This window comes from Pseudomonas syringae (genome assembly GCF_021606685.1).
Lineage (GTDB): Bacteria > Pseudomonadota > Gammaproteobacteria > Pseudomonadales > Pseudomonadaceae > Aquipseudomonas > Aquipseudomonas syringae_R.
On sequence record NZ_WKCB01000050.1, the window covers coordinates 1 to 41,297 of the forward strand.

Here is a 41,297-nt window from a genome sequence, read left to right on the forward strand (position 1 = left end):
GCAGTTGGTTGCCGGCGTTGACGTAGTCGGCGCCCTTTTGGGTCAGGACGACGTTGTTGCCGTCGAGGGCGTAGTAGCCGTCGGTGTTGCTGTTGCCCGTGAAGGAGATGGTCAGGCCTTCGCGTGGCGTCTCTTCATCGGTCGCGGTGAAAGTACCGGCAACCGTACCGAGTGCGGCGGAGTTTTCTTCCAGGGTGTTGGCGACGACTTCAATCACCGGCACGTCGTTGTGCAGGTTGACGGTCGGCTGGCCGGAACCATTGGAATTCGCGCCCGATGGATCAGTAACAGTCAGGTCGATTTTTGGCAACTGGTTGCCAGCGTTGACGTAGTCAGCACCCTTCTGAGTCAGCACAACATTGTTGCCGTCGATGGCGTAGTAGCCGTCGGTGTTGCTGTTGCCCGTGAAGGAGATGGTCAGGCCTTCACGCGGCGTCTCTTCGTCGGTCGCGGTGAAAGTACCGGCGACGGTGCCTGTAGCGGCGGAGTTTTCTTCCAGAGTGTTGGCAACGACTTCAATCACCGGCACGTCGTTATGCAGGTTGACGGTCGGCTGGCCGGAACCCGTGGAGTTCGCACCCTGAGGGTCAGTGACGGTCAGGTCAATCTTAGGCAGTTGGTTGCCAGCGTTAACAAAGTCAGCACCCTTCTGAGTCAGCACAACATTGTTGCCGTCGATGGCGTAGTAGCCGTCCGCGTTGCTGTTGCCAGTAAAGGAAATCGTTAGGCCTTCACGCGGCGTCTCTTCGTCAGTCGCGGTGAACGTCCCGGCAACAGCGCCCGCAGCGGCAGAGTTCTCTTCCAGCGTATTGGCAACCACTTCAATCACCGGCACATCGTTCTGCAGGGTCACGGTCGGTTGACCAGTGGCAGTGGAGTGCTCGCCAACGGGGTCAGTAACCGTCAGGTCGATCTTAGGCAGTTGATTGCCAGCGTTAACAAAGTCAGCACCCTTCTGAGTCAGCACAACGTTGTTGCCGTCGATGGCGTAGTAGCCGTCGGTGTTGCTGTTGCCCGTGAACGCAATGGTCAGGCCGTCACGTGGTGTTTCTGCATCAGTGGCGGTGAACGTACCGGCGACCGTGCCCGCTGTTGCGGAGTTTTCATTGATCGTGGCCGGCGCGATGCTGATCACCGGCGCATCGTTAACCGGTGTCACCGTCACGTTCAGCGTGCTGCTCGATCCGGTGTTGGTGGTGTAGCCAATCGTTGGCACTTCACCGTTGTAATCCTTGACCGGCGTGAAGGTGTACGCACCATTCGCTCCGATGGTAATGGTGCCAACCCCGTCGATCGTGGCGGTATCACCGGCTTTATAGCTGGCATTACCCACGTTGAAGGTCGCAACCGTTAATTCGTTGTCGATATCACTGTCATTGCTCAACACATTGCCAGTCGCGACGCCGTCTTCGGCGATCGTGTTGGTATCAGCTACCAAAACACTAGGATCATCTACAGCAACAACTGTGGAATTCGCCGCCGCCGGATTGATGGCCAGGTTTTCGTAGTTACCGCCGGTCGCGCTGGTGATGGTGGCGCTGACGGTGAGGTCTTTGCCGTCGGCCAGGTTGGCAGGGGTGTCGACCGTGACCGTGCCGGTGGTTTTACCGGCTTCGATGGTGATGGTCTTGTCGTTGGACAGCTTGATCACCACGTCGGTCTGGGCCGCATTGGTCACGGTCGCGGTGTAGACGATCTGGCCGCCTTCATTCACCGAAGCGGTGGCGGTCAGCGTGACGGTAGTGGTGTCGATGGTGTCCGCGACCTGCGTAACAGCCGGCGTCGGGTCGGTGGTGATGATCAGGTTGCCGCCGCCGGAAGTACCGCTAATGGTGGCGGAGATCGACGAGGCGTCCAGGTAAGGCGTGTCATTCCCGGCGAAGGTGACATTCAGCACGCCCGAGGTCTGGCCGGCGGCGATCACTACGGAGAGGCCGTTGGAGAGGGTAACGGTCAAGTCGCTGGTCGGCGCCTGGGTAATGAATACGGTGTAAACGACGACGCCGCCAGCTTCGGTAATGGTCGGCGTTGCGGTCAGGGTGATGGTGACATTACGCGGGTCGACGCCGTTATTGTCGGCACCCGCAGTATCGAGGGTGTTAACCGCATCACCGGCGTTCAGGCCGGTGGTCGGGTAGCCAATGGTGGGGTCGACCACGCCTGCGGTGGCCTCCAACACGACAAAGCTGTGGCCGCCGCCCACGGCGCCATCCGAGCCGGCGGCGGTTTGGCCGGCAGCGGTGGCTTCAAGGTCTTGGGTCGGGTCGGCGCCGGCAGCGATGGCTTGCTGCAGTTCGGCAACGGAAGGTGCAGCCTGGGCAGTCGCGGCGCTGAGGTCGGTGACCGAATCAGGAGCGTCTGCGCTCCACTGAGTGTCACGCCCCAGGTCGATGGTGCGGCCGTCAGCCAATTCCAGAGAGACAGCGCCCGATGCGCCGGTATCGACCTGCTCGCCCGCGAACAGACGATCCCCTTCTACAAGCAGGCGACGAATCCCTTCCGGGGAAACCGCGAACACTTGACCGACAATGCTTTTGACGACCGCAACGCTGCTCATAAAAGACTCTCCGTGTATTACCGATAAGGGGGTATCCATCATGGAGACCGGCCTCATTACCTATGCCGATTCGATAGCTGGAGTACTAAAATAACGTGATAATTTTGGCGTCAATAATTTGTTGTTTGAATCGGCAAATTACTTTTCCGTCAAGGTATTGACCTATTTGGCGCCATCCTAAACAATCCGCCGGGTAATGTCACATTGATATTTATTCGGCCAACGACTTTCTGTTTGGACTACCAGGTCCCTATGACAAGCAGTCATTTCGGTTGCCAAATCCAATGCAAGATTTCACGTTTGTTGCGTTTTTAAGGCAACCAATCCCGGGGATACACCAGAATGCGTTTGCACCTTTTTAAAGCAGTGCCGTTTGTTCTCGCCGCCAGTTTCGTCCAGGCTCAAACCCTGACGGAGGCGATGCAAACCGCTGTGGAAAACCACCCGGAGATCCAGGCAGCTATTAATGCGCGCATTGCCGCCGACTATCAGGTCAGAGAAGCCCAGGGCGGCTACCTGCCTAAACTCGACGTGTTGGGCGGTTACGGCCGTGAAAGCTCCGACAACACCTCGACCCGGGCCGCCAGCAACAGCCATGACTGGAAAACCTTGAACCGTGGCGAATCGACCGTTCGCCTTCAGCAAAATTTGTTCCAGGGTTTTGGCACCATCAATGAAGTCGGCCGCCAACAAGCCACCGCCAATTCCCGTGGGTATGCATTGCTCAATACCTCGGAGCGCACCGCCCTGACCGTCGCCCAGGTTTACCTGGATGTCTTGACCCGCCGCGAGATGGTGAACCTGGCCCAGGACAACCTGAAAAGCCACGAACGCATTTTTGACCAGATCAAACTGCGCACCAGCCGTGGCGTCGGAAGAATGGCGGACATGGACCAGGCCGAAGCCCGATTGGCTCAAGCGCAAAACAACCTGATCACCGAGCAGACCAACCTCGCAGACGCCAATACCAATTTCCTCAGCGTGGTCGGCACAGAGCCTGACCAGCTGGAACGGCCGATGGGCGTGGTGACCGAGCTGCCTGCCAGCCTGGATGAAGCACGTCGCCAGATGATCGCCGACAGCCCGGTACTGCGCTCGGCCGAATCGGATATCGCCGCGGCCGAGAAGCAGTACGAAGCCGCCAAGTCGACCTTCTACCCGCGCTTTGATGCGGTGCTGCAACGCTCCGCCAACAACAACATCGGCGGTGAAGAAGGCCATGACAATGGCTACTCGGCGATGCTGAACATGCAGTTCAACCTGTACAACGGCGGCAGCGACAAGGCCAGCCTGCAGTCCAAGGCCTCTCAGGCGACCCAGGCACTGGATATCCGCAACAACGCACTGCGCCAGCTGAACGAAGAATTGGGCCTGGCGTGGAACGCCTTCAACAATGCCAGCCAGCAGGTGCCGATCGCGCAGCAATACGTGGACCGCAGCACCAAGGTGCGTACTTCATACCAGCAGCAGTTCAGCCTGGGTGAGCGTACACTGCTCGACCTGCTCGACAGCGAGAACGAACTGTTCACCGCTCAGCAGCGCTTGGCCCAGATCAAAAGCCTGTACATCTATACGCAGTACCGTATCAAGGCCGACATGGGCCAATTGCTGAGAAGTCAGGGCGTGGTTGCCCCGATGGCATCAGTTGTGCAAAACGATATTAAACCGTCGGTAAACCTGCCAGGGATGAACTGATTCTTGACGGCGTTGAACCTCAAAACCGTTTTAAGAGAGAGTCAGCTTGGATCCTGAAATTGGTTTGGCGCAACTTAACCATGACCCGCGCACTCAGCACGACGACCCACTGCTAGATGGGTTGTTGGCTCTCTGCTCGCTGCATTACAAGCCTGCCAGCCGGGCGATGCTGACCACCGGCCTGCCCTTGGCGGGGCAGCGCCTGAGCGCCGATTTGCTGCCTCGCGCAGCAGCCCGGGCGGGTTTGCAGGGCCGTTTGCTGCAGCGCAAGCTGGAGCAGATCCCGTCCATCGCGTTGCCAGCCTTGCTGCTATTGAAGGAAGGCCGCAGTGCCGTGCTGTTGAGCTGGGTGGGTGATAGCGCCCGCCTGTTGCTCAGCGAAAGCGACGGCGGCGAAGTGCAGGTCAGCCGTGAGGCATTGAGTCAAGATTACAGCGGTCGGGTTTTCTTCGCCCAACCGCAGCATAAATTTGACGTCACCAGCGGCACGCTGATCCCACGCGCCCGCTCGTGGTTCAAGGACACCCTCAAACGCTCGCGCTGGCTGTATGCCGACGCGATCGCCGCCAGCCTGGTGATCAACCTGATCGCCCTGGCCGCGCCGCTGTTTGTGATGAACGTGTACGACCGCGTCGTGCCAAACCAGGCCACGGCCACCCTGTGGGTGCTGGCCATCGGTATCTGCGGCGCCTACCTGTTCGACCTGCTGCTCAAGAGCATGCGTAGCCTGTGCCTGGACCTTGCGGGCAAGAAAACCGACCTGATCATTTCCGCGACGCTGTTCGAGCGCATCGTCGGCATGTCGATGAAAATGCGCCCCGCGCGGGTCGGCAGCTATGCCTCCAACATTCACGAGTTCCAGGGCATGCGGGACTTCCTCACGTCCCTGACCCTTGCCAGCCTGATCGACCTGCCCTTTACCCTGATCATCCTCGGGGTGATCGCGCTGCTGGGGGGCCACCTGGTGTGGATCCCTATCGTCGCTTTCCCGCTCGCGCTGGGTATCGGCCATTTCCTGCAAAAGCCGCTGACCGCCACGCTTGAGCGCACCATGGCCCTGGGCGCCGAACGCCAGTCGAGCCTGATCGAAACCCTCGCCGGGCTGGACGCGGTAAAGGTCAATAACGCCGAAAGCGAGCGCCAGTACCAGTGGGAACAAACCATTGGCACGCTCAGCCGCCTGGAACTGCGGGTCAAGGTTCTGTCTGGCCTGGCGATGAACATCACGCTGCTGATCCAGCAAGTGGCGGGCGTGGCGATGATCATCTTCGGCGTGTACCAGATCATTGATGGCACCCTGAGCATGGGCGGCCTGGTGGCGTGCTACATGCTCAGCGGTCGTGCGCTCGGCCCGCTGGCGCAGCTGTCGGGCCTGCTGACGCGGTACCAGCAAGCGAAAGTGACGATGGTATCGGTTGACCAGATGATGGAGCTGCCGCAGGAGCGCAACTTCGACGAGCGCCCCCTCAGCCGTAAATCGCTGCAAGGCGCGATGACGTTCCGCGAAGTCGACTTTACCTACCCGAACCAACAAAACCTGGCCCTGCGCGGGATCAACCTGAACGTTCGGCCCGGCGAAAAAATCGGCATCATCGGCCGCAGCGGCTCAGGTAAAAGCTCGCTGGCCAAGCTGTTGGTGGGCCTCTATCAGCCGGACTCCGGCTCGTTGCTGGTGGACGGCGTAGACATCCGCCAGATCGACGTCAGCGAACTGCGCCACAACATCGGCTACGTCGCCCAGGACATCCAATTACTGGCCGGCACCCTGCGCGACAACCTGGTCTCAGGCGCGCGCTACGTAGACGACGAAATGGTGCTGCAGGCTGCCGAGCTGGCCGGCGTGCATGAATTTGCCAGGCTGCACCCGCAAGGGTACGAGCTGCAAGTGGGCGAGCGCGGGCAAAACCTGTCCGGTGGCCAACGCCAAAACGTTGCCCTGGCCCGTGCACTGCTGCTGAACCCGCCCATCCTGTTGCTGGACGAACCCACCAGCGCCATGGACAACACCGGCGAAGAACGCCTGAAACAGCGCTTGCAGAGCGTTATCGAAAACAAGACGGTGATTCTGGTCACCCACCGCGCCTCGCTGTTGAGCCTGGTGGATCGCTTGCTGGTGATAGACCGTGGCCAAATACTTGCGGACGGTCCAAAAGCGGCCGTTATGGAAGCGCTGAAAAAGGGGCAGATCAGTGTTGCTTAAATCTGGCCCAGGCCATTGGAAAGACGTCATCTTCCGCTACTTCAAGGGCAGCGACTCCCTCGACGATCAGCCATTGCCCGAGGTCGAGAAGGCACTGATCGACGACGCACCGCGCATCGTCCGCCTGACCATCTGGGCCGTGATCGGCTTCTTCGTGTTCCTGGTGCTGTGGGCCCACTTCGCGATTATCGACGAAGTGACCAAGGGCGAAGGCAAGGCGATCCCATCGTCACGCATCCAGAAAATCCAGAACCTGGAGGGCGGCATCGTCGCCCAGATCTACGTGCACGAAGGGCAAATCGTCGAGGCCGGCGCGCCGCTGATTCGCCTGGACGACACCCGCTTTGCGTCCAACGTCGGCGAAACCGAAGCCGACCGCGTGGCCATGGAACTGCGTGTGGAGCGCCTGAGCGCAGAAGTCGACAACCGCCCGCTGAACATCACCGACGAAGCGCGCAAAGCCGTGCCCAACCAGGCGTCGAACGAAGAGTCGCTGTACCTCAGCCGCCGCCAGCAACTGGCCGATGAAGTGGGCGGGCTGCAACAACAGCTGTTGCAACGCCAGCAGGAGCTGCGCGAATTCAGCTCCAAGCAGGACCAATACCGCAACAGCCTGAACCTGCTGCGCCAGGAAATCGGCATGTCCGAACCGCTGGTGCAACAGGGCGCGATCTCGCCAGTGGAAGTACTGCGCCTCAAGCGCTCGGAAGTTGAAACCCGCGGCATGCTCGACGGCACCACCCTGGCCATCCCCCGCGCCCAGGCCGCCATCAACGAAGTGCAGCGCAAAATCGACGAAACCCGCGGTAAATTCCGCAGCGAAGCCTTGGCCCAGTTGAATGAAGCACGCACCCAACTGAGCAAGGCCCAAGCCACCTCCAAGGGCCTGGAAGACCGCGTCAGCCGCACCATGGTCACCTCCCCCGTGCGCGGCATCGTCAAGCAGATGCTGGTCAACACCGTCGGCGGCGTCATCCAGCCCGGCAGCGACATGGCCGAAGTGGTCCCGCTGGACGACACCATATTGGTGGAAGCCAAAATCCGCCCACAAGACATTGCCTTCCTGCACCCTGGCCAGGAAGCCATGATCAAATTCACCGCCTACGACTACACCATTTATGGCGGTCTCAAAGGCAAACTCGAACAGATCGGCGCCGACACAGTGATGGACGAAGAGAAGAAAAACACCTTCTACATCATCAAACTGCGCACCGACCGCAGCCACCTGGGCACCGATGAAAAACCGCTGCTGATCATCCCCGGCATGGTTGCCTCGGTCGACATCATCACCGGCAAGAAAAGCATCCTGAGCTACCTGCTCAAGCCAATCATCAAATCCCGTGCAGAGGCCATGCACGAGCGCTGATCACCGGTAAAAGCGCGGAGAATCGCGAAAACTTGGGTTTTCGCAAAAATAGTCAGATTTCAGGGGTTTACAGAACCTTTGCAGTCGCTATAATCGTCGCCCTAACACGCCGGTATAGCTCAGTTGGTAGAGCAACTGACTTGTAATCAGTAGGTCCCGGGTTCGACTCCTGGTGCCGGCACCATACGCAGTAACGAAAAAGGCTCACCGAAAGGTGGGCCTTTTTTGTGCGCGGTCGATTTTCGGTAGGCGCTGCCAAAGGCTGCGAAGGCGTCATCCAACATAAGAAGAACAAACCCCGAACCTGGTTCACTCTGTAGGAGCCGAGCTAGCTCGCGATAGCGATCTCAAGCAATCGAGCAACAACAAGCATGAACGTCGTTACAGCATCCAGTCAGGCGCATCCAAAGCCACCCATTAAATCTCGCTACTGGAATCGCCTGCGAGCAACGACGGATCAACCGAACAGCATGCGTTGCCAATGGCTTTCACCCAAAATGGTTATCGGCGCTCCCGCATCGCGAAGCTCCACTGCCTTCATGATCTTGTTGCCGTAAGTGCTGTGACGTCATTGCTCGTTACCGACGCTGCCAACGACCAAGAGTCCTGGCCGGATCGCACACCCCCCGTCAACGCCACCTTCGTCACGCGAAAGTTATCCAAACACCTATCGCTGAACGCTGGCAGCTCAACGCCACCCTGAGGTCAAAAGCCGATAATCACGCGTCGCCCCAAGCAGCACGGCGATGAATAGTCGTTAGAATTTGGCTCGCAGGGTAACTGTGAAGTTGCGTGGGTCACCGTAGAAGTTGTTGTAGTTGTTGTACTGCACGGTCTGATAGTACTTCTTGTCGAACGCGTTATTCAGGTTGTACTGCAACTCGTAGTTTTTGTTGAACTCGTAGACCGCATGGACGTTGGCAATTGCATAACCGGACTGTTCAACCCGGAAGGCGCCTGTTTCTTCGTACATGTGGGTCTGCGCCAGCAAGCTGCCGCCGATGCGTACATTGTTGACGGGGGCCGGCAAGCGGTAGTCGGTAGAAAGCTTGAACAGGTGACGCGGGATATAGGTCGATGCTGCAGAACCTTTGTTGGCACCGCCGGCATACTTAGGTGCGCTGTAGGTGTAGCCGGCCGATACGTTCCACTCTGGCAGAAGTTCACCGTAGGCTTCGACATCAATACCTTTGGTGCGGATTTTTTCCGAGGCTTTAAAGCAGCTCAGGACACCTGCACTGCAAGGGCTGGTCGTCTCGGCAACGCCGGTCAGGTCGGTCTGGAACAGCGCAACCGAACCGCCGAAACGTTTGTCCAGGGTCTCGCCCTTCAGGCCGATCTCGTAGTTGCTGCCGGTGGCCGGGTCCAACAATGAACCGTCGGCATCAACGTTGTTCTGCGGCTTGAAGATTTCGGTGTAGCTTGCGTAGGCCGAGAAGTTTTCGTTCAGGTCCTGAACAATACCGGCGTAGGGCACCACATTGCCGTTCTTGGAATACTCGCCCTTGACGCCGATCAGGTCAGTCGTGGTTTTGTACCAGCTGACGCGCGAGCCGAGGATGAACTTGGTCGAGTCGGTCAGGCTCAGGCGCGTGGCCATGTAGGCACCTTCCTGCTCGGTGGTGTAGTTGTACTTCCACTGACTGTAATTGATGTTCGGCGCCGGTGGGTTGAAGCTGCTCAGGTCATTGACGTCGAAGATATAGCTGTAGCTGGCATCACGCCCGCCGTGGTAATCAAAGTCGTCGTGGCGTGCGTTGATACCCAAGATCAGGTCGTGCTGGCGACCCAACATCTGGAACGGCCCGCTGAGGTAGCCGTCAACGCTGGTCTGGGTGTCGTCGTAGCGGAAGCCGCGAGGGTTGAGGGTGAACGCGCCAGGGCTGCCGGCGACAGGCCAGGTGTAGTTGGCCAGGAAATCGGACTTGGCCCAGATCTGGTTGGCCGACAGCACCAGTTTCCAGTCGTTGTCGAACCGCTTCTGGTAGTCGGCAAATACGTTGGTGTTGGTTTTGTTCAGCTTGGCCCAGTCAGCCGTCAACGCGGTGGACCGCGAGAGCGGGTAAAAGGTGCCCTCGGCCGTGGTCGGCAAGCCGCTCCAGTCGTAACCCGGGTTGCGGTCCTTCTGATAGCTGAAGCCTACGGTCACCATAGAAGTGTCATCCAGGTCGGCTTCGAGGATGCCGTAGACCAGGGTATTTTCCTTCTCGGCTTCATCGCGATAGCTATGGCCTTTGCTGTAGGCCACCACGGCGCGACCCCGCAGGGTGCCGGCATCGTTCAGCGCGGAGCTGGCGTCGACGGCATTGCGGTAAGTGTCCCAGGAGCCCATCGACGAGGTGATTTGGACCTGTGGCTCTACGGTCGGGCGCTTGCGCACCAGGTTGATAGCCGCCGAGGGGTTGCCAGCGCCTTGCATCAGCCCGTTGGCGCCGCGTACGACTTCAATGCGGTCGTACAGATCGGTGTTGGGCTTGGAGATGGCGTCCAGCGAATAGGCGTTGGCGATGTTGGTGGGAACGCCATCGATCTGCAGCGTGTCGATCTGTTGACCGCGAGCGTAGTAGTTCGAGCGCTCCGACCCGTTCTTGGTCAATGTGACACCGGTGGTGCTGGTCAGCACGTCATCCAGGTTGACCAGGTTTTCGTCTTCGATGCGCTGACGGGTGACCACCGTGACGGACTGCGGTGTCTCACGAATCGACATCGGCAACTTTGTGGCGGTGTTGGTACTGCCCGTGGTGTAGGAGCGGGTGCCTTCAGTAGTTTCGTCCTGGGCTCGACCATTCACACTGGTCGTACCCAACTCCAACGCTGCACCGGAACTGACCGCCACGAGCACATACCCACCGTTGGCCTGACGCTCTGCTTGCAGCCCGCTGTTGGCGAGCAGGCGCTGCAGACCTTCGTCAACGCTATATGAGCCCTGTAGCCCAGGGGTCGTAAGCTGGCGAGTCTGCTCTGTGTCAAAGGACAGCGTCACGCCGGCTTGCACACCAAACTGGGTCAGCGCACTGCCCAGGGGGCCCGCCGGGATAAGGTAGGACGCTTGCGTCTGCGCCACGGCCTGAGCGGGGACCAACGCCAAGCCGCAGACGCTGGCGGGCGTCAGGCCATACAAGGACAGACGCACTGCGTAAGTCAGTAAAGGGATTGCTTTGAGGTGACGCGGGTGCATTAACTGATCCTTCCGTTGTGATGGCAGAACCCGCTGTAATCGCGGCTTATGTCATTGACGGATGAGAATCAAAATCAGCAAGGCGCGCGCTGAATATTTCCAAGAAGGCTTACGCCGGCTCGACGTTCGCCCAGTAGCGGGTCAGGTAACGCACCTTGACCGGTAGGGACTTGCTCAGGTTTTCCAGCACCGTGTCGGTGTCATCAATACGGAACGCACCGGAGACTCTCAGATGCTGTAGCGAGGCGGCGCAGCGCAATACGCCAGGGCGATAGCGTGCCAATTCGTTGATGAAGTCCCCTAGAGGCCAGTCATCCACGCTAAGCATGCCCTGCACCCAGGCATCCGAGTCGGAGAGCAATGGCCGGATGGCGCCCACGGTGGCACTGCCGAAGGTCAGTTGTTGCCCGGCCTCGATACGCAACGGCTGATTCGGGAGTTGCTGCGGGCGCACTTCGACAGCCGATTGCAACACGCCAACCCGCGTCTGATCAGGCAGTTGGCGAACACTAAAACGCGTCCCCAAAGCCCGGATGCTGCCGTTTTCCGTCTGTACGATGAATGGACGCTGCGCAGGATCCTTGGCGGTCTGAATCAAGATTTCACCTTGGTACAACTGAATCAGCCGCACGCCCGAATCAAAACGAATGTCTATTGCGGTGTTAGTGTTTAACTCCAGTTGCGAACCGTCGTCCAGCCGGCGTGAACGGCGTTCCCCACTGCCGGTGCGTTGCTGGGCGAGCATGGCGTGATAGGGCAGTTGCTCACTGGCCAGCCAAGTGACGCTTCCAGCAGCGAGTAGCAGCCCGAGTATTTTCAACACATGGCGGCGTTGTGCTTGTGCAGCCCCCAAGCTGGACAACGCGGCCCGCTGTGGAATTTCCGCCCATTGTTGTTGAAGTAGTTCGACTCGCTTCCAGGCTTTGGCGTGTTCGGGGCTTGCATGTAGCCATGTTCGCCACTCCTGGTTTCTACGCTCGTTTGTTGAGCCGTCATTGAGCAGTACATACCAAGTGGCAGCAGCTTCCAGCACTTTGAAGTCTGGGCTGCTCATTCGCTTTCGACTAACAACAGGCAGCGTGTCATGGCACGGATCAGATGATTTTTGACCGTGGTAACCGACACCCCGAAGCGCTCGGCAGCCGCTACATAGCTAAGCCCTTCGAGCTGTACTGCGAGGAAAATCTCCCGCGTGCGAGTACCCAGTTCATCCAGAAGGATGTCAACCTGGACAAGCATTTCGATAATGGACAAACGTATCTCCGGTGAAACTTCAACCGGTTCTGGTCTCTGCGCGAGGGCGAAAAGATAGGCATGCTCAATAGTGCGGCGGCGTGATTTATCGATAATCAAGGAACGAGCAATCGCACTCAGGTAGCCGCGCGGCTCACGAATAGGAGCAGTATCACGCGCAGTCATTACCCGTAAGAATGTGTCTTGGGCCAGGTCAGCAGCATCCGCTGCGTTGCCCAGTCGAATCCGCAACCAGCCCCTCAGCCAACCGCTGTGTTCACTGTAAAGCTGATGAAGAGCCGCAGAATCAAGCGTCGACATAAAGATGAAACCAGCTGGCGAATGGGAATATATCTCATTGTCAGCAGGCGATCAGCTTTATGCAAGCAACTCTTGCGAATTGGGCTGCAGGCTTATGTGGCTCAAGTCCGGGCATTAGTGCAGGACGCGTTCGAGGGTCTTGGTGAACTCGGCGCTGACCTGGGCTTTTTGCTCCGGGGTAACGCCGTCACGGGTGATGCGCAGGCTGACAAAGGTCATGTGTTTACAGGTTTCTGTCTTCCGCATGAGCAGCCAACCGCCGCGAGGCAGGCGCGCAGGCATAAAAAAACCCCGAACAAGTCGGGGTTTTTTATCGCCTTGAATCAGGCGCGACGCCGGATCAATTAGAAGACGTTGATCGGGTAGTCAGCGAACAGGCGCAGTTCGTTACCGCCAATGTTGTACTTGTCAGCATTGCTGGAAACGCGCAGCCAGGACGCACGGGCACGCAGGCTCAGGTCTTTGGCTGGGCCGCTCTGCACGACGTATTTGACCTGGTTGAAGATTTCGCGCTCGGTGCCATTGCCGCGGTTGGAACCGTCGTCAATGTTGGTGCCGCGCACGTAGGCGATGTTGTAGCTCAGGCCAGGCACGCCGAAGGCGCTGAAGTCCAGGCCGTAGCCTGCTTGCCAGGAGCGCTCGTCCTTGCCGTTGAAGTCGGACCAGTAGGAGTTGGCCAGCAGGATGGTGTTGCCACCGTCGCCGATGCCGCTGTCCTTGTTGTCCTGGTGGTAACCGCTGTACAGGTAGCCGGTGTCACCGGTGCTGCGCTGGTGAGCGACGGTGAAGCTGTGCGGGCCAACAGCCCAGGTAGCCGCCAGGCTCCAGATTTTGTTGTCGCGGGCGTCTTCATCACCTTGGGTCAGCTGGGCGAAGCTCTTGTCCAGCTTGGTTTTGTAGCCGTTGAAGTCAAAGGTCAACGATTGTTTCTCTGGCAGCGCCAGCACGTAGTTCACGTTGACGTATTGTTTCTTCAGCACGTCCTGCATGTCGGAAGCGTAGAGCGCAGCCGACAGGCTTTCGGTGAATTTGTAGCTGCCGCCGAGGTAGTCGATGCTCTTGAGGTGGCCGCTGTCGCTGCCCTCGGCGCTCTTGCGACCTTGCTTGGTGAAGTGACCGGCGTCCAGTTGCAGACCTTCGATCTCTTTGGAAACGATCGAGGTGCCCTCGTAGGTTTCCGCCAGCAGACGGCCGCTGTCGTAGCTCAACACGGGTACAGCTGGAAGCTGTTGACCGTATTTCAACACGGTGTTGGAGATGCGCGCCTTGACGGCTGCGCCGCCTTTGGCCAGGTCGTTGGCTGCCGAACCGCTGTCGCCCTTCTTGAAGAAGTCGATGCCGCCGCCGCCGCTGCGACCTTTACCGCCGTCCAGACGGATAGCGTATTGGCCCAGTACGTCCACACCGACACCGATGGTGCCTTGGGTGAAACCGGACTCGAACTTGCCGATGAAGCCTTGACCCCACTCCGCTTTATCCTGGTTGTGGTTTTTGTAGTCACGGCTGATGTACGCGTTGCGTGCTGCGATGTTCAGGTGGCTGTCTTCAACAAAACCCTTGGATTGCTCCTGGTCGTTAGCCATTGCTGTCGATGCGCTCAAAATCCCCAGAGCGATCAGACTCATCCGTTGCTTCAACATTTCTTATATTCCTTATTACTGGTTGAGTACGCTCTACAACACCAGGCTCCGTATTGCTTTCTGGTGTCGACTTTTTCCGAGAAAAAGAAAGCCCGCGGGACGACTTAACATGCCGCGGGCCTTTTTTTATTGGATGAGTCATGGCGGTTAGCCACAGGCGTTGGGCGCAATCCTAGTCGCGCGTTGAACTATGTGTCAATTTCGTGAATCGTCTGTATTTAGGCGAAATGATTCTAAGCAAAAGCCGACAGCCTTTCTGAAAACGACCGAAATCGTTGTTTCACGACCTCAAAAACACATCTAGTAACATATTTCAAAGTCGATACATTTGGGAATACATAACGCGCGCAAATGCAAAGCATTACTATTAACGTGCTTTTCACCTCCCCAAATAATCCGGATACATTCACCCATGCCTGCCCCCCGACTGACGCCCATCACCCTTGGGTTTTCTGTTCTGCTGTCTGCCGGTTTCAGCTATGCGACCACCACCTTGCCCGAAACCTCGATCAGCGCCGACGCTGATGAGGATGATCCACGCGTCAAGGAAACCAGCACCGCCACCCGGACTGCCACGCCCGTGCGTTATGTGCCCCAGGCCATCGACTCGGTGAAGACCGAAAGCCTGCGTTCCTACGGTACCAACGACCTGGGCCAGGCCTTGAGCGGTATCCCCAACGTGAGCAGCGGCGCCGACACGCGTTTCGACAGTTTGCGCATCCGTGGTTTCGAGGCGAGCAATGACTTCTACCTCGATGGCATCCGCGACGACAGCCAGTACGTGCGCGACCTGCATAACATCGAGCGCATCGAAGTGCTCAAAGGCCCGGCGGCGGTACTTTACGGGCGAGGCGGTCAAGGAGGGATCGTCAACCGCGTGAGCAAACTGCCTACGGCCGGGCATAAATCGAGCATCGAAGCCCAGGGCGGCAGCAACGATTTGCGCAGCCTGTATGCCGACCTCAGCACCGACCCTACCGACACCATCAGCCTTCGCCTGAACATGGGTAACCAGGACAACAACAGCTTTCGCGATGGCGTCAGCGGCAATCGCCAGCTGTTTGCACCGTCCATGAGCTGGCAACTGACCCCGGACCTGAACTGGCTGGTGCAATACGAATACAGCCGCTACAACCGCACGCCGGACCGTGGCATCCCTGGGGTCAACGGCCGCCCGGCGGACGTGAGCCGCGGTACTACCTACTTTGATAACCGCGATTACATCGACGACAAAACCCAGTCGCTGCGCTCCAAGCTGGCCTACGAACTGAATGACAACTGGCAGCTGCGCCAGACCCTGGGCGTGTTCAAGCTCAACAGTGACTTCGATAACACCTACCAGACCGGCTACAACCCGGCGACCAACCGCGTCACGCGCCAACACTGGCAACAGGACCTGAACACCCTCAACCTTTTCAACAACGTCGAACTGGAGGGCGGCTTCAGCACCTATGGCCTGGAGCACCGCCTGCTCACCGGCCTTGAACTGGGCCGCCAGCGTCGCGACCCCAAGTTGTACAACGCCACCGCAGTCAGCCGCGGCGGCCAGGCCGTACCGGACCTGGACCTCAACCAGCCCAATCGTAACCTCAGCCATACCGGGCCGATGAGCGTATGGAGCAACAACCACACCCAGGTCGATAGCCGCGCCCTGTACGTGCAGGACCAACTGCGCCTGAACGATCAATGGCAAGTGTTGGCCGGCCTGCGCTATGACCGCTTTGAAGTGGACACCAAGAACAAGCTGCTCAACACCCGGCAGGCCGTCGAGAGCCATAGCACCAGCCCGCGTTTCGGCTTGGTGTGGACGCCCTTGGAGCACCACTCGTTCTACGCCTCGTGGAGCAAGACCTTCTCCCCGGCGGGTGGCGGCTTGATCGGTATCACCCCGAACGCCGCCGGCGGCGCCAACGACCTGAGCCCCGAGCTGACCAAGCAAAAGGAAATCGGCGTGAAGAGCGACTGGCTCGACGACCGCCTCAGCACCACCCTCGCCGTGTATGAACTGGAACTCTACAACCGCCGCACCAGCGACCCGCTGGACCGCACCATCACCCTGCTCACCGGCGAACAACGTTCACGCGGCATAGAGCTGACGGCGACCGGCAAGGTCATCGACAACTGGTATGTGCGCGGCGGTATCGGCTTGCAGGATGCCAGGGTGCAGAAGGACAACAATGGCTTTGAAGGCAAGCGCGTCAGCGACGTGGCCAAGCGCAATGCCAGCCTGTTCATTACCTGGAAACCGGAGATGGGCTGGTACGCGGAAACCGGGCTGACGCTGGTGGGCGACCGATATGCCGACAGCCTCAACACCGTGGTGCTGCCGGGCTACGGCCGTTGGGATGCCTTGGCCGGGTTCCGTCAAAAGGACTGGGACCTGAGGGCGGCCCTGAACAATATCGCAGACAAAACCTACTACGCGTCGGCGACCAGCGTGGCGCAGATTCAGCCGGGTGAGCCGCGTAGCCTGGTGGTGACAGGCACTTACAGCTTTTAACGCCTGACTCGACCCAATGTGGGAGCGGGCTTGCTCGCGAAGTCGGTGGATCAGTCATACATCCAAAACTGACGAACCGCATTCGCGAGCAAGCCCGCTCCCACATTTTTGATCCAGGTGTTCCTTACCTGTTCAGCAGGTCACACAACGCGTGCACCTCATCCTCACTGAACAACCCCTGCGGGTAACGTTCATTCATCACGCTGCGCAAGTCGGGCTGCTGCCGGATCTGCCGCGAGCCGTTTTCTTTCAACCAATGCGCCAGCGCATGAATCGCGTCACCGTCGACCCGCATGGGGTGGAACGTGCGCGTGTACATCAGGTTGATATCGGCATTCATTTCAGCGCTCTCCCCTACTGCGTGAGCGGCTAACTTACTCAAGGTTTGTGACAGAACCGCGCAGTCATCACCTTGGGCCACTGTGCCAACACCGATACAAGAGCTATGCCAACGTCTCGCGGTGACGGGCCCGCGCCCACAAAAAAGCCCGCGACCTTGAAGGAACGCGGGCTTGCTGTGAGTGCTGAAACCGATCAACACCCGGTCGCCGCTATGGCGCTGTTACAACTGCACTCAATTTTTCTGCGGGGCTGGCTGCTGCTGGGTGAGGCAATGGATATTGCCGCCGCCCAGTAACAGTTCACGGCCCGGCACCATCACCACTTCGTGTTGTGGGAACAGGTTCTGCAGGATCGCCTTGGCCTCGTTGTCCAGTGGGTCATCGAAGCTCGGCGCAATGATGCCGCCATTGACGATCAGGAAGTTCACGTAGGATCCGGCCAAGCGCACACTCGGATTACGCTCCTGGGTACCGTCCACCGGGTCGACGCCTGCGCATTCTTCCTCGGTGGCGTACAGCGGCCCCGGGATCGGCATCTTGTGCACTGTGAACGCGCGGCCCTGGGCGTCTGTGCTGCTTTGCAGTACATCCATGGCGGCGTGGCAGCGCGCGTAGTTCGGGTCTTGCGGGTCGTCGGTCCAGGCGAGCAGCACTTCACCCGGGCGCACGTAGCAGCAGAAGTTATCCACATGGCCATCGGTTTCGTCGTTGAACAGGCCATCCGGCAGCCAGATGATCTTATCCACAGCCAGGTTGTCACTCAGCACCGCTTCGATTGCGGCGCGGTCCAGGTGCGGGTTGCGATTGCGGTTCAACAGGCATTCTTCGGTGGTGATCAACGTGCCTTCGCCATCGACGTGGATCGAACCGCCTTCCAGCACAAAGCCCTCGGTGCGGTAGCGCGACGCGCGTTCGATCTCGAGGATCTTGCCGCCCACCTGCGCGTCACGGTTCCACGGCGCGTACAGGCCGCCGTCAAAACCGCCCCAGGCATTGAAATCCCAGTTCACACCGCGCACTTCGCCACTGTTGTTGATGACGAAAGTCGGGCCGGTATCGCGCACCCAGGCATCGTCGCTGGACATCTCCACCACACGGATATTGGGCACATCCAAACGCGCGCGGGCGTTTTCGTACTGGCCGGCGGAAACCGCCACGGTGACCGGCTCGAACCGCGCAATGGCCTTGGCAACCGCCACGTGCGCGGCCTGCGCCGGCTTGCCGCCGAGGCGCCAGTTGTCCGGGCGCTCGGGCCAGACCATCCAGGTCTGGGTCTGTGGCGCCCATTCGGCGGGCATGTGGAAGCCATCGGCGCGAGGGGTGCTGTGCAGGGTGGTCATGGCGATCAGGACTCCGAATGGGGCTAAAGGTCGACTTTATAACGGATAAAAATCGAGCTTAAAAGCGAAATAAGATTATTAAGCATGAATATGACAATAAATAGCCGATAACAATCGGCTATTTAGAGATCCTCATCCAGCACCTTCGACAGCATGTCGACAAAGAAATCCACACTGCGTTTAGACGTGACCATCGGCGGCTTGATCTTGAGGATGTTCAGGTAGTCACCGGTTGGCTGCATGAAAATACCCAACTCACGCAGGCGGTCGCACAGCCGCGTGGTTTCTTCGGTGGCGGGCTCCAGGGTATGTCGATCGCGTACCAGCTCCAGCCCCAGGTAAAACCCTGAGCCATGCACGGCACCAACCAAGGGATGCCGGTCGATCAGTGCTTCCAATCGCGCTTTGAAATGCCCGCCAACAACCTGGGCGTTTTCCCACAGCTTTTCTTCCTCCATCACGTCCAGCACGGCCATGCCGATCCGGCAACTGACCGGGCTACCGCCCGAGGACGAGAAGAAATACCCCTCGGCCTCCAGCGCCTCGGCGATCTCACGGCGGGTGATCACCGCCCCCAACGGCTGCCCGTTGCCCATGCCTTTGGCCATGGTGATGATATCGGGGACCACGCCCTGCTCTTCAAAGCCCCAGAAGAAATGCCCCATGCGGCCATACCCCACCTGCACCTCATCGGCGATGCACACGCCACCCTGGGCGCGCACCTGCGCATACACCTGCTGCAGATAGCCTGGCGGCAGGGAGATGCCACCGGCATTGCCATACACCGGCTCGCAGATGAAACCGGCCAGCTGCCGTTTGCTCGCGGCGATTTTCGCCAGGTTGTGTTCCACGCTTCGTACGTAATCCGGCGCGCTGTCCTGCCCCCGGAACTCCCCTCGATAAGTATTCGGCGCCGTCACCGGGTGGACCCAGTCCGGCCGGCTGCTCAATGCCTGAGGGTTGTCGGCAATCGATGTGGACACCGCATCCGCCGCCACCGACCAGCCGTGGTACGCCTCCAACACGCTGAGCATGTCGCGCCCGCCGCTGTAGGCCCAGGCCAGGCGGATCGCCAGGTCATTGGCTTCGGTGCCGCTGTTGACCAGGAACACCCGGTCCATACCCTGCGGCGCCAACGCCAGCAGGCGCTCGGAAAACTCGGCGATCGCCGCGTAATGGAAGCGCGAATTGGTGTTGAGCAACGACCACTGGCGCGCCGCCACCGCCGCCATGCGCGGGTGGCCATGGCCCAGCACCGCGACGTTGTTGAGCATGTCGAGGTAGGAACGGCCCTGCATGTCGATCAGATGGTTGCGCCAACCGCGCTCGATGCGCGGCGGGTCGACGTAATAGTGTTTTTGCGAGCGCGCGAAACTGGCATCACGCCGGGCCAGCAAGGCTTCGGGGTCCAGCTCGGGCTCGGCATCGCAGGCCAACCCTAAAAGCGCCGCTGGCGAGGGGCACAGCACTTGCCACGCCGCTGCCCGGGAGGGCGTGCAGAACAGCGGCGCCGGCACGTCGGTACGGCAGAGTTGCACAGTCAGCGGGCCTTCGACCTCGCCGATCACTTGGCCTTTGAGCACCGCGGCGCCCGAATGCAACAACGCGTTCACGCCCCACAGCCGCGCGCTGCAAGTGCTGCCATGCAGATGGAGTTCGCCGCCGGCCCGCACACTTACGGTGCCCGCAAACGGTGCTTCGACGGTGATGCCCTGGGGCACATGCAGCGCCACATGCAGCGGGAACGTCTCTGGCTCATCCGCGCTATCGGGCAGCGTACGCGACAAGCGGTATTGCCCATAACGACTCGCCGCCAGGCCATGCACCGCCGCCGCGTCCTGCAATAAACGCTGATCGATACCGGCCTGCTCCCAGTTACCCGCGTCGAAATGCGGGCTGAGCACGCCCAGATCGATCAGCGCGAACTCACGCCCCACCAACCCCGGCAACAAGGGTGCGAAGCCTTGGCTGGCAACCGGCGTTGGCGCCTGCCCGACGCTGCTCAAAATCGCCGCCTCCATCAGCTCAAACGGCACCGAGGTTGCCACATGGAAAATTTCCCACTCATGCTCGGCGTTTTTCAACAGGTAGCTGTTGTCCGGGTCCAGGCGTTGCTGCTGTTCGCTGCTCAGCACCAGCACTGCCGCACGGGCAACGATCAGCGGCCACAGCGCCTGCAGTTCTTCGTGCTGCAACGGCGTGATGGCGTGACAGGCCTGAATCGCCGGCAAGATCGCAAAGGGGTCGCCCTCGGCATGGTGCAACAGCGCCGCGCAGGTCACCGACAGGTCGGCAATGCGCCAGGTGTGCACCAAATCGCCAAAATCGATCACGCCCTGCAGCTGCCAATGCCGCTGCGCATCGCGCTGCCACACCACGTTGTCATCGGTGATGTCCATGTGCACCGCTTGCCACGGCAGCCGGTCGGCCAACGGGCTGATGCGCGCGTCGACCTGCTCGGCCACCTGCTCCAGCGCGGCGCGGTGGGGCAGGTTCTGCAGCGTGGCCAGCAAGTGGGTGATCAGCTCACGGGCATGGCGCGGGTCCCATTGCAGCGTACGGTCCAGGCCGGGGTGGCGGAAGTCGGCCAGCGCCAGGTTCATGCGACCGCACAGCTCACCGAAACCTGCAATCACGTCGCGCCCCAGATGAGGCAGATGGGTCAGCGGCTGGCCGTCTATATAGTCCAGAACCCGAAGGTGCAGGGCCTGGCCGTCGACCGTCAGCGTCAGCAGCTCCTCGCCGCTCAGGGCCTTGATGACCTTGGGCACGCGCACAGCCTGTAACGTATTGAGGGCGGCGTGCTGGGCCTCCAACTCGACGGCGGCGTAGTCGCCCCGGCAGATTTTCAGAACAAACGCGCCGCGTGCACTGTCGACTTTGTAGTTGAGGTCCTGCTGGCTGCCCAGTGACTGCAATGCGCCGCTGAGGCCGTAATGCTGCGCCAGCAATTGCGCCGCCTGGTCGGGGCCCAGTTGCGGGCTGGGAAGACTGGCGCGGTGGATCAGCGTGGCGAGCAGCATGGAGGTGGCCTCGATTTTTTTCAGGGGTGTATATCGCCATTGTTCAGGGGGCTTACGCAACCCCTCGACACATACCGCCCTTCCCAGCGCCGCAACACAGGCTATGCTCCATTCGCTGAACGTACATTTAAGGAAAGGGCCCCCGTTATGCGCATTCTCATTACCGGTGGCGCCGGTTTTATCGGTTCTGCCTTGGTACGTCACCTGATTCAACACACCGAGCACGAGGTGCTCAACCTGGACAAACTCACCTACGCCGGCAACCTGGAATCGTTGACCAGCATCGCGTCCAACAGTCGCTATGAGTTCGTCCAGGCCGATATCATCGACCAAGCCACCGTCAGCGCGGTGCTGGCACGCTTCGAGCCCCAGGCGATCATGCACCTGGCGGCCGAGTCGCATGTCGACCGCTCGATTGACGGCCCGTCGGACTTCATCCAAACCAATATCGTCGGCACCTACAGCCTGCTGGAAGCCGCCCGAGGCTATTGGCAGGGCCTCGCCGAGCCAGACAAACGCGCGTTCCGCTTCCACCATATTTCCACCGACGAGGTGTACGGCGACCTGCATGGCGTGGACGACCTGTTCACCGAAACCACGCCCTATGCGCCGAGTTCACCTTACTCCGCCAGCAAGGCCGCCTCTGACCATCTGGTGCGCGCCTGGCAGCGCACGTACGGCCTGCCCGTGCTCCTGACCAATTGCTCCAACAACTACGGGCCGTTCCACTTTCCCGAAAAGCTGATCCCGCTGGTCATCCTCAATGCCCTCGCGGGTAAGCCATTGCCGGTCTATGGTGATGGTTTGCAGGTGCGCGACTGGCTGTTCGTCGAAGACCACGCCCGTGCGCTGCTCAAGGTGGTCACCGAGGGCGCCGTCGGCGAAACCTACAATATTGGCGGCCACAATGAGCAAAAGAACATCGATGTAGTGCGCAGCATCTGCGCCCTGCTCGAAGAGCTGGCGCCGCAACGACCGGCCGGGGTGGGGCAGTACACCGACCTGATCACCTTCGTGAAGGACCGCCCGGGCCACGATCAGCGCTACGCCATCGACGCCAGTAAAATCGAGCGCGAATTGGGCTGGGTGCCCTTGGAAACCTTTGCAACCGGGCTGCGCAAAACCGTGCAGTGGTACCTCGATAACCTGGAATGGTGCCGCAGGGTCCAGGACGGCAGTTATCAGGGTGAACGATTGGGCAACACCGATAAGAGGGATCTGATCGCATGATGAAAGGAATCGTATTGGCCGGCGGCTCCGGCACACGTCTGCACCCCATTACCCTGGGCGTGTCCAAGCAACTGTTACCCGTCTATGACAAGCCGATGATCTATTACCCGATTTCGGTGCTGATGCTGGCCGGGATCAAGGAGATTCTAGTGATCTCCACCCCGGCGGACCTGCCGCAGTACCGCAACCTGTTGGGTGACGGCAGCCAGTTCGGCGTGCGCTTCAGCTATGCCGAACAGCCGACCCCCGACGGCCTGGCGCAAGCCTTTTTGATTGGCGAGCAGTTCATCGGCAGCGACCCGGTGTGCCTGATCCTGGGCGACAACATTTTCCACGGCCAGCGCTTCAGCGAGCAGCTGCACGCGGCGGTCAAGCGCGACAAGGGTGCCACGGTATTTGGCTATTGGGTCAAGGACCCGGAGCGCTTCGGTGTGATCGACTTCGACAGCGACGGCCGCGCCCTATCCATTGAAGAAAAACCGACGGTGCCTAAATCCAGCTACGCCGTGACCGGCCTGTATTTCTACGATAACGATGTGATCAACATCGCTAAAGCGGTGAAGCCTTCCGCCCGGGGCGAGCTGGAAATCACCGACGTCAACAACGCCTACCTGCAGCGCGGCGACTTGCAGGTGGAACGCTTTGGCCGAGGCTTCGCCTGGCTCGATACCGGCACCCACGACAGCTTGCTGGACGCCTCGCAGTACGTGCAGACCATCGAGCGCCGCCAGGGGCTGAAAGTCGCCTGCCTCGAAGAAATCGCCTATGGCAACGGCTGGATCGACCGCGACCATTTGCTCGAACGCGCCAAGTATTTCGGCAAAACCGGCTATGGCCAGTACCTCTACTCTCTCGCTGGGGACAACCAGTGAACGTCACTGATACCTCATTGCCAGGCGTGCTGATCCTCGAACCCAAGGTGTTTGGGGATGAGCGCGGTTTTTTCTACGAAAGCTTCAACGCTCGCGCCTTTGCAGCGGCCACCGGGCTCAAGCGCGACTTTGTCCAGGACAACCATTCGCGCTCACAAAAAGGCGTGCTGCGCGGCCTGCATTACCAACTGGAACACACCCAGGGCAAACTGGTGCGCGTCACCGCTGGTGAAGTGCTGGACGTGGCCGTGGACATTCGCCGCAGCTCGCCGAATTTTGGCCAGTGGGTAGGCGTGCACCTGTCCGCACAAAACCGCCGCCAACTGTGGGTACCGGAAGGCTTTGCCCACGGCTTTGTAGTGCTCAGCGACGCTGCCGAGTTCCTGTACAAGACCACCGATTACTACCAACCGAGCGCCGAGCGCTGCATCGCCTGGAATGACCCCACGCTGGCCATCGACTGGGAACTGGACGAGCCGCCGCAGCTCTCCGCCAAGGACCAGGCCGGCAAAACCCTGATGGAAGCCGACGTGTTCCCATGAAGATCCTTATAACCGGCCGACAAGGTCAAGTTGCCCTGGCGCTGCAACAGCGGCTTGGGGACCTCGGCGAGCTAATCGTGCTGGGCCGCGACCGGCTCGACCTGGCCGACACCGCGCAGATCCGCCAACAAGTGCGCACCCACCGCCCCGACCTGATCATCAACGCGGCGGCCCACACCGCGGTAGACCAGGCCGAAAGCGAACCGGAGGCCGCCTTTGCCATCAACGCCATCGCCCCCGGTGTGCTGGCGGAGGAAGCCAGCGCCTTGGGCATACCCTTGATCCATTACTCCACCGATTACGTGTTCGATGGCAGCAAGCCCACGCCTTACACCGAGGCCGACACGCCGAACCCATTGAGCGTCTATGGCCGAAGCAAACTCGCCGGGGAGCAGGCGATTGCGAGCGCGGGCGGCGAGCACTTGATCCTGCGCACCAGTTGGGTCTACTCCAACCACGGCAGGAATTTCCTGCTGACCCTGCAGCGCCTGCTGCAAGAGAAGCCGCAGATGCGCATCGTGGCCGACCAGATCGGTGCACCGACCTGGGCTGGCACCCTCGCCAACAGCACCCGTGCCCTGATTGAGCGCTGGCATGCCGCAAAGGCCGGGGAATGGGGCGTCTACCACCTGAGCGCCCAAGGGGAAACCTCGTGGTTCGGCTTTGCCGAGGCGATCGCCGCGCAACTGCGGGCTGAGGGAAAGGCGTGTGCGGAGCTGGAGGCCATCCCCTCCAGTGCCTACCCGACACCCGCCAAGCGCCCGCTGAACTCACGCCTCGATTGTCACCGCCTGCAACAGCAATGGCACGTCAGCCAGCCACAGTGGCAAGACGCATTGCGCGAGTGTCTTGCCGAGCAGCACTAGGCATAATGCGCCTGTACCCACAGGCGCACGACTCCCATGACTCCAACCCTCCCGCGAAGACCCCGCTGGCGCAGCCTCGCCCTGCTGGCGCTGTGCCTGGCACCGCTGCTGTGGCCGTTGGAACATCTGGCCGAGCGCTATTACCGCAGCGAACTGGCCGGGCAGAACCGCCAGACCCTGGACCTGTACGTGGCCAACCTGTTGGGTACGCTGCACCGCTATGAGGTGCTGCCGCAGATCCTCGGTGATTTGCCTGCCTTGCGCACGGTACTGGATGCGCCGGGCGACAGCCGCCATCAGGTCAACGCCAACCTGCTGCTCAAGGACGTCGCCGCCCAGGCCGGGGTGGAGGTGATGTACTTGATGGACACCACCGGCAAGACACTCGCGGCATCCAACTGGGACAAGCAAGACAGCTTCGTCGGGCGCAATTTCTCGTTCCGCCCGTATTTCAGCGAAGCCATGGCGGGGCGCCTGGGGCGGTTCTTCGGCCTGGGCACCACCTCGGCCAAGCGCGGGTACTTCTTCGCCGCCGCCGTGCGCGATGGCGATAAAATCATCGGCGTGCTGGTGGTCAAGGTCGACCTGGACCACACCGAAAGCCTGTGGGGCAACACCCCGGAACAACTGCTGGTGACCGACCACAATGGCGTGGTGATCCTGACATCGCGCCCGCAATGGCGATTCCGCGCCACGCGGCCACTGACCGCTGAAGAACGCCAGGCCATCGTTGCCATTCAGCCTTATCCGACGCGTGACCCGCAGCCACTGGCCCTGAGTTCCACGGCTTGGTTGCGCCAATCCACGGCCATCGCCGAGACCGGCTGGAACGTGGAAATCCTCGCCCCGCGCTCGCTGATCAGCCGCCCTGTGCGCACGGTAGTCGCGGTGGGTGGCGCCACGCTGCTGGTGCTGATGCTGTTGCTGGGCTTGATGATGCAACGCCGTCGCCATTACCTCGACCGAATCGCCTTCGAAGCCAAGGCCCGTCGCGAGCTGGAAGCCCGCGTGGTGGAACGGACCAGTGATTTGGAAGGCCTCAACCGGCGCTTGAAACAGGAAGTGCTGGAGCGCGAGCACGCCCAGCAGGAACTGGTGCGCGCCCAGGATGACTTGGTGCAGGCCGGTAAACTGTCGGCATTGGGCACCATGTCGGCAAGTATCAGCCACGAACTCAACCAACCCCTGGCGGCGATTCGCAGCTACGCGGAAAACGCCGAGATCCTGCTCGACCACGAACGCACCAGCGACGCGCGGGGCAACCTCAAGCTGATCAGCGAATTGACCGGGCGCATGGCCTCGATCATCGCGCACTTGCGCGCCTTCGCCCGGCGCGACCGGCATGCCCCGGAAAGCGTGGCCCTGCAACCGGCACTCGACGATGCGCTGGCGTTGCTGGCCAAGCGGCGGCGGTCTATGGAAGTCGAGCTGATCCGCGACCTACCGGAAGCCACCCTGTGGGTGCAGGCCGGCGAAACCCGCTTGCGCCAAGTGCTCGGCAACCTGCTGGCCAACGCCCTCGATGCGCTCACCGAAAAAGGCCCGCCGCGTAAACTCTGGCTGAGTGCCCAAACCACCGAACAGGGCGTCAACCTGTACATTCGCGACAACGGCCCGGGGTTTTGCATGGAAGCGCTGGGCCGCGCCAGCGAGCCGTTCTACACCACCAAGACCCGCACCCAGGGCCTGGGGCTGGGGCTCGCGATCTGTGACACGTTGATGCGTGCCTTTGGCGGCGAACTGCTGTTCGCCAACCACAAGGAAGGTGGCGCGCTGTTAACCCTGAAATTGCGTGCCGGCTCGCCGGGCGTCAGTCTGCAACCGTCCGAGGACCGCAGTGTATGAGTATCGATAACCAGATTCAGGTGGTGTTGATCGACGACGATCCACACCTGCGTCAGGCCCTGTGCCAGACCCTGGACCTGGCCGGGCTGAAAGTCCTGACCCTGGGCGAAGCCACCGGCCTTACTGCGCGCCTGTCCCGCGACTGGCCGGGCGTGGTGGTCAGCGATATCCGCATGCCCGGCATGGATGGCCTGGAGTTGTTGGCCGAACTGCACGGCCAGGACCCGGAGCTGCCGGTGCTGCTGATCACCGGCCATGGCGACGTGCCCTTGGCGGTGCAGGCCATGCGCGCCGGCGCCTATGACTTCCTGGAAAAACCCTTTGCCAGCGACGCCCTGCTCGACAGTGTGCGCCGCGCGCTGGCGCTGCGCCGCCTGGTGCTGGACAACCGCAGCCTGCGCCTGGCCCTGAGCGACCGCCAGCAACTGAGCACGCGCCTGGTCGGCCATTCGCCGCAAATGCTGCGCCTGCGCGAGCAGATTGGCGCGCTGGCGGCGACCAAGGCCGACGTGCTGATCCTCGGCGAAACCGGCGCCGGCAAGGAAGTGGTCGCCCGCGCACTGCATGACTTGTCGAGTCGGCGCAGCGGGCCCTTCGTGGCGATCAACGCAGGCGCGCTGGCCGAATCGGTGGTGGAGAGCGAGCTGTTCGGGCATGAGCCGGGGGCGTTCACCGGCGCGCAGAAACGCCGCATCGGCAAGTTCGAATTCGCCAATGGCGGCACGCTGTTCCTGGATGAAATCGAGAGCATGAGCCTGGACGTGCAGGTCAAACTGCTGCGCCTGTTGCAGGAGCGTGTGGTCGAGCGCCTGGGCGGCAATCAGCTGATACCGCTGGATATCCGCATCATCGCCGCCACCAAGGAAGACTTGCGCCAATCCGCCGACCAGGGGCGCTTTCGCGCCGACTTGTATTACCGCCTCAACGTCGCGCCGCTGCGCATTCCACCGCTGCGCGAGCGCGGCGAAGACGCACTGATGTTGTTCCAACACTTTGCCGATGAGGCCAGCAGCCGCCATGGTCTGCCGCTGCACGAGCTGCAGCCGGGCCAGCGGGCGCTGCTGTTGCGCCACAGCTGGCCGGGCAATGTGCGCGAGCTGCAGAACGCCGCCGAACGCTTTGCCCTGGGCCTGGAGCTGGCGCTGGACAACACGCAGGACAATCCGTCGGCAAGCGTCCTGACCTCCACCCCCGGCGGCTTGAGCGAACAAGTCGAACAGTTCGAAAAGAGCCTGATCGCCGCCGAACTCACCCGCCCCCACAGCTCCATGCGCAGTCTCGCCGAAGCCCTGGGCGTGCCGCGCAAGACCCTGCACGACAAACTGCGCAAGCACGGTCTGAACTTCGCCGACAGCGGCAACCACAGCACTGACGACGAATGACCCCGCCCACCGATCAAGAGGCCGCCATGAGCCGCGACAGCCGTTACCTGGAATCCATCCTTCACCACGACATCCCCCTCACCCGGGACATGGGCCTCAAGGTGCTCGACTGGCAACACGGCCAATTGCAGCTGCACCTGCCGCTGGAGGCCAATATCAATCACAAGAGCACCATGTTCGGCGGCAGCCTCTACTGCGGCGCCGTGCTGGCGGGTTGGGGTTGGCTGCACCTGCAATTGCGCGAAGAAGGCATCGAGGACGGGCACATCGTGATTCAGGAAGGGCAGATCAGTTACCCGCTGCCGGTGACGCAGGACGCGACGGTGATTTGCCAGGCGCCGGAAGAGAAGGTGTGGAAACGTTTTGTAGCGACGTACAAGCGCTATGGCCGCGCGCGGTTGACGCTGGAGACGTGGATTGTGAATGCGGGCAGTGAATCAAGAGCAGTGGCTTTCACTGGCCAATACGTCCTGCACCGCTAACCGCGACGATACAAATCAAATGTGGGAGGGGGCTTGCCCCCGATAGCAGTGCATCAGTCGTAACATCTTTGACTGACCCACCGCTATCGGGGGCAAGCCCCCTCCCACATTTGGTTTTGTGTTGTGCTTAGGAACGGGCCAGGGTCAACAGCCGTTCACGCCATGCCGCTTTAGCCGGCAACGCCAAAAAGAACGGGTTGAGCAACGACTCCCGCGCCGGGTAGCTGAACGGCTCGCCGCTCAATTCCAGGACTTCGCCGCCCGCCCCTTCCAGCACGCCCTGCGCTGCGGCGGTGTCCCATTGCGAGGTCGGCGCCAGGCGTGGGTAGCAATCGGCACTGCCCTCGGCCAACAAGCAGAACTTCAACGAGCTGCCGATATTCGCCAGTTTCAGCGCGCCCAGGCCCTCACTCAAACCGTCCAGCAAGCGCTCCTGCTCGGGGCTGCTATGCCGACGGCTGGCAACCACGGTAAACGACTCGCCCGCAGCCGGCGTCTCGCGCACCTGGATCTGCTTGGGCGCTTCGTTCACGTCGGAGCGCCAGGCGCCCAGGCCCGCACCGCCGAAGTAGCAACGGCCACTGGTGGGCATCGACACTACGCCAAACACCACGCGGCCCTGTTCGATCAGGGCGATATTCACGGTGAACTCTTCACTGCCGGCAATGAACTCCTTGGTGCCGTCCAGCGGGTCCACCAGCCACCAGCGCTGCCAACCGGCGCGGATGCTCTGGTCGATATCCGCGTCTTCCTCGGACAGCACCGGGATGCTTGGGTCCAGGGCCGTCAGGCCGGCGAGAATCAGGTGGTGAGCGGCCAAATCTGCCGCCGTCACCGGCGAATCATCGGCCTTGGACGTCACCGCCACATCCGCGCGCCAGTACGGCAAAATCACTTCACCCGCCTGGCGAGCCAGCTCGATGACCGGGGCGATAAACGGGTGACCTAAAAACAGTTCGCTCATGCGACAAACGCTCCACGCTGAATCAACAAATCTCGTACCAGATACAACGCGGCCAGGGCACGGCCTTCGCTGAATTGCTCGTTCTGCGCCAGTTGCGAGAGCTCGCGCAGGTTGACCCGGTCTACGCGCATCGGCTCGGGCTCATCGCCCTCCAGGCGTTCTTCATAGAGGTCGGTGGCGAGCACCACCTGTATTTTCTGGCTCATGTAGCCGGGAGACAGCGACAGCTCGGTAAGGTGTTCGAGCTGACGCGCCCCGTAGCCCGCCTCTTCCTTGAGCTCGCGGTCCGCCGCCGCCAGTACATCCTCGCCGGGCTCGATCAAGCCTTTGGGCAAGGACAATTCATATTCGTCAGTGCCGCCGCAGTACTCTTCCACCAGCAACGCATGATCGTCGTCGATCATTGCCACGATCATCACCGCGCCGTAACCGGCACCGCGACCTACCAGACGCTCGTAGGTCCGTTCAACGCCATTGGAAAAGCGCAATTGCACTTCCTCCACGCGGAACAAACGGCTACTGGCGACTATTTCGCGAGCGAGGACGGTGGGTTTCTGGCGCATAAACGGCTCCTTGGCGTGATCGGGTTACTATACCGTGGCTTTTCCGATTGTCTGTGTCGGATATTTTTACTTACATGAGAACGCCCCATGCCCTCTTTGCCCTGGCACGCCATCGATACCGTCCTGCTGGACATGGACGGCACCCTGCTTGACCTGCATTTCGACAACCACTTCTGGATGGAACACCTGCCCCAGCGTTACGCCGAGCTGCACGGGGTAAGCCGGGCGATGGCCGAGATGGAGTTGCAGCCCCTGTTCGAGCGTAACGCCGGACAGTTGCAATGGTATTGCCTGGATTTCTGGAGCACCGAACTGAATATCCCGGTGCGTGAACTCAAACTGGAAACCGCGCACCTGATCGCCCTGCGCCCGGATGCAGACACCTTTCTGGCGGCGATCAAACGGGCCGGCAAACGGGTGATCCTGATCACCAATGCTCATCGTGATTCGCTGTCATTGAAGCTGGAACGCATTGAACTGGCGCCGTATTTCGAACGGTTGATCAGCTCCCACGACTACGGCTTTGCCAAGGAAAACCCGCAGTTCTGGGATGCGCTGCAAGCCGACATCCACTTCGACCCGGCCCGCAGCCTGTTTATCGACGACACTTTGTCGATCCTGCGTAGCGCCCAAGCGTTTGGCGTAGGGCATTTGCTCGCGGTCAAAGAGCCGGACAGTAAAAAGGGGCCCAAGGACACCGGGGAGTTTGCCGCCGTCGACGACTACCGCGATCTCATTGCCGGGCTCTAATCTAATGTGCGAGGGGGCTTGCCCCGATAGCGGTGCATCAGAACCACATCAGGTGGCTGACCGTCCGCCATCGGGGGCAAGCCCCCTCCCACACTTTTTATCTGCGTATTACTCAGGGATACGCAGTGTCTGGCCTGGGTAAATCTTGTCCGGATGCGACAGCAGCGGCTTATTGGCTTCGAAAATCTTGTTGTACTGGTTGGCGTTGCCATACACCGTCAGTGAAATCGCGCTCAGGGTGTCGCCTTTTTTCACCACCACAAAACGAGCGGCGGCCACTGCCGGGCCGGTGACGGTGATCTGGTCATCCACACTGGCCACACCCGCGATGTTGCCCAGCGCCAGCAGAATCTTCTCTTTCTCTTCCTGGCTGGCGACTTCGCCGGTCACGGTCACTTTGTCGCCATCAACCGTGGTCTGCACATTCGGATTCCCCAGCCCCACTTTGGCCACGTGCTCCTTCAACTGCTCACTCGCGTTCGCATTACCCGGCGTCAACAGGTCGACAATCTTTTCGCCGGCTTCTTTGATAAAGCTGAAAATGCTCATAGTGCGCTCTCCTTGGGATTTGGTTTCCAGATGCCCAAGACTAGACCAGTCCCGCGGATTTGGGTTCCAGCCCGGCCCAAGACCCAAACGCGCTAGAATCCCCCAGCCATTGGAATAAGCCCTGGAGCGAAGATGGACATCAAACAGCTGAAATTCCTCATCGCCCTCGACGAAACCCGTCACTTCGGCCAGGCCGCGGCGCGTTGCCATATTACCCAACCGACCTTGTCGATGCGCCTGCGCAGCCTTGAAGAAGAACTGGACCTGCCATTGGTCAATCGCGGCCAGCGCTTCGAAGGTTTTACCGCCCCGGGCGAGCGCGTGCTGGCCTGGGCACGCACCGTGCTGGCAGCGTATGACGGCTTGCAGGCTGAGGCGGCGGCGTGTCGCGGCAACCTCGTCGGTACGTTGCGCCTGGGGGTAGTGCCGCTGTCGAGTTTTGACCCGCTGGCGTTGATGCAGCAATTGCACAAAGAACACCCAAGCCTGCGCTTTGAGCTATCGGCGCTCAGTTCCGAACAGATCCTTGAACAGCTGTCGAGCAATCGCCTGGACCTTGGCGTGTCGTACCTGGAGCGCCTGGACAACGAACGCTTCGACTCCCTCGCGCTCGGCGAAACCCGCATGGGCCTGCTCTATGACCAGCGCTACTTCAGCTTCGGCGACACACCGTTGAGCTGGGAGGCCCTGACCGAGCTGCCGTTGGGCATGCTCACCGGCGGCATGCATTTTCGTCAGTCCATCGACCATAACTTCCACAGCCGGGGCCTCAACCCGCTACCGCTGTTGCAGACCGATGCGGTCCATCAGTTGTTACAAGCTGTTCATGGCGGGCTGTGCTGTGCGGTGATGCCACTGGACGGTGGCCTGGATGCGCTCACCGAGCATCTGCGCCTGCAACCGATCGCAGACGCCCACACCCTGGCGCGCCTGGGGTTGATCATGCGGCGTAGCGCACCTCGCTCGGCGCTGGCGGAGGCGTGTTTCGCGCTGTTTCAGAAATCGCATAAAGAGTCTTGATCGACGTCATCTATCGGTAGATCAGTACTGGCAATTAGACGCGACGCTTTGTCGCGCCTAGTCTAAAGGCTGACCAATCCGCCGGTGGTACTGCCCCATGAACGCCAAGCGCCCAGTTTGCGCGGCGCCCGCCCCTGAAATGCCCGCGCCCGCCGCCAGCCAGAGCTACCAGTTTTGCAACCTCGAACACACAGACGTCGCCAGCACAGCATTGGCGGAAGAAGTGGCGTTGGCGATTGCCTATAACGACATCAGCCAGGCGGTCATGCTGGTAACGCCGACAGACCTGGAAGACTTTATCGTCGGCTTCAGCCTCGGCAGCGGCATTATCACCGACGTTAGCGACATTTATGACCTGAAACTCAGCGCTTCGGGTTCGGCCCAATACGCTCAGGTGCAGATCTCCAGTCGCGCCTTCTGGAACCTCAAGCAGCAGCGCCGCCAGTTGGCGGGCACCAGCGGCTGTGGCCTGTGTGGCGTGGAAGCGGTGGAACAGGCGTTGCCAGACCTTCAAGTACTGCCCGGCGCGCCGTTGCCCCCCGCCGCATGGCTCGACGGCCTGCGTCAGCGCATCAGTGCCTTCCAGCCCCTGGGCCAATTCAGTGGCGCGGTGCATGCAGCGGTGTTCATGAATAACCACGGCGAATTGCTGCTGGGCCGCGAAGACATTGGCCGGCATAACGCGCTGGATAAATTAATTGGCGCATTGATCCGCCAGAAAATCCCGACTGACGGCGGCCTGGCGATTGTCACCAGCCGTTGCAGCCTCGAATTGATACAGAAAGTCCTGCGCGCGGGCATCCAGACCCTGGTAAGCCTGTCGTCACCCACCGGCCTGGCCCTGCAATGGGCGCGCCGACACAACCTCAATCTCATCCACCTGCCGCAGAAAAGCGCGCCGCGGGTCTACAGCCCTGCGATGGAGTACCAGCCATGAACAATCACCACCAAGCCGACCAAACCCCAACCCCACGCTACAAGCCCTACAAAGGCCCGGCGGGTGGCTGGGGTGCACTGATCAGCGTGGCGCAGGCGTGGCTGACCAGCGACAACGCGCTGAAAAACCTGCGCATGATGCTCAAGACCAACCAGAACGGCGGCTTCGACTGCCCGGGCTGCGCCTGGGGCGACTCGCCGGAAAGCGGCATGGTCAAGTTCTGCGAAAACGGCGCCAAGGCGGTCAACTGGGAAGCCACCAAGCGCCGCGTCGACGCGGCCTTCTTCGCCAAGCACAGCGTTACCGCGCTGCTCGAACAAAGCGACTATTGGCTGGAATACCAGGGCCGCCTGACCGAGCCAATGCGCTATGACGCCGAAACCGACCGCTACGCGCCCATCAGCTGGGAAGCGGCGTTCGACCTGGTCGGCAAGCACCTCAATGCCTTGCCCAGCCCGGACATGGCCGAGTTCTACACCTCTGGCCGCGCCAGCAACGAAGCGGCCTACTTGTACCAGCTGTTTGTGCGCGCCTACGGCACCAACAATTTCCCGGATTGCTCGAACATGTGCCACGAGGCCAGCGGCGTGGCCCTGGCGCAGAGCGTGGGCGTCGGCAAAGGCACTGTGACCTTTGATGACTTCGAACATGCCGATGCAATTTTCGTCTGGGGCCAGAACCCCGGCACCAACCACCCGCGCATGCTCGAACCGCTGCGAGAGGCCGTAAAGCGCGGCGCTCAGGTGGTGTGTATCAACCCGCTCAAAGAGCGCGGCCTGGAACGCTTCCAGCACCCGCAACACCCGCTGGAAATGCTCACCAACGGCGACAAGCCGACCAACACCGCGTACTTCCGCCCGGCGCTGGGCGGCGACATGGCCATTTTGCGTGGCATGGCCAAATTCCTGCTGCTGTGGGAACGCCAGGCCCAGGCTGAAGGCACTGAAGCGGTGTTCGACCATGACTTCCTCAACGAGCACACCGCCAACGTGCTCGATTACCTGGGCAAGATCGATGACACCTCATGGGATGAAATCGTCGCGCAGTCTGGCCTGCCGCTGGTTGAGATCGAGCAAGCGGCGCGCATGTACGCCAAAGGCAAAAACGTGATCATGTGCTGGGCGATGGGTATCACCCAGCACCGCCACTCGGTGCCGACCATCCAGGAAATCGCCAACCTGATGCTGCTGCGCGGCAACATCGGCCGTCCAGGCGCCGGCCTGTGCCCGGTGCGTGGCCACAGTAACGTGCAGGGCGACCGCACCATGGGCATCAACGAACGCCCACCGGTGGCGTTCCTCGACTCGCTGGAGCGCCGTTTCCAGTTCCAGGTACCGCGCACCAATGGCCACAACGTGGTGGAAGCGATCCACGCCATGCTCGAAGGCCGCTCCAAAGTGTTTATCGGCCTGGGCGGCAACTTCGCCCAAGCCACGCCAGACAGCCCGCGCACCTTCGAAGCACTGCGCAATTGCGACCTGACCGTGCAGATCAGCACCAAGCTCAACCGCAGCCACCTGATGCACGGCAAAGACGCGCTGATCCTGCCGTGCCTGGGCCGTACCGACATCGACATCCAGGCCGAAGGCCCGCAGGCGGTGACGGTGGAAGATTCGTTCAGCATGGTTCACGACTCCAACGGCCAACTGCAGCCGCTGTCGAAGCAGATGAAGTCGGAGCCGGCCATTCTCGCCGGCATCGCCGCCGCGACCCTGGGCAGCAAGCCGGTGGACTGGAACTGGCTGGTGGCCGACTACAGCCGCATTCGTGACCTGATCGCCGACACCATCCCGGGCTTCAAGGACTTCAACGAGCGCCTCAAACACCCCGGCGGTTTTTACTTGGGTAACTCCGCCGGTGCGCGTCGCTGGAATACGCCTTCGGGCCGCGCCAACTTCCGCGCGAATATCCTGCCCAAAGATCTGATCCACGAACGCACCCACGCCACGGGCCGCGTGCCGGACCTGATCATGCAATCGATGCGCTCTCACGATCAGTACAACACCACCATTTATGGCCTGGACGACCGCTATCGCGGGGTGAAAGGTCAGCGTGACGTGCTGTTCGTCAACGAGGCCGACATCATCCGCCTGGGCTTCAAGCCGGGGCAAAAGGCCGACATCGTATCGCTGTGGGAAGACGGACGTGAGCGCCGCGTGAAGGGCTTCACCCTGCTGGCGTTTGATATTCCAGCAGGGCAGGCAGCTGCCTACTACCCGGAGGTGAACCCGCTGGTGCCGCTGGAAAGCACCGGAGACGGCAGCCACACGCCAACGTCGAAGTTCGTGGCCATTCGCCTGGAAGCAGCGAGTGACAACGGACTGATCATGGCGCGCTCGGCCTGATTGCCCGGCGAGCGAGCCTGTTGCAGCGGGTGAGCCTGTTGTGGCGAGCGGGCTTGCCCGCGTTGGGCTGCGAAGCAGCCCCAAAACCGTCACCGCATACATCAGGTCAACAGGCAGCGCCTGGACCAAGGGCCGCTTCGCGGCCCAACGCGGGCAAGCCCGCTCGCCACGAGAAAGCGCTTGTTCGATATAAAACCCGAGGCCAAAAAAAGGCCGCTTTTGTAAAAAAGCGGCCTTTGCGAAGTAATAAAAGACTGACAAAAATCAGTTAAGTTCCCGAGTAAAAACAATAACTTATAGAATTGTGTACAACTCGTGTTACTGGTCGGATTTCTATTGTCACATGGTCAATACAGCCTCAGGATCGCGCCGTCATCCTCTTGAGGTCTCTCTATGAAGTTCTCCTCGATTCTCTTGTTGTCCCTTGGCCTGGTCAGTGGCGCAGCCATGGCCGGTGGCACCACCGAAGCCGGTGTGGGCGGCGCATTGGGCGGGGTACTCGGTTCGGTTGTAGGCCAGCAGATCGGCGGTAACACCGGTTCGGCTATCGGCGCAGCCTTGGGCGGCGCGGGCGGCAGTGCGGTCGGTGCCGACAAACGCAGCCGCGGCCAGGCTGCTATTGGCGGCGCCCTGGGCGCAGCCGGCGGCAACGTAGTGGGCCGCAGCATGGGCGGCAGCACCGGCAGCCTGATCGGCGCAGCCGCCGGCGGTGGTGCTGGTGGCGCACTGGGCAACTACATGGGCAACCAGAGCGATGACGATGATCGCCGCTCCCGTGGCCGCGACAACCGTCGTTATGACCGCGACGACCATCGCGGCCGTGGCCATGCCTACGGGCATCGCAAGAACAAGCATCACTACCGTCACCGGTAAGATCCAAAGAACACCTCAGAACCAAATGTGGGAGGGGGCTTGCTCCCGATGGCGGTGGGTCAGTCAGCTTTTGATTGACTGACACCCCGCTATCGGGAGCAAGCCCCCTCCCACATTGGTTTCTGCTGTGCTTATCAAATCGGGTCACACCACCAAGCGCTGCAACGCCTCGCGCAGCACCCCCGGGATCGTCACCGGCTGGTTGGTCCCCCGATCCACAAACACATGCACAAAGCGCCCCGCCGCACAGGCATCCTCTTCGCCTGCCTTGAACACCGCCAACTCATACTGCACTGAGCTGTTGCCCAACTTGCCCACCCGCAGGCCGATGTCTATACGGTCGGGAAACGCGATCGAGGCGAAGTAATCGCACGCCGAACTCACCACGAACCCCACCACCTCACCGTCATGAATATCCAACCCACCGTGCTCGATCAGGTAGGTATTCACCGCCGTGTCGAAGAAGCTGTAGTAGGTCACGTTGTTCACATGGCCATACACATCGTTGTCGTGCCAGCGCGTGATGATCGGCTGAAAGTGACGGTAATCGGCGCGCTTGGGCGTTGAGTCAGGCATGGGCAAGTCTCATGAAAGTGGGTTTACAAGTCATTCAGATGGGCTTGGGCCCACTCACGCACCTCTGCGTAAGGGTAGTCCTCCAGCGCAGCAAAACCGGGAATGCCGCGTGCCTTCAATTTGTTAAACAACGGCACGCTGATACCGCCCAGGAACCGCGTCAACCGCTCGGCACCGGGCAGGTGGCCGGTGTGCTCATGATGCCTGTGGATAAAATCACCGCACAGCCCCATGAAGTTTTTATCCACAAGCGGCGGCAAGCTCGGCGGCGGCGGCAGGTGCGCAACCTGCCCGTGGCAGACCGAGCAATGCCCGCAACGCTGGGGGGCTTTCTCATCACCAAAATACTGCGCCAGGCGCTGGCCCAGGCAATGCTCGGTGGCGAACAGATCGAGCATGGCGTGAATCCGCGCGACCTCGCCCACTTCGTGCTGCTTGAAGCCTGTGTATAACTCGGCGCTCAGCATCTGGGGATCAAAGTCGGTATTGAGCAGGCTGTAGACCTCAGTCATCTGCTTGCTTTCCAGCTCGATCAAGCCCTGCTCCTGGAAGTAATCCAACGCCTTCACCACCCGGCTGCGTTCAGCGTTGTGTTGCTGGTAAAGCGCGTCGAAATCCACCGTCGCCCAGGTTCTGGCGCGATTACATACCTGCACAATCGCCGCGACAAACTGCTGCCGCTCGCCGGAAAACCTCGCCAGCAAGGCCTCGGGCTCGATCAGGTACTTGAAGCGGTATTCCGCATAAAACGCATAGCGCGGCGCAATCACGCCCTTGAGTTCCAACTGCACCAGCAGCGTCTTCAGCGGCAGCTCGCGGATATTGCTGTGGTCCGACAACGACCTCAGCAGGAACTCCCACTGCCCCTCGCTGCGCGACGCCTGCAACTCCTCCAACACACGACGAATACCTTCCTGCTCGGGGGTGTCGCCGTACACGAAGTTTTCCAGCACGTTGAGGCTGTCGCGGTTGGCCAGCACCAGGCAATCTGACGGCCGCCCATCTCGCCCCGCGCGGCCGATTTCCTGGCTGTAGTTCTCGATGGATTTGGGCAGGTCGAAGTGCACCACATTGCGGATATCGCTCTTGTCGATGCCCATGCCGAACGCAATGGTGGCGACGATGCAATTGGAGCGCCCACTCATAAAGCGCTGCTGGATACCCTCGCGTTTATCGTGGGGCAAACCCGCGTGATAAGCCTCGGCCTGGATGCCGTTGCGGTTCAGGTGCTCGGCAATCTGTTCGGCGGTTTTCTGCAGGGTGACGTAGACAATGCTCGGCTGATTGGCCCGCTCGTTCATCCACTCGACCAGGCGCCGTCGTTTGTCATGGCCGCTGACAGGCTCAACCAGCAGGTTGAGATTGGGCCGGTAGAAGCCTGTGGTGACCACATCCTCGGGCGCAATGGCGAACTTCGCCTGCATGTCGGCAATCACCTTGGGCGTGGCCGTAGCGGTCAGCAGCAGCGCTTGTGGGATATTGAACTGGCGCTGGTAGTCCGGAAGCTTCAAATAGTCGGGCCGGAAGTTATGGCCCCACTCGGAAATACAGTGCGCCTCGTCCACCACCAGCAGCGAGATCTGCACGCTTTGCAAGAAGTTGCGAAAGCGCTCGTTCTTCAAGCGCTCCACGGAAATCATCAGGATTTTCAGCTCGCCCGAACGCGCCCGTGCCATCACATCATTGGCATCCTCACGGGTTTGCGCCGAATCGATGCTGCCCGCCGAAATACCGTGACGCTGCAGGAAGCCCAACTGGTCCTGCATCAACGCCAACAGCGGCGAAACCACCAGCGTGAGGTGCGGCAGCAGCACGGCGGAGAGTTGGTAGCACAGCGACTTGCCCGAACCGGTCGGGAAAATTGCGGCCGCCGAGCGCCCGGCCAGTACGGCGCTGACCGTTTGTTCCTGGCCCAGACGAAACTGTGGATAACCAAAGACCTGCTGGAGGGTGTCGTGCATAGGCTGTCACTCCATTGACCGCTGAACGTGGCTTAAAAACGTAGCCCAGCTTGCTCAGCGAATCGAGAAAGGTCGCATGGAAAAAAGAGACAGGATGATACACAGGGTGCAGCAATGGCCTTGGGCCAAATTCACCAAGTTCGAATGCGGTTGTAGGAACACTACAGATCAAATGTGGGAGGGGGCTTGCTCCCGATAGCAGTGTGTCAGTCGATAAGATTCTGACTGATACACCGCTATCGGGAGCAAGCCCCCTCCCACATTCAGTTTTTCACACAGGGGAATCAGCGATTCTGCACGCGCTCAATCGCTGTGTCATACACCGGGTTAGCCTTCTGCTCCTTGGCCAACTGGTAATGCCGCAACGCATCCGCGAACTGCCCCGCCGCTTCGTAGATCCGCGCAATGTTGTAGTAGGCGCCAGCACGCACGGTGGCGGCATTCGCGCCGCTGGCGAGGGCGATGGCCTTGCGGTTGGCCCAGATCGATTCGGCGGTGTTGCCCGCCTTCTGATAGGCCAGGCCCAGGTTGCCGTAGGCTTTACCGAAACCATTGTCCAGCTCGATAGCTTGGCGGAACAGGTCGATCGCCTGGTCCAGCTTCCCGGCCTGGTAGGCCGCTTCACCTTGCAGGTTCAGACGTTTCGCATCGGTCTGTGCGGAAGAGCTGACAGCTACCGCTGAAACCGCAACGCCGTCATCCAGCAACGGCTTGACTTCATTGAGCACATCCTTGGCTTCCACATTCACGCCGCTGAAGGTGTTGATGTCCTGGAAGTCGCCGCTGCCGGTCATGCGGAACACGGTCCAGAGGTTGCCGCTGCGATTTTTTGGCACGTAATAGGTGCGCACCAGCGACTGGCCCATGTACACAAACACCTTGGCCTCGCTGTTGGACAGCTGACGCGAACCCGGGTTGGCGAGGTTGGTGAAATCATGCACGGCGTACACGTAGCTTTCGCCATAGTGTTTTTTCTGCAACGTAATAGTTTCCGGGCCATAACTGTCGACGTCATCCACGTCCAGCTCGGCGTCGTCGCCCTTTTGGTTCTCGAAATAGATGTTGTTGCCCGGGAAGATCATATGGGAATCGAGGTCTTCCGGAGTCTTGCCCCAAGTCAGCACCACGCGCAAGCCGTCGAGGTTTTCCATGACCGGGCTGATGGCGTAGGTCATCCCGGCGCAGGGGCACTTCACCACCAGATTGGAGTAGCCGGGCTTCTTGATGATCAGCAAGTTGCTCGCGTCATCGGCGGCTTCGCTGGTAAGGGTCACCTGACCCTGGGCGTTGGTGCGACCCACCACGTTCTGCGCGCCGTTGCGCTGCAGCAGCACCTCGGCATCGGCGATCTTCTGGTCTTTGACCACCGCGCTGAGCACTTCAATCGGCAATTGGGCAGCCTGGACTGAACAAGCCACCGCACACAATGACAGCGCTGACGCTATACGCAGCAAACCCATGCTTAACTCCCTTTAAGTAGTGGGCAAAATTGCCCTACAAGATTTTGCGCTGAAACATACGCTGAATTCAGTTTCCCGGCGGTTTATTTGTAGAGAATGTGACGTGGTTTTTATCCCGCCACCGCGCCCCCCAAGAGAACTGGATTGCCAGCGATGGGTTGGTTCAGGTCGAAAAATCACTGTCAAACCACAAATGCCGGAACCATCTGTAGGAAACGCCCAAACGGCCCGCCATCCCTTTCCCAAACTGCTTCAAATACCCGCTCAACCCCCTACATAACGGCCCTGCGCCTGGCTGACACTAACGACCTCTCAACTTACTCGGCACACCCCGTGAACATCGAAAGGACTCAACACATCCGCCACTACGGCGTCATCTTCAATGGTGGGATAGCGCCATGGAGGTTAACGCGATGACCGAATATACCCCGTGGCTCGCGCTCCTCATCCCTATCGCTCTTGCCGTTCTGCTCGATAGAAAATTGAAGCTCCCTGCACTTAGAAAATGGTTCGGGCTAGCCCTGATGGTCACCGGCGCCACACTGCTGTTCGGCGCCACTTCCTGGTTAACAGGGTTACAATTCGTCAGCACACCGGTATTCGCCTTAGTTGCAGGCGTGGTGTTGTTGATCACCCGAAACAAATACCGCCCCCAACGCAACCATCCCCCGCATCCACTCCTGCGA

Annotated in this window: 30 protein-coding genes, 1 tRNA gene and 2 pseudogenes; 18 read left to right on the forward strand and 15 right to left on the reverse strand. The window is 60.6% G+C overall.

What is annotated here, in order from left to right; genetic code table 11:
• Positions 1 to 2,557: retention module-containing protein (locus GIW02_RS18435; protein ID WP_236421973.1), on the reverse strand; the 2,557-nt coding region annotated here is incomplete at its 3' end.
• Between the two features lie 342 nt (positions 2,558 to 2,899).
• Between GIW02_RS18435 and GIW02_RS18440 the strand changes: the two genes are divergently transcribed.
• The 4 genes from GIW02_RS18440 (at position 2,900) to GIW02_RS18455 (ending at position 8,002) form a co-directional block, all read left to right on the forward strand.
• Entirely contained in the window at positions 2,900 to 4,252 is a 1,353-nt protein-coding gene (locus GIW02_RS18440; RefSeq protein WP_236412766.1) for a TolC family outer membrane protein, read from the forward strand.
• A 46-nt stretch (positions 4,253 to 4,298) separates the two neighbouring features.
• On the forward strand, positions 4,299 to 6,452 hold the full coding sequence (locus GIW02_RS18445; protein WP_236412774.1) for a type I secretion system permease/ATPase: 2,154 nt from the start codon (positions 4,299 to 4,301) through the stop codon (positions 6,450 to 6,452).
• Positions 6,442 to 7,818 carry an HlyD family type I secretion periplasmic adaptor subunit gene (locus tag GIW02_RS18450; protein ID WP_236412776.1) on the forward strand — a complete coding sequence of 459 codons (1,377 nt, stop codon included), beginning with the start codon at positions 6,442 to 6,444 and terminating at the stop codon, positions 7,816 to 7,818. The genes GIW02_RS18445 and GIW02_RS18450 overlap by 11 nt, the downstream gene beginning before the upstream one ends.
• Before the next feature lie 108 nt (positions 7,819 to 7,926).
• A tRNA-Thr gene (locus GIW02_RS18455) sits at positions 7,927 to 8,002 on the forward strand.
• Between the two features lie 573 nt (positions 8,003 to 8,575).
• Here the strand turns inward: GIW02_RS18455 and GIW02_RS18465 are convergent.
• The 5 genes and pseudogenes from GIW02_RS18465 to GIW02_RS18485 form a co-directional block, all read right to left on the reverse strand.
• Positions 8,576 to 10,996 carry a TonB-dependent receptor gene (locus tag GIW02_RS18465; protein WP_236412778.1) on the reverse strand — a complete coding sequence of 807 codons (2,421 nt, stop codon included), beginning with the start codon at positions 10,994 to 10,996 and terminating at the stop codon, positions 8,576 to 8,578.
• A gap of 109 nt (positions 10,997 to 11,105) precedes the next feature.
• Positions 11,106 to 12,050, reverse strand: a complete 945-nt coding sequence (locus GIW02_RS18470) for a FecR domain-containing protein (protein ID WP_236412787.1) — start codon at positions 12,048 to 12,050, stop codon at positions 11,106 to 11,108.
• Positions 12,047 to 12,550 carry a sigma-70 family RNA polymerase sigma factor gene (locus GIW02_RS18475; protein WP_236412789.1) on the reverse strand — a complete coding sequence of 168 codons (504 nt, stop codon included), beginning with the start codon at positions 12,548 to 12,550 and terminating at the stop codon, positions 12,047 to 12,049. The genes GIW02_RS18470 and GIW02_RS18475 overlap by 4 nt, the downstream gene beginning before the upstream one ends.
• 117 nt (positions 12,551 to 12,667) lie before the next feature.
• Positions 12,668 to 12,769: pseudogene (locus GIW02_RS18480) on the reverse strand (tautomerase family protein); the annotation flags it as partial.
• Positions 12,770 to 12,894: 125 nt separating this feature from the next.
• Complete coding sequence (locus GIW02_RS18485; protein ID WP_236412791.1) at positions 12,895 to 14,190, reverse strand: OprD family porin; 1,296 nt, start codon at positions 14,188 to 14,190, stop codon at positions 12,895 to 12,897.
• 412 nt (positions 14,191 to 14,602) lie between these two features.
• On the opposite strand from GIW02_RS18485, the gene GIW02_RS18490 reads away from it, so the two are divergent.
• Positions 14,603 to 16,690: a TonB-dependent siderophore receptor gene (locus GIW02_RS18490; protein WP_236412793.1), complete on the forward strand. Its 2,088-nt coding sequence runs from the start codon at positions 14,603 to 14,605 to the stop codon at positions 16,688 to 16,690.
• Between the two features lie 124 nt (positions 16,691 to 16,814).
• Here the strand turns inward: GIW02_RS18490 and GIW02_RS18495 are convergent, their stop codons facing one another.
• From GIW02_RS18495 to GIW02_RS18505, 3 genes are all read right to left on the reverse strand, one after another.
• The gene (locus tag GIW02_RS18495; protein WP_236412802.1) at positions 16,815 to 17,030 is read right to left on the reverse strand and encodes a hypothetical protein; all 216 of its coding nucleotides are present in this window, start codon (positions 17,028 to 17,030) and stop codon (positions 16,815 to 16,817) included.
• Between the two features lie 234 nt (positions 17,031 to 17,264).
• Positions 17,265 to 18,371: an agmatine deiminase gene (gene aguA, locus GIW02_RS18500; protein WP_236412804.1), complete on the reverse strand. Its 1,107-nt coding sequence runs from the start codon at positions 18,369 to 18,371 to the stop codon at positions 17,265 to 17,267.
• 122 nt (positions 18,372 to 18,493) lie between these two features.
• Entirely contained in the window at positions 18,494 to 21,394 is a 2,901-nt protein-coding gene (locus tag GIW02_RS18505; RefSeq protein WP_236412806.1) for an aminotransferase, read from the reverse strand.
• Positions 21,395 to 21,541: 147 nt separating this feature from the next.
• Between GIW02_RS18505 and rfbB the strand changes: the two genes are divergently transcribed.
• From rfbB to GIW02_RS18540, 7 genes are read left to right on the forward strand one after another with little or no spacing between them, the layout of a single operon-like run.
• Positions 21,542 to 22,624, forward strand: coding sequence for a dTDP-glucose 4,6-dehydratase (rfbB, locus tag GIW02_RS18510; RefSeq protein WP_236412809.1), 1,083 nt, complete (start codon positions 21,542 to 21,544; stop codon positions 22,622 to 22,624).
• Entirely contained in the window at positions 22,621 to 23,496 is an 876-nt protein-coding gene (gene rfbA / locus GIW02_RS18515; protein ID WP_236412811.1) for a glucose-1-phosphate thymidylyltransferase RfbA, read from the forward strand. The genes rfbB and rfbA overlap by 4 nt, the downstream gene beginning before the upstream one ends.
• Complete coding sequence (gene rfbC / locus GIW02_RS18520) at positions 23,493 to 24,038, forward strand: dTDP-4-dehydrorhamnose 3,5-epimerase (RefSeq protein ID WP_236412813.1); 546 nt, start codon at positions 23,493 to 23,495, stop codon at positions 24,036 to 24,038. The genes rfbA and rfbC overlap by 4 nt, the downstream gene beginning before the upstream one ends.
• Positions 24,035 to 24,904: a dTDP-4-dehydrorhamnose reductase gene (gene rfbD, locus GIW02_RS18525; protein ID WP_236412815.1), complete on the forward strand. Its 870-nt coding sequence runs from the start codon at positions 24,035 to 24,037 to the stop codon at positions 24,902 to 24,904. Before rfbC ends, rfbD begins: the two co-directional genes overlap by 4 nt.
• 36 nt (positions 24,905 to 24,940) lie before the next feature.
• Positions 24,941 to 26,749 (forward strand): ATP-binding protein, encoded by a 1,809-nt coding sequence (locus GIW02_RS18530; protein ID WP_236412817.1) that lies wholly within the window; start codon positions 24,941 to 24,943, stop codon positions 26,747 to 26,749.
• A complete protein-coding gene (locus GIW02_RS18535) occupies positions 26,746 to 28,131 on the forward strand; it encodes a sigma-54-dependent transcriptional regulator (protein ID WP_236412819.1) in 1,386 nt (461 codons plus the stop codon). Before GIW02_RS18530 ends, GIW02_RS18535 begins: the two co-directional genes overlap by 4 nt.
• Positions 28,132 to 28,157: 26 nt before the next feature.
• The gene (locus GIW02_RS18540) at positions 28,158 to 28,613 is read left to right on the forward strand and encodes a thioesterase domain-containing protein (RefSeq protein WP_236412846.1); all 456 of its coding nucleotides are present in this window, start codon (positions 28,158 to 28,160) and stop codon (positions 28,611 to 28,613) included.
• A gap of 127 nt (positions 28,614 to 28,740) precedes the next feature.
• Here GIW02_RS18540 and cysQ read toward each other — a convergent pair whose 3' ends face one another.
• Complete coding sequence (gene cysQ / locus GIW02_RS18545) at positions 28,741 to 29,577, reverse strand: 3'(2'),5'-bisphosphate nucleotidase CysQ (RefSeq protein ID WP_236412821.1); 837 nt, start codon at positions 29,575 to 29,577, stop codon at positions 28,741 to 28,743.
• Entirely contained in the window at positions 29,574 to 30,140 is a 567-nt protein-coding gene (nudE, locus tag GIW02_RS18550; RefSeq protein ID WP_236412823.1) for an ADP compounds hydrolase NudE, read from the reverse strand. The genes cysQ and nudE overlap by 4 nt, the downstream gene beginning before the upstream one ends.
• Positions 30,141 to 30,227: 87 nt before the next feature.
• Between nudE and yrfG the strand changes: the two genes are divergently transcribed.
• Positions 30,228 to 30,890, forward strand: a complete 663-nt coding sequence (gene yrfG, locus GIW02_RS18555; RefSeq protein WP_236412825.1) for a GMP/IMP nucleotidase — start codon at positions 30,228 to 30,230, stop codon at positions 30,888 to 30,890.
• Positions 30,891 to 30,998: 108 nt separating this feature from the next.
• Here the strand turns inward: yrfG and lysM are convergent, their stop codons facing one another.
• On the reverse strand, positions 30,999 to 31,439 hold the full coding sequence (gene lysM, locus GIW02_RS18560) for a peptidoglycan-binding protein LysM (protein WP_236412834.1): 441 nt from the start codon (positions 31,437 to 31,439) through the stop codon (positions 30,999 to 31,001).
• 132 nt (positions 31,440 to 31,571) lie between these two features.
• On the opposite strand from lysM, the gene GIW02_RS18565 reads away from it, so the two are divergent.
• The 4 genes from GIW02_RS18565 (at position 31,572) to GIW02_RS18580 (ending at position 36,614) form a co-directional block, all read left to right on the forward strand.
• Complete coding sequence (locus GIW02_RS18565) at positions 31,572 to 32,459, forward strand: LysR family transcriptional regulator (RefSeq protein ID WP_236412844.1); 888 nt, start codon at positions 31,572 to 31,574, stop codon at positions 32,457 to 32,459.
• A gap of 97 nt (positions 32,460 to 32,556) precedes the next feature.
• Positions 32,557 to 33,396, forward strand: coding sequence for a formate dehydrogenase accessory sulfurtransferase FdhD (gene fdhD / locus GIW02_RS18570; RefSeq protein ID WP_236421974.1), 840 nt, complete (start codon positions 32,557 to 32,559; stop codon positions 33,394 to 33,396).
• Positions 33,393 to 35,741, forward strand: a complete 2,349-nt coding sequence (locus tag GIW02_RS18575) for an FdhF/YdeP family oxidoreductase (RefSeq protein ID WP_236418845.1) — start codon at positions 33,393 to 33,395, stop codon at positions 35,739 to 35,741. The genes fdhD and GIW02_RS18575 overlap by 4 nt, the downstream gene beginning before the upstream one ends.
• A gap of 393 nt (positions 35,742 to 36,134) precedes the next feature.
• Entirely contained in the window at positions 36,135 to 36,614 is a 480-nt protein-coding gene (locus tag GIW02_RS18580) for a glycine zipper domain-containing protein (RefSeq protein ID WP_236418847.1), read from the forward strand.
• Positions 36,615 to 36,758: 144 nt separating this feature from the next.
• On the opposite strand, the gene GIW02_RS18585 is transcribed toward GIW02_RS18580, so the two are convergent.
• The 3 genes from GIW02_RS18585 to GIW02_RS18595 form a co-directional block, all read right to left on the reverse strand.
• Positions 36,759 to 37,190: an acyl-CoA thioesterase gene (locus tag GIW02_RS18585; RefSeq protein ID WP_236418849.1), complete on the reverse strand. Its 432-nt coding sequence runs from the start codon at positions 37,188 to 37,190 to the stop codon at positions 36,759 to 36,761.
• 23 nt (positions 37,191 to 37,213) lie between these two features.
• Positions 37,214 to 39,151: a RecQ family ATP-dependent DNA helicase gene (locus GIW02_RS18590; protein ID WP_236418852.1), complete on the reverse strand. Its 1,938-nt coding sequence runs from the start codon at positions 39,149 to 39,151 to the stop codon at positions 37,214 to 37,216.
• Between the two features lie 284 nt (positions 39,152 to 39,435).
• Positions 39,436 to 40,611 (reverse strand): tetratricopeptide repeat protein, encoded by a 1,176-nt coding sequence (locus GIW02_RS18595; RefSeq protein WP_236418854.1) that lies wholly within the window; start codon positions 40,609 to 40,611, stop codon positions 39,436 to 39,438.
• Between the two features lie 413 nt (positions 40,612 to 41,024).
• On the opposite strand from GIW02_RS18595, the pseudogene GIW02_RS18600 reads away from it, so the two are divergent.
• A pseudogene (locus GIW02_RS18600) lies at positions 41,025 to 41,297 on the forward strand (DUF1493 family protein); the annotation flags it as partial.

Coding starts and splice junctions, on each gene's coding strand:
- GIW02_RS18440 (WP_236412766.1), top strand. CDS start 2,900: ATGCGTTTGCACCTTTTTAAAGCAGTGCCGTTTGTTCTCGCCGCCAGT.
- GIW02_RS18465 (WP_236412778.1), bottom strand. CDS start 10,996: ATGCACCCGCGTCACCTCAAAGCAATCCCTTTACTGACTTACGCAGTG.
- GIW02_RS18470 (WP_236412787.1), bottom strand. CDS start 12,050: ATGAGCAGCCCAGACTTCAAAGTGCTGGAAGCTGCTGCCACTTGGTAT.
- GIW02_RS18475 (WP_236412789.1), bottom strand. CDS start 12,550: ATGTCGACGCTTGATTCTGCGGCTCTTCATCAGCTTTACAGTGAACAC.
- GIW02_RS18485 (WP_236412791.1), bottom strand. CDS start 14,190: ATGTTGAAGCAACGGATGAGTCTGATCGCTCTGGGGATTTTGAGCGCA.
- GIW02_RS18490 (WP_236412793.1), top strand. CDS start 14,603: ATGCCTGCCCCCCGACTGACGCCCATCACCCTTGGGTTTTCTGTTCTG.
- GIW02_RS18495 (WP_236412802.1), bottom strand. CDS start 17,030: ATGAATGCCGATATCAACCTGATGTACACGCGCACGTTCCACCCCATG.
- aguA (WP_236412804.1), bottom strand. CDS start 18,371: ATGACCACCCTGCACAGCACCCCTCGCGCCGATGGCTTCCACATGCCC.
- GIW02_RS18505 (WP_236412806.1), bottom strand. CDS start 21,394: ATGCTGCTCGCCACGCTGATCCACCGCGCCAGTCTTCCCAGCCCGCAA.
- rfbB (WP_236412809.1), top strand. CDS start 21,542: ATGCGCATTCTCATTACCGGTGGCGCCGGTTTTATCGGTTCTGCCTTG.
- rfbA (WP_236412811.1), top strand. CDS start 22,621: ATGATGAAAGGAATCGTATTGGCCGGCGGCTCCGGCACACGTCTGCAC.
- rfbD (WP_236412815.1), top strand. CDS start 24,035: ATGAAGATCCTTATAACCGGCCGACAAGGTCAAGTTGCCCTGGCGCTG.
- GIW02_RS18530 (WP_236412817.1), top strand. CDS start 24,941: ATGACTCCAACCCTCCCGCGAAGACCCCGCTGGCGCAGCCTCGCCCTG.
- GIW02_RS18535 (WP_236412819.1), top strand. CDS start 26,746: ATGAGTATCGATAACCAGATTCAGGTGGTGTTGATCGACGACGATCCA.
- GIW02_RS18540 (WP_236412846.1), top strand. CDS start 28,158: ATGAGCCGCGACAGCCGTTACCTGGAATCCATCCTTCACCACGACATC.
- cysQ (WP_236412821.1), bottom strand. CDS start 29,577: ATGAGCGAACTGTTTTTAGGTCACCCGTTTATCGCCCCGGTCATCGAG.
- nudE (WP_236412823.1), bottom strand. CDS start 30,140: ATGCGCCAGAAACCCACCGTCCTCGCTCGCGAAATAGTCGCCAGTAGC.
- yrfG (WP_236412825.1), top strand. CDS start 30,228: ATGCCCTCTTTGCCCTGGCACGCCATCGATACCGTCCTGCTGGACATG.
- lysM (WP_236412834.1), bottom strand. CDS start 31,439: ATGAGCATTTTCAGCTTTATCAAAGAAGCCGGCGAAAAGATTGTCGAC.
- GIW02_RS18565 (WP_236412844.1), top strand. CDS start 31,572: ATGGACATCAAACAGCTGAAATTCCTCATCGCCCTCGACGAAACCCGT.
- fdhD (WP_236421974.1), top strand. CDS start 32,557: ATGAACGCCAAGCGCCCAGTTTGCGCGGCGCCCGCCCCTGAAATGCCC.
- GIW02_RS18575 (WP_236418845.1), top strand. CDS start 33,393: ATGAACAATCACCACCAAGCCGACCAAACCCCAACCCCACGCTACAAG.
- GIW02_RS18580 (WP_236418847.1), top strand. CDS start 36,135: ATGAAGTTCTCCTCGATTCTCTTGTTGTCCCTTGGCCTGGTCAGTGGC.
- GIW02_RS18585 (WP_236418849.1), bottom strand. CDS start 37,190: ATGCCTGACTCAACGCCCAAGCGCGCCGATTACCGTCACTTTCAGCCG.
- GIW02_RS18590 (WP_236418852.1), bottom strand. CDS start 39,151: ATGCACGACACCCTCCAGCAGGTCTTTGGTTATCCACAGTTTCGTCTG.
- GIW02_RS18595 (WP_236418854.1), bottom strand. CDS start 40,611: ATGGGTTTGCTGCGTATAGCGTCAGCGCTGTCATTGTGTGCGGTGGCT.